General features: G+C 64.4%; 60 protein-coding genes (1 of these 60 running past the window's edge). 27 read left to right on the forward strand and 33 right to left on the reverse strand.

All coding sequences use genetic code 11. The annotated features are described in order from the left end of the window. Positions 1 to 215, forward strand: partial view of a DUF2093 domain-containing protein gene (locus ABIB99_RS15700; RefSeq protein ID WP_014491939.1) — the 3' portion only. The gene continues 13 nt to the left of window position 1, outside the view; only the last 215 of its 228 coding nucleotides appear in the window; the start codon falls outside the window, past its left edge; it ends in the stop codon at positions 213 to 215. A gap of 16 nt (positions 216 to 231) precedes the next feature. On the opposite strand, the gene ABIB99_RS15705 is transcribed toward ABIB99_RS15700, so the two are convergent. Further along, entirely contained in the window at positions 232 to 546 is a 315-nt protein-coding gene (locus ABIB99_RS15705) for a hypothetical protein (RefSeq protein WP_063986703.1), read from the reverse strand. A gap of 510 nt (positions 547 to 1056) precedes the next feature. Between ABIB99_RS15705 and ABIB99_RS15710 the strand changes: the two genes are divergently transcribed. Beyond that, the gene (locus tag ABIB99_RS15710; protein ID WP_223153847.1) at positions 1057 to 1254 is read left to right on the forward strand and encodes a hypothetical protein; all 198 of its coding nucleotides are present in this window, start codon (positions 1057 to 1059) and stop codon (positions 1252 to 1254) included. A 383-nt stretch (positions 1255 to 1637) separates the two neighbouring features. Here the strand turns inward: ABIB99_RS15710 and ABIB99_RS15715 are convergent, their stop codons facing one another. The 7 genes from ABIB99_RS15715 to ABIB99_RS15745 all read right to left on the reverse strand — a co-directional run bounded on the left by ABIB99_RS15715 (position 1638) and on the right by ABIB99_RS15745 (position 7788). Further along, on the reverse strand, positions 1638 to 1973 hold the full coding sequence (locus ABIB99_RS15715; RefSeq protein ID WP_063985608.1) for a GYD domain-containing protein: 336 nt from the start codon (positions 1971 to 1973) through the stop codon (positions 1638 to 1640). A gap of 287 nt (positions 1974 to 2260) precedes the next feature. After that, complete coding sequence (gene lpxK, locus ABIB99_RS15720; protein WP_354176488.1) at positions 2261 to 3277, reverse strand: tetraacyldisaccharide 4'-kinase; 1017 nt, start codon at positions 3275 to 3277, stop codon at positions 2261 to 2263. Next, on the reverse strand, positions 3270 to 4604 hold the full coding sequence (locus ABIB99_RS15725) for a 3-deoxy-D-manno-octulosonic acid transferase (protein WP_354176489.1): 1335 nt from the start codon (positions 4602 to 4604) through the stop codon (positions 3270 to 3272). The genes lpxK and ABIB99_RS15725 overlap by 8 nt, the downstream gene beginning before the upstream one ends. Continuing rightward, positions 4567 to 5280: a lysophospholipid acyltransferase family protein gene (locus tag ABIB99_RS15730; protein WP_354176491.1), complete on the reverse strand. Its 714-nt coding sequence runs from the start codon at positions 5278 to 5280 to the stop codon at positions 4567 to 4569. The genes ABIB99_RS15725 and ABIB99_RS15730 overlap by 38 nt, the downstream gene beginning before the upstream one ends. Continuing rightward, a complete protein-coding gene (locus tag ABIB99_RS15735) occupies positions 5277 to 5519 on the reverse strand; it encodes a DUF4170 domain-containing protein (RefSeq protein ID WP_014491932.1) in 243 nt (80 codons plus the stop codon). The genes ABIB99_RS15730 and ABIB99_RS15735 overlap by 4 nt, the downstream gene beginning before the upstream one ends. Positions 5520 to 5579: 60 nt before the next feature. Next, positions 5580 to 6398, reverse strand: a complete 819-nt coding sequence (locus ABIB99_RS15740; protein ID WP_354176493.1) for a 3'(2'),5'-bisphosphate nucleotidase CysQ — start codon at positions 6396 to 6398, stop codon at positions 5580 to 5582. Continuing rightward, positions 6385 to 7788, reverse strand: coding sequence for a TldD/PmbA family protein (locus ABIB99_RS15745; protein WP_354176495.1), 1404 nt, complete (start codon positions 7786 to 7788; stop codon positions 6385 to 6387). Before ABIB99_RS15745 ends, ABIB99_RS15740 begins: the two co-directional genes overlap by 14 nt. 276 nt (positions 7789 to 8064) lie before the next feature. Here ABIB99_RS15745 and ABIB99_RS15750 point away from each other — a divergent pair, with 276 nt between their 5' ends. Next, on the forward strand, positions 8065 to 8583 hold the full coding sequence (locus ABIB99_RS15750; protein WP_354176496.1) for a DUF6101 family protein: 519 nt from the start codon (positions 8065 to 8067) through the stop codon (positions 8581 to 8583). A 115-nt stretch (positions 8584 to 8698) separates the two neighbouring features. Here the strand turns inward: ABIB99_RS15750 and ubiA are convergent, their stop codons facing one another. Both ubiA and ABIB99_RS15760 read right to left on the reverse strand, forming a co-directional pair. After that, positions 8699 to 9631, reverse strand: a complete 933-nt coding sequence (ubiA, locus tag ABIB99_RS15755; RefSeq protein WP_166083823.1) for a 4-hydroxybenzoate octaprenyltransferase — start codon at positions 9629 to 9631, stop codon at positions 8699 to 8701. Then, the gene (locus ABIB99_RS15760; protein ID WP_354176498.1) at positions 9628 to 10287 is read right to left on the reverse strand and encodes a hypothetical protein; all 660 of its coding nucleotides are present in this window, start codon (positions 10285 to 10287) and stop codon (positions 9628 to 9630) included. The genes ubiA and ABIB99_RS15760 overlap by 4 nt, the downstream gene beginning before the upstream one ends. Before the next feature lie 211 nt (positions 10288 to 10498). On the opposite strand from ABIB99_RS15760, the gene ABIB99_RS15765 reads away from it, so the two are divergent. Next, a complete protein-coding gene (locus ABIB99_RS15765) occupies positions 10499 to 11263 on the forward strand; it encodes a 16S rRNA (uracil(1498)-N(3))-methyltransferase (protein WP_354176499.1) in 765 nt (254 codons plus the stop codon). 56 nt (positions 11264 to 11319) lie between these two features. Here the strand turns inward: ABIB99_RS15765 and ABIB99_RS15770 are convergent, their stop codons facing one another. Together ABIB99_RS15770 and ABIB99_RS15775 are read right to left on the reverse strand one after the other, a co-directional pair. Continuing rightward, positions 11320 to 12330, reverse strand: a complete 1011-nt coding sequence (locus ABIB99_RS15770; protein WP_354176500.1) for a helix-turn-helix domain-containing protein — start codon at positions 12328 to 12330, stop codon at positions 11320 to 11322. A gap of 10 nt (positions 12331 to 12340) precedes the next feature. Next, complete coding sequence (locus ABIB99_RS15775; protein WP_223153845.1) at positions 12341 to 12793, reverse strand: hypothetical protein; 453 nt, start codon at positions 12791 to 12793, stop codon at positions 12341 to 12343. A gap of 248 nt (positions 12794 to 13041) precedes the next feature. On the opposite strand from ABIB99_RS15775, the gene ABIB99_RS15780 reads away from it, so the two are divergent. The 6 genes from ABIB99_RS15780 to ABIB99_RS15805 all read left to right on the forward strand — a co-directional run bounded on the left by ABIB99_RS15780 (position 13042) and on the right by ABIB99_RS15805 (position 18569). Then, entirely contained in the window at positions 13042 to 13266 is a 225-nt protein-coding gene (locus tag ABIB99_RS15780) for a hypothetical protein (RefSeq protein ID WP_063986705.1), read from the forward strand. A 195-nt stretch (positions 13267 to 13461) separates the two neighbouring features. Next, the gene (locus ABIB99_RS15785) at positions 13462 to 14613 is read left to right on the forward strand and encodes an ATP phosphoribosyltransferase regulatory subunit (protein ID WP_028157923.1); all 1152 of its coding nucleotides are present in this window, start codon (positions 13462 to 13464) and stop codon (positions 14611 to 14613) included. Between the two features lie 3 nt (positions 14614 to 14616). Further along, positions 14617 to 15594, forward strand: a complete 978-nt coding sequence (hisG, locus tag ABIB99_RS15790; RefSeq protein WP_063985620.1) for an ATP phosphoribosyltransferase — start codon at positions 14617 to 14619, stop codon at positions 15592 to 15594. A gap of 85 nt (positions 15595 to 15679) precedes the next feature. Continuing rightward, positions 15680 to 16726: a glycosyltransferase family 2 protein gene (locus ABIB99_RS15795; protein ID WP_063985621.1), complete on the forward strand. Its 1047-nt coding sequence runs from the start codon at positions 15680 to 15682 to the stop codon at positions 16724 to 16726. Continuing rightward, positions 16723 to 17568, forward strand: coding sequence for a ChbG/HpnK family deacetylase (locus tag ABIB99_RS15800; RefSeq protein WP_063985622.1), 846 nt, complete (start codon positions 16723 to 16725; stop codon positions 17566 to 17568). The genes ABIB99_RS15795 and ABIB99_RS15800 overlap by 4 nt, the downstream gene beginning before the upstream one ends. Before the next feature lie 125 nt (positions 17569 to 17693). Then, positions 17694 to 18569 carry a DUF2076 domain-containing protein gene (locus ABIB99_RS15805; protein ID WP_063985623.1) on the forward strand — a complete coding sequence of 292 codons (876 nt, stop codon included), beginning with the start codon at positions 17694 to 17696 and terminating at the stop codon, positions 18567 to 18569. A 73-nt stretch (positions 18570 to 18642) separates the two neighbouring features. On the opposite strand, the gene ABIB99_RS15810 is transcribed toward ABIB99_RS15805, so the two are convergent. Then, the gene (locus ABIB99_RS15810; RefSeq protein ID WP_063985624.1) at positions 18643 to 19458 is read right to left on the reverse strand and encodes a L,D-transpeptidase; all 816 of its coding nucleotides are present in this window, start codon (positions 19456 to 19458) and stop codon (positions 18643 to 18645) included. Between the two features lie 314 nt (positions 19459 to 19772). On the opposite strand from ABIB99_RS15810, the gene ABIB99_RS15815 reads away from it, so the two are divergent. Next, positions 19773 to 20552 carry a protein phosphatase CheZ gene (locus ABIB99_RS15815; protein WP_063985625.1) on the forward strand — a complete coding sequence of 260 codons (780 nt, stop codon included), beginning with the start codon at positions 19773 to 19775 and terminating at the stop codon, positions 20550 to 20552. Between the two features lie 189 nt (positions 20553 to 20741). Here ABIB99_RS15815 and ABIB99_RS15820 read toward each other — a convergent pair whose 3' ends face one another. Further along, on the reverse strand, positions 20742 to 21263 hold the full coding sequence (locus tag ABIB99_RS15820; protein WP_063985626.1) for a hypothetical protein: 522 nt from the start codon (positions 21261 to 21263) through the stop codon (positions 20742 to 20744). A gap of 329 nt (positions 21264 to 21592) precedes the next feature. Between ABIB99_RS15820 and ABIB99_RS15825 the strand changes: the two genes are divergently transcribed. The 3 genes from ABIB99_RS15825 to ABIB99_RS15835 all read left to right on the forward strand — a co-directional run bounded on the left by ABIB99_RS15825 (position 21593) and on the right by ABIB99_RS15835 (position 24984). Continuing rightward, positions 21593 to 21889, forward strand: a complete 297-nt coding sequence (locus tag ABIB99_RS15825; RefSeq protein WP_014491914.1) for a co-chaperone GroES — start codon at positions 21593 to 21595, stop codon at positions 21887 to 21889. Positions 21890 to 21997: 108 nt separating this feature from the next. Next, entirely contained in the window at positions 21998 to 23629 is a 1632-nt protein-coding gene (gene groL / locus ABIB99_RS15830; protein ID WP_354120842.1) for a chaperonin GroEL, read from the forward strand. Between the two features lie 143 nt (positions 23630 to 23772). Then, positions 23773 to 24984: a hypothetical protein gene (locus ABIB99_RS15835; RefSeq protein WP_354176502.1), complete on the forward strand. Its 1212-nt coding sequence runs from the start codon at positions 23773 to 23775 to the stop codon at positions 24982 to 24984. A gap of 135 nt (positions 24985 to 25119) precedes the next feature. Here the strand turns inward: ABIB99_RS15835 and ABIB99_RS15840 are convergent, their stop codons facing one another. After that, positions 25120 to 25518 carry an META domain-containing protein gene (locus ABIB99_RS15840; RefSeq protein ID WP_354176504.1) on the reverse strand — a complete coding sequence of 133 codons (399 nt, stop codon included), beginning with the start codon at positions 25516 to 25518 and terminating at the stop codon, positions 25120 to 25122. A 239-nt stretch (positions 25519 to 25757) separates the two neighbouring features. Further along, positions 25758 to 27422 (reverse strand): L-lactate permease, encoded by a 1665-nt coding sequence (locus ABIB99_RS15845; RefSeq protein WP_135214805.1) that lies wholly within the window; start codon positions 27420 to 27422, stop codon positions 25758 to 25760. A gap of 307 nt (positions 27423 to 27729) precedes the next feature. On the opposite strand from ABIB99_RS15845, the gene ABIB99_RS15850 reads away from it, so the two are divergent. After that, positions 27730 to 29493 carry an ABC transporter ATP-binding protein/permease gene (locus ABIB99_RS15850; RefSeq protein ID WP_354176506.1) on the forward strand — a complete coding sequence of 588 codons (1764 nt, stop codon included), beginning with the start codon at positions 27730 to 27732 and terminating at the stop codon, positions 29491 to 29493. Positions 29494 to 29751: 258 nt separating this feature from the next. Here ABIB99_RS15850 and ABIB99_RS15855 read toward each other — a convergent pair whose 3' ends face one another. The 4 genes from ABIB99_RS15855 to ABIB99_RS15870 all read right to left on the reverse strand — a co-directional run bounded on the left by ABIB99_RS15855 (position 29752) and on the right by ABIB99_RS15870 (position 34225). After that, positions 29752 to 30783 carry a TorF family putative porin gene (locus ABIB99_RS15855; RefSeq protein ID WP_071909500.1) on the reverse strand — a complete coding sequence of 344 codons (1032 nt, stop codon included), beginning with the start codon at positions 30781 to 30783 and terminating at the stop codon, positions 29752 to 29754. Positions 30784 to 31224: 441 nt separating this feature from the next. Next, positions 31225 to 31599, reverse strand: a complete 375-nt coding sequence (locus tag ABIB99_RS15860; RefSeq protein ID WP_071909499.1) for a histone — start codon at positions 31597 to 31599, stop codon at positions 31225 to 31227. Positions 31600 to 31667: 68 nt separating this feature from the next. Continuing rightward, positions 31668 to 32990 (reverse strand): glycolate oxidase subunit GlcF, encoded by a 1323-nt coding sequence (glcF, locus tag ABIB99_RS15865; protein WP_354176508.1) that lies wholly within the window; start codon positions 32988 to 32990, stop codon positions 31668 to 31670. Continuing rightward, a complete protein-coding gene (locus tag ABIB99_RS15870) occupies positions 32987 to 34225 on the reverse strand; it encodes an FAD-binding protein (RefSeq protein ID WP_354176509.1) in 1239 nt (412 codons plus the stop codon). The genes glcF and ABIB99_RS15870 overlap by 4 nt, the downstream gene beginning before the upstream one ends. Before the next feature lie 221 nt (positions 34226 to 34446). Here ABIB99_RS15870 and ABIB99_RS15875 point away from each other — a divergent pair, with 221 nt between their 5' ends. Continuing rightward, positions 34447 to 34929 carry a putative quinol monooxygenase gene (locus tag ABIB99_RS15875; protein WP_354176510.1) on the forward strand — a complete coding sequence of 161 codons (483 nt, stop codon included), beginning with the start codon at positions 34447 to 34449 and terminating at the stop codon, positions 34927 to 34929. A 45-nt stretch (positions 34930 to 34974) separates the two neighbouring features. Here the strand turns inward: ABIB99_RS15875 and ABIB99_RS15880 are convergent, their stop codons facing one another. After that, on the reverse strand, positions 34975 to 36138 hold the full coding sequence (locus tag ABIB99_RS15880; protein WP_354176511.1) for an acyltransferase family protein: 1164 nt from the start codon (positions 36136 to 36138) through the stop codon (positions 34975 to 34977). A gap of 26 nt (positions 36139 to 36164) precedes the next feature. Continuing rightward, positions 36165 to 37658 carry an FAD-linked oxidase C-terminal domain-containing protein gene (locus ABIB99_RS15885; RefSeq protein WP_071909495.1) on the reverse strand — a complete coding sequence of 498 codons (1494 nt, stop codon included), beginning with the start codon at positions 37656 to 37658 and terminating at the stop codon, positions 36165 to 36167. Between the two features lie 264 nt (positions 37659 to 37922). Between ABIB99_RS15885 and cycA the strand changes: the two genes are divergently transcribed. Beyond that, complete coding sequence (gene cycA / locus ABIB99_RS15890) at positions 37923 to 38318, forward strand: cytochrome c-550 CycA (RefSeq protein ID WP_014491900.1); 396 nt, start codon at positions 37923 to 37925, stop codon at positions 38316 to 38318. 118 nt (positions 38319 to 38436) lie between these two features. On the opposite strand, the gene ABIB99_RS15895 is transcribed toward cycA, so the two are convergent. Then, complete coding sequence (locus ABIB99_RS15895) at positions 38437 to 39393, reverse strand: alpha/beta fold hydrolase (protein WP_354176513.1); 957 nt, start codon at positions 39391 to 39393, stop codon at positions 38437 to 38439. 328 nt (positions 39394 to 39721) lie between these two features. Between ABIB99_RS15895 and ABIB99_RS15900 the strand changes: the two genes are divergently transcribed. Beyond that, positions 39722 to 39904, forward strand: coding sequence for a hypothetical protein (locus tag ABIB99_RS15900; RefSeq protein ID WP_063986707.1), 183 nt, complete (start codon positions 39722 to 39724; stop codon positions 39902 to 39904). 7 nt (positions 39905 to 39911) lie between these two features. Here the strand turns inward: ABIB99_RS15900 and ABIB99_RS15905 are convergent, their stop codons facing one another. From ABIB99_RS15905 to ykgO, 3 genes are all read right to left on the reverse strand, one after another. Then, positions 39912 to 40172, reverse strand: a complete 261-nt coding sequence (locus tag ABIB99_RS15905; protein WP_028147974.1) for a hypothetical protein — start codon at positions 40170 to 40172, stop codon at positions 39912 to 39914. Between the two features lie 124 nt (positions 40173 to 40296). After that, positions 40297 to 40953, reverse strand: a complete 657-nt coding sequence (locus ABIB99_RS15910; protein WP_094184308.1) for a tetratricopeptide repeat protein — start codon at positions 40951 to 40953, stop codon at positions 40297 to 40299. Positions 40954 to 41059: 106 nt separating this feature from the next. After that, entirely contained in the window at positions 41060 to 41185 is a 126-nt protein-coding gene (gene ykgO, locus ABIB99_RS15915) for a type B 50S ribosomal protein L36 (protein ID WP_006611362.1), read from the reverse strand. Between the two features lie 329 nt (positions 41186 to 41514). Between ykgO and ABIB99_RS15920 the strand changes: the two genes are divergently transcribed. Continuing rightward, positions 41515 to 42399 (forward strand): amidohydrolase family protein, encoded by an 885-nt coding sequence (locus ABIB99_RS15920; RefSeq protein ID WP_028147972.1) that lies wholly within the window; start codon positions 41515 to 41517, stop codon positions 42397 to 42399. Positions 42400 to 42497: 98 nt separating this feature from the next. Here ABIB99_RS15920 and ABIB99_RS15925 read toward each other — a convergent pair whose 3' ends face one another. From ABIB99_RS15925 to ABIB99_RS15935, 3 genes are read right to left on the reverse strand one after another with little or no spacing between them, the layout of a single operon-like run. Then, on the reverse strand, positions 42498 to 42995 hold the full coding sequence (locus tag ABIB99_RS15925) for a GlcG/HbpS family heme-binding protein (RefSeq protein ID WP_354176516.1): 498 nt from the start codon (positions 42993 to 42995) through the stop codon (positions 42498 to 42500). Between the two features lie 38 nt (positions 42996 to 43033). Then, positions 43034 to 43684 (reverse strand): hypothetical protein, encoded by a 651-nt coding sequence (locus ABIB99_RS15930; protein WP_354176518.1) that lies wholly within the window; start codon positions 43682 to 43684, stop codon positions 43034 to 43036. A gap of 14 nt (positions 43685 to 43698) precedes the next feature. Then, positions 43699 to 44295 carry a superoxide dismutase gene (locus tag ABIB99_RS15935; RefSeq protein WP_028147969.1) on the reverse strand — a complete coding sequence of 199 codons (597 nt, stop codon included), beginning with the start codon at positions 44293 to 44295 and terminating at the stop codon, positions 43699 to 43701. Positions 44296 to 44828: 533 nt separating this feature from the next. Between ABIB99_RS15935 and ABIB99_RS15940 the strand changes: the two genes are divergently transcribed. The 3 genes from ABIB99_RS15940 to ABIB99_RS15950 all read left to right on the forward strand — a co-directional run bounded on the left by ABIB99_RS15940 (position 44829) and on the right by ABIB99_RS15950 (position 47124). Beyond that, positions 44829 to 45560 (forward strand): haloacid dehalogenase type II, encoded by a 732-nt coding sequence (locus tag ABIB99_RS15940; RefSeq protein WP_354176520.1) that lies wholly within the window; start codon positions 44829 to 44831, stop codon positions 45558 to 45560. A 41-nt stretch (positions 45561 to 45601) separates the two neighbouring features. Beyond that, a complete protein-coding gene (locus ABIB99_RS15945) occupies positions 45602 to 46069 on the forward strand; it encodes a YbaK/EbsC family protein (RefSeq protein ID WP_354176521.1) in 468 nt (155 codons plus the stop codon). Between the two features lie 188 nt (positions 46070 to 46257). After that, positions 46258 to 47124 (forward strand): adenylate/guanylate cyclase domain-containing protein, encoded by an 867-nt coding sequence (locus ABIB99_RS15950; protein WP_166083595.1) that lies wholly within the window; start codon positions 46258 to 46260, stop codon positions 47122 to 47124. Positions 47125 to 47196: 72 nt separating this feature from the next. Here ABIB99_RS15950 and ABIB99_RS15955 read toward each other — a convergent pair whose 3' ends face one another. Further along, entirely contained in the window at positions 47197 to 47550 is a 354-nt protein-coding gene (locus ABIB99_RS15955) for a hypothetical protein (RefSeq protein WP_354176523.1), read from the reverse strand. A gap of 95 nt (positions 47551 to 47645) precedes the next feature. Beyond that, on the reverse strand, positions 47646 to 48632 hold the full coding sequence (locus ABIB99_RS15960; protein WP_166344772.1) for a tripartite tricarboxylate transporter substrate binding protein: 987 nt from the start codon (positions 48630 to 48632) through the stop codon (positions 47646 to 47648). A gap of 150 nt (positions 48633 to 48782) precedes the next feature. Here ABIB99_RS15960 and ABIB99_RS15965 point away from each other — a divergent pair, with 150 nt between their 5' ends. Then, positions 48783 to 49040 carry a hypothetical protein gene (locus ABIB99_RS15965; protein ID WP_166344774.1) on the forward strand — a complete coding sequence of 86 codons (258 nt, stop codon included), beginning with the start codon at positions 48783 to 48785 and terminating at the stop codon, positions 49038 to 49040. Positions 49041 to 49091: 51 nt separating this feature from the next. Here ABIB99_RS15965 and ABIB99_RS15970 read toward each other — a convergent pair whose 3' ends face one another. Continuing rightward, positions 49092 to 50027 (reverse strand): LysR family transcriptional regulator, encoded by a 936-nt coding sequence (locus ABIB99_RS15970; protein ID WP_354176525.1) that lies wholly within the window; start codon positions 50025 to 50027, stop codon positions 49092 to 49094. Between the two features lie 117 nt (positions 50028 to 50144). On the opposite strand from ABIB99_RS15970, the gene ABIB99_RS15975 reads away from it, so the two are divergent. From ABIB99_RS15975 to ABIB99_RS15990, 4 genes are all read left to right on the forward strand, one after another. Continuing rightward, positions 50145 to 50897 carry an SDR family NAD(P)-dependent oxidoreductase gene (locus tag ABIB99_RS15975; protein ID WP_354176527.1) on the forward strand — a complete coding sequence of 251 codons (753 nt, stop codon included), beginning with the start codon at positions 50145 to 50147 and terminating at the stop codon, positions 50895 to 50897. 50 nt (positions 50898 to 50947) lie between these two features. After that, entirely contained in the window at positions 50948 to 51646 is a 699-nt protein-coding gene (locus tag ABIB99_RS15980) for a pirin family protein (protein ID WP_354176528.1), read from the forward strand. A 163-nt stretch (positions 51647 to 51809) separates the two neighbouring features. Then, a complete protein-coding gene (gene wrbA / locus ABIB99_RS15985; RefSeq protein ID WP_208084459.1) occupies positions 51810 to 52409 on the forward strand; it encodes an NAD(P)H:quinone oxidoreductase in 600 nt (199 codons plus the stop codon). A gap of 129 nt (positions 52410 to 52538) precedes the next feature. Further along, positions 52539 to 52673, forward strand: coding sequence for a hypothetical protein (locus tag ABIB99_RS15990; protein WP_354176529.1), 135 nt, complete (start codon positions 52539 to 52541; stop codon positions 52671 to 52673). A 15-nt stretch (positions 52674 to 52688) separates the two neighbouring features. Here ABIB99_RS15990 and ABIB99_RS15995 read toward each other — a convergent pair whose 3' ends face one another. Further along, positions 52689 to 53573 (reverse strand): protein-L-isoaspartate O-methyltransferase family protein, encoded by an 885-nt coding sequence (locus ABIB99_RS15995; RefSeq protein WP_354176530.1) that lies wholly within the window; start codon positions 53571 to 53573, stop codon positions 52689 to 52691. Positions 53574 to 53580: the final 7 nt, after the last annotated feature.

Here is a 53580-nt window from a genome sequence, read left to right on the forward strand (position 1 = left end):
TCGGCCCCTCGGGCCATGGCGAAGCGCAGGTGCAATATCTCGACGGCGATTTCCGCGTGATCTCGCCGGGGACCTTCGTGCGCTGCGCGATCACCGACACGCGGATTCCGCTCGACGAATTGAAGTACTGGAGCGTGGACCTGCAAGAGGCCTACGCCACGCCCGCCGCCGTGCTGCAGCGGCATTTCCCCGGCGCGCTGAAGCCGCAGCCGTGAGGCCGCGCCTGCGCTTCTATTGCTGTTCAGTGGCATCTCCGCCCACGCAGGTCTTGATGAAGGTCTTCCTGGGCTCGCCGACGACCTTCTGATCGATCGCCTGCTTGAGGCAATCGACCCGCGCCTGCGCCATGCAGAGCTGCATCTGGTCGCGCTTGTCCTGGCCCTTCAGGCTTTGCGTCGTCGCAAGACATGTGACGCGCTTGGTCGCGGGGACTGGCACCGTGCTGGTTGGAGCAGCGGGAGCCGTCGTCGGCGCCGTCTGCGCAAACACGGGCGCAATGATCAGACACACAAGACTGGCAGCGACGGCTGCGGATGGCAGTTTCATCGGATTCTCCTGATCGTCTGGAACCGATAGGCGTCTTGCGATGAATGTCGGCTGAATGGCAGGCTGCTGCAGGGTGAGCAAAGTGTAGCTGTCCTGCCGGCATCGCACGAGCGGCACAGCTTTTCGCGCAGCGTGAGGATGGAGACGATGTTCGTGCGCACCTGAACTGCAGGCCTCGCCGCCGAAATGATCTCCGTCGCGCCGATCCGCGTTGCAACGAATTGCGCTTGCACTCCGTGGTAAGTCACTTCGCGCTGTGGTTGGATTTTTCGCTGCGGTTCGGCGCCCTTAAGTTGTTTGACGAAGTTCTGGTGAAACAGAGCGCTGCTAGAGTGCGCGTTAGGTAATTAGCCCTGCTGCTTTGTCGCACAGACCATCAAGTCAACCAAACGACCATTGAGCTTTGGAATTGGCGCAGTCTGTGAACGGGCTCACATCGGAAGAGCCATCTGACGGGCTACGATCACCTCGAAAATTCGCGGTGGATACTTTGTAAATCGAAAGTCAACGATGGGGGTGATCATGCCCACCATACTAGACATGCTCTATCGTGAATATTGCCGCGCCCGCCTCGCTGAAATGCGGAAACAGCTTCTGATCATAGCTCAACGCTCTGAAGCTTCCGAAGCGCATCATCATCTTGCGGATCAGGGTGACGATGAGAGGACGGACGCACAACGCAAGACCGGTCGCGGCGTGCCGCATTGAAGCGGCCCGAGACCGGCGAACTCTCCCGTGTAGCAGTGACCAAGCAATTGGCGGCAGTTTGGGAGCAAGCGATGAATACACCCGAATGCTATACTGTCATGGTGGCCTGCGTCTCGTGCCTGACCATCATCGGAATGATGGCTGTTGGAGCCTGGTGAGGGGACTGACCGCTGAGCCGGGATTGCACGCCCTTAACGGGTCCGCTGGCAAGCACGTTCAGTCGGACCGGTGGCGCCGGACACAGCACGCGCCCTCCCGCATCGTCCGTCGATGGACGCCGGAAGGCCGTCGCCTCGCCTCAGCGCGCAGACCTGCTTTTTGCTGTGAGGTAAGCGGTGCCGCCGCCTGATACGATTGCGGCGGCCTCGCTTGAGATCCGGATGTCAGCCTCCGGGCGGACTATACGAAGAGCGCAGCTTCGCCGCGTTCTGGCGGACCTGCTTGATCTCGTCCTGCGTGAACAGCCGGGTCAGTTTCACGTTCTGCAGGGTGCCCACCGTGACGGTCAGACCGGAGATGGCCGGAGCCGTGCTCGGATCAGGCACATCGAAAATCACCAAAACGCCGGGACCGTCGGCAGCAACGCTGTACATCGAAATCAGCTTGCCGCCGGCCGCTTCAATGAGTTTTGTCGCCGCCTCCTGGCGATTGATCGTGGGGTTTTCCAAAATGGCGTTGAGAGCGCGTGGTGTATATTGTCCAGTGAGGCAAAAATGCATGGCATGTTCTCCTCTGAGCTTTTGGCAATAACTCTCCCGGCCGTTCCGAACTGATCGTAACGGTCTCGCATCTGAAATGATGATGGTACGTTGCCCGCCGTGGGCATAAACGCCGCCGATGATTGCCGGGAGTTCGGCACGTCCCGGTGACGGCTCTCATGCGAGGCTACATCAACTCCCGAACGTGCGGAAGACAATTCATCCGCCGCGACATGTCGCATATCGCAAGGCGCGCGGTGTTGGGCTACGGCGGAGCGCTTTGCCCACGCCAGGAAATCATCAAGAAATCATCGCCTGCCGAACCGCCGCTCGCGCGCCTTGTAGAGATGATCGCTGATCAATTGCCGGAGCGCTGCCGGATCATCGAATTCGAGCTGCACCGCGAACGGCACGATGCCGACGGGGACGCCTTCGCGGCCGCGCAGGCGCGCAAGATCCTTTTCCGTCGTCACCAGCGTGAGTTGCTCGCGCTGCGCCTCCGCTGCGAGCGCCGCGATCTCGTTCTGCGAAAACATGTGGTGATCGGCGAAGGGGCGCGTGCGCGCGACCTCGATGCCGCAGGCGCGCAAGCTGCGGAAGAAACGCGCGGGATCGCCGATGCCGGCGAACGCAAAGACTCGTTTGCCGAGGAGTTGCGCGACCGAGGCCGCATCCGGCTTCAGGCGCGCGCGCAGCTCCGGCTTGTTGCGCTTCGCAAGCTCCGCCGCGACATCGTTGGCGGCATGGCCATTGCCGATCAGCACCAGCGCATCGGTGCGCGCGAGCTGCGCCTTCAGCGGCGCGCGCAAGGGACCGGCCGGAAACACCTTGCCGTTGCCGAGGCCGCGCTCGCTGTCGATCACGATCAGGGAGGCGTCCTTCACCAGGCGCGGGTTCTGGAAACCGTCGTCCATCAGGATCACGGTCGCGCCCAGCGACTTCGCGAGCGCAACGCCTTCGAGACGGTCGTGCGCGACCACGACAGGAACGTCGCGCACCATCATCAACGGCTCGTCGCCGATGTCGGAAGCGGTGTGGCGCTCGCGGTCGACCATGACCGGACCCTTGAGGCGCCCGCCATAACCGCGGCTGAGCACCACCGGCGTCTCGCCGAGCTCGCGCAACAGCTTCGTCAATGCGAGCACGGTCGGCGTCTTGCCGGCGCCGCCGACATGGTAGTTGCCGACGCAGATCACGGGGATGCCGGCGTCAAAGCCCTGGCGCAACATGCGCCGTTCGGTGATCGCGCCATAGAGCAAGCCCAACGGCCGTAACGCATGAGACTTGAAGGAACGCGGCCGGTACCAGAAGGCCGGCTCACGCATTGGCGGCCCCCATCTCGATGGTGAGCTGCAGGAGATAGGGCTCGAGCGCCGTCATGGTGCGATTGAGCGCGCCGCCGAGATCCTCGACCACGCCTGCGCCTGCGCGCTGCATCCCGTCGCGCACCGTGGGATCGGCCAGCAACTGGCCGAGCTGCTTGACCAGCGTCTCCTGCGTGTCGGCCTGGCGCGCGCCGCCGCTGCTATCGAGCGCCTCGTAGACATCGGCGAAGTTGAAGACGTGCGGACCATGGACGATCGCGGCGCCGAGCTTGATCGCCTCGATCGGATTCTGGCCGCCATGGCGGATCAGCGATCCGCCCATGAACACGACCGGCGAGAGGCGGTAGAACAGGCCGAGCTCGCCCATGGTGTCGGCGACATAGACGTCGGTCGCGGCCGTCGGCAATTCCTCGCGCGAGCGCAACGCCGGCTTCAGGCCCGACGCCGTGATCAAGCCCGCGATCGAGGCGCCCCGATCCGGATGGCGCGGCACGATCACCGTCAGAAGCTGCGGGAAGAAACCGACGAGGCTGCGATGCGCCGCGATTAGCATCTCGTCCTCGCCCGGATGGGTCGAAGCCGCGATGATGATCGGGCGCCCGCGCGTCATCGCCATCAGCCGCTCGAGCTTGGCGGGATCGGCCGGCGGCGCGGCCACGTCGAGCTTGAGATTGCCCGTGGTGACCACGTCGCGGCCGCCGAGCGCGGAGAAGCGCTCCGCATCGGTCTTCGATTGCGCCAGGCAGATGTCGAACCGCGACAGCAGCGCCGAGATGGTGCCGTACATCCGCCGCCAGCGCGGGAAGGAGCGCGGCGACATCCGCCCGTTGATCAGCACCATCGGCAGGCGGCGCGCGGCGCCCGCCAGGATCAGGTTCGGCCACAAATCGGATTCGATGAACAGCGCCAGCGACGGCTTCCAGTGATCGAGGAAGCGCGCGACATAGCGCGGGGAATCATACGGCACGTATTGATGGATGACGTCGGGCGGAAAGCGCTTTGCGACGACGGCGGCGGAGGTGACGGTGCCCGAGGTGAGCAGGATGCGCAGATTGAGGTCGCGCAGGCGCTCGATCAGCGCGGCTGCGGCAAGCACCTCGCCGACGCTGGCGCCGTGAATCCAGACCAGGGGGCCGTGCGGACGCACGTCCCGGGACAGGCCTCGCCGCTCGCCGACGCGGGCGGGATCCTCCTTGCCCTGCTTCAGCCGCCGCTTGATCAGCGCCGGCGCAAGCGGCACCAGGCCCGAGGCCAGGCGCCGGTACATCCGCAGCGTTATCGGCAGCGAGTTAGCCATCTTGGGGCCCCGGACGGCCGAGTTGCGCATAGGCGCGGCGGGTTGCCTCGTTCAAGGTCTCTTCCAGCTCCAGCCGCAGCGCTTCCATGGTGGCGGCGTCGGCATCCGGCGGCACGTGGATTTCCTTGATGCCGACCAATGCGCCCCGCCCGAACGGCAGGTTGATGGTGGTGCGGTCCCAGTTCTTGAGCCGGATGAAGCGGCTGGTCGCCATCGCGAAAGGCATGATCGGCCGCCCCGTTTCCCGTGCCAGCATGATGATGCCGAGCCCGGCCACGCGCGAGCGCTTGGGGACATCGGCGGTCAGCGCGACATTACAACCGTCCTGGAGCGTGTGCACCATTTCCCTGAACGCGCCCACCCCGCCCTTGCGGTGGAAGGCGCCGCCGTGGTCACCGGAACCACGGATGAGGCCGATGCCGAGCCGCTCGACGGCGATCGCGTTGAACTCGCCGTCGCGATGCCGCGAGATCAGGACCTTGGCCCGGTAGGACTCCTTGGTCTTGATGAAAGGCGTGAGGAAATGCTGGCCGTGCCAGAAGGCGAAGATCGCGGGGATCTGCGGCTCGACGATGTCATAGACGTCAGGCGGATCGAACGTGAACTTGTTGGTCCGCCAGACCAGACGCAGATATTCGGCCGCCAGAACCCCGACGGCACGCTGAAACCAGCTGCTTCGCAGCGTATTGCGAAGCAGTTTTTTCAACGCGCCGGTTCTTGATTCGGGTCGAGCAGCCGATGGAGATGGACGATGAAGTAGCGCATCTGCGCGTTGTCGACCGTGCTCTGCGCCTTGGCGCGCCAGGCGACGTGAGCGGACGCATAGTTCGGATAGAGGCCGACGATCTCGACGTCATCGAGGTTCTTGAAGGTGTTGTGCTCGAGATCGAGCAATTCGCCGCCGATGACGAGATGCAGCAATTGCTGCGGGGCACTATCTGGCATGGGTTCTGTTCCTAACGGGCTGCCCGGCAAAGCAGTGTTCGAGAAGCACGACGGACGCACTCAGGGCAAGGGCCGATTTCGAAAATGCGCGACGATGCCCGCATGACGATCGCGACCCGCTGCCACCAGCACCCCGTGCGTGACTTCCCGGCGGTTATAGAGGATGGGATCTCCGGAGAGGTCGCTCATCCTACCATCCGCTTCCTGCACGATCAAATCGGCCGCCGCAAGGTCCCAATCATGGCTGTTGCCCCCGGCAAAAGCCGCATCCAGCACGCCATCGGCGACCCGGCACAGGCGCAGCGCGAGCGAACCGATTCGCGGATGCAGCTTGATGTCGCCGCCAGCAGTATTGAGCCGTTCGACCATCGGCTTCGGGCCGGCGACGCGGGAGAAGTCGAGCGCGGATCCGGACGCCGCCCGCACGGCTTTGCCGTTGAGCGTCGTGCCCTGCCCGCGGGCCGCGAAGAAGAACTCGTCGGTTGCGGGCGCGAACACCGCAGCCAGCACCGGCGAGGCATCCTCGACCAGCGCGACGCTGACGCACCATTCGTCATGACCGCCGAGATAATTGCGGGTGCCGTCGATGGGATCGACCACCCAGGTCCGCCGCCGCGACAGCCGCACCTCGTCGTCGGCGCTCTCCTCGGACAGCCAGCCATAATCGGGCGTCGCCAAGCGCAGGCGCGCTTCGAGCAGGTCGTTGACGGCAATGTCGGCTTCCGACACTGGCGAGGACGCGCCCTTGGTCCACGTCCTCAATTCGGTGCGGAACATCGACTGCGCGAGGCTGCCTGCCTCCCGCACCGCGTCCTGCAGCAGCGCCGCGTCGCGCGTCAGGATGGTTTCGTCCGTTGCATGCGCGTCAGCGTCCGCCAAGCGTCAAACCCTCGATGCGCACCGTCGGCGCATTGACGCCGTAGCGGAACTCGAGATTGTTCGCCGGCTGCATCGACTTGAAGATCTCGAACAGATGGCCCGCGATCGTGACTTCGCTGACGGGATAGGTCAGCTCGCCATTCTCGATCCAGAAGCCGGAGGCGCCGCGGCTGTAATCGCCGGTGACGCCGTTGACGCCGGAGCCGATCAGGTCGGTGACGTAGAAGCCCTGCTTGATGTCGGCGATCAGCTCGGCCGGGGTCGGCGTGCCCGGTTCGAGATGCAGATTGTACGGCCCCGGCGACGGCGAGGACGAGACGCCGCGATGGGCGTGGCCGGTGGTGGTGAGGCCGAGCTCGCGCGCGGTCGCGCAGTCGAGCAGCCAGGTCGTCAGCACGCCCTCGTCGACCAGCGCGATCTTCTTCACCGCGACGCCTTCGGCATCGAAGGTCTGCGAGCGCAGGCCGCGCTTGCGCAGGGGATCGTCGATGATGCGGATGTTCTTGGCGAACAGCTGCTGGCCGAGCTTGTCCTTCAGGAAACTGGTCTTGCGTGCGATCGAGGCGCCGTTGATGGCACCGACGACATGGCCGACCAGCGAGCCCGCAACGCGCGGATCGAACACGACCGGCACCTTGCAGGTCTCGACCTTGCGCGGATTGGAACGCGCCACGGTGCGCTCGCCGGCGGAACGGCCGACGACTTCCGGCGACAGGAGATCGGCGCCGTGCGGCGCCGAGGTGAAGTCGTAATCGCGCTCCATGCCGGTGCCTTCGCCCGATATCGCGGTCGCCGAAATGCCCTGGCTGGAACGCAAATAAGAACCATGGAAGCCGGTGCTGGTGACGAGCACCATGCCGCCCATGCCGGCGGAGGCGGAGGCGCCGCCGGATTTGGTCACGCCCTTCACGGCGAGCGCGGCAGCCTCGGCTTCGAGCGCGCGGCGCTCGAGCTCGGAAGTCGCGGGCACGTCGGGATCGAGCAGATCGAGATCGGGGAAGTCGCGCGCGAGCAGCGCGGGATCGGCGAGGCCGACATATTTGTCGTCGGGCGCGACGCGCGCCATCGCCACCGCGCGCTCGGCAAGCTTGGTCACGGCATCGCCGCTGACGTCGTTGGTCGAGACCACCGCCTGGCGCTGGCCGACCAGCACGCGCAGGCCGACATCGTCGCCCTCGGAGCGTTCGGATTCCTCGACGCGCCCGTCACGCACCTCGACGCCCTGCGAGACGCCGCGCACGGCGACCGCATCGGCCGCATCCGCACCGGCGCGCTTGGCCGCCTCGACCAGCCGCTGCGCGAGATCGGAGAGCGCGGTCTGATCGAACAGGTCGCGATTGGCTTTGGACGAATCCTGGGGCGAAAGCGTCGAGCTTGGTGAAGGGTTCACAAACGAAATCCTGTTGCGGCGGGAGGTTTCGGGGCGATACCGGCCCTGAACACCAGATGTGCCCAATTGGTACGGACTTCAAGCGTTTTCAGCCCGCAAAAAGCTCAGATTCGCAAGTCCGGCGCAACGTCTCGTCAATCATGCGTGCCAAGGTCTTGTCAATCATGAGCGGCGGTGACGCTGGATTAACCAGCCTTTTTAAGTGGTTTCGGAACGGCGCGCGCTAAGGTCCTCGCATCGACCGGGAACATAATCCCGGCGGGGAGAACTAAAGCCGTGAGGCGTCAAACAGCAACAAGCGGGATCGCTCCCGCCGGGTCGGGCCGCAGCTTGCGGCTCGACCCTCTTTCCCTTCCGGTCCGCTTCGATGCGCACGATCCGCGTGCCGACGGATACACCAGGCAGATCGAGCTTCATCGCGAGCGTGTCGTGCTGCGCCGTGCCGTCCGCGGCATGCAGATGGCGATCAACGTCCGGGTCAGCGACTTCACCGGCGTTGCGTTGCGCGGCAATGACGAGGCGCAGACCCTCGTCCTCGTGCATCGCGATCCCTCGCTGTCCGTTCCGCTGCTGGTCAGCACCGATGGCGACGAGCTCGCCGAGGCCTGGGCGATCTGGAGCGAGCTGTTCGCGCTCCCGCAGCTCGACGAAGGTGCCCGCAAGCCCACGCCGCGCCGTCGCCGCGCGAATGCGATCCGCGCCCGCCGTCCGAAATTCTTGATGCGCCGGCGCACCGCCATGACGCGCGAGCTGTCGGTGCATCACGGCGAACGCGAGATCATCGCAAGGAATTGAACGGCACGCACAGTGCCGTAGGGTGGGCAAAGCGAAAGCGTGCCCACCTTTTTTTGATCTCAATCTCGGGAAGATGGTGGGCACGGCGCAAGAGCGCCTTTGCCCACCCTACGGGCTACGCCGCCCGCATCACCGCGTCGACCAGCAATCCCGCAAACAGCAGGAAGCCCGCATATTTGTTCGAGAAGAACAGGCGCTTGCAGAGCAAGGGGTCGCTGATATCCAGCCGCACGATCTGCGACGCCAGATGCACGGCGAACGCCGCAAGCCCGAGCCAGGCCGGCCAGCGCGCATCGCCTGAGGCCAGCGCGACGCCGATCAGCATCACCGCAAGCCCGTAGAACAAGATCAGCGCCTGGTGCGTGTGCGCGCCGAACAGCCGCGCGGTCGACTTGATGCCGATCAGCGCGTCGTCCTCGGCGTCCTGGTGCGCATAGATCGTGTCATAGCCGATCACCCACGAAATCGATCCGGCATAGAGCACCAGCGCGGTCAATTCGATGCGGCCGAAGGTGACGGCAAATCCCATCAGCGCGCCCCAGGAGAAGGCGAGGCCGAGCACGATCTGCGGCCACCAGGTGATGCGCTTCATGAAGGGATAGATCGCGACGATCAAAAGCGAGGCAATGCCGGTCAGGACTGCGAAGCGGTTGAATTGCAGCAGCACCACGAGACCGGTCAACGCCTGCGCGACCATGAAGGCCAGCGCTTGCCTGGTCGTCACCTGACCCGACGGCAGCGGCCGCGAGCGGGTGCGCTCGACCTTGTCGTCGAGATCGCGGTCGGTGATGTCGTTCCAGGTGCAGCCTGCTCCGCGCATGACGAAGGCGCCGATGAAGAACAGCACGATGGTGAGCGGCAGGCCGCGGACGTCGTGCGCCATGCCGGCGGCGAGCGCCGCCGACCACCAGCACGGCATCAACAGGAGCCAGGAGCCGATCGGACGATCGAAGCGCGACAGGCGCAGATAAGGCCGCGCCCATTGCGGCGCGAGCGTATCGACCCAGTTGCCGGTGGAATCGGCAACGCGGGCGGATGTATCACTCATCGGGTGAGGACGTTGCCGTTGAGCGTATCGAAGGTGCTGCCGCCCTTCTTGCCGGCATTGGCTTCAGGCGCCGAGCCCGAGCCCAGCACCTCGCTCAGCGACGGACCGGCCGGACCGCGCGGCTGGTTCTGCATCTGCTGCGCGACGTTGCAGACCTTCGTCGCCATGGCCTCGGTGTTCTTGTGGCCGTCCTTCATCTGCGCGCTGACCTGCGCCGGAATCCCGCACTTCGAGGCGTTGACCTCGATGTACTTGATCATCTTGGTCTCAGCCTGGCTGAAATTGCGGATCAGCTTGCAGGCTTCTTCCGGCGCGGCGTGACGATCACTCGCGGCCTTGATCAGCTTGCCGCGCTTCTCGGCTTCCTCGCGCAGCGGCATGAAGGTTTTCATGCAGTCCTCGCCGGGACCGCCTTGCGTCGGCGGGGCGGCGCTGAAGGCACCTGCGCCACCGACGGGCGCGGCGCCGTTCACGGGAAACGATCCTTGGGGCGCTGCACCGACCGAAGCGCTCGGTGCCGAGCCGTTCACGGGCGGAAACGCGGAACTGGTTGGGGCTTGGCCAGGCAGCGGCGCAGGGAAGCCCTGCGCGTGGGCACCCGCGGCGCCCAAGGTGACGATGGCGGCAGTGATCGGAACCATCAAATGACGGATCATCAAGGCAGTCTCTCCGGCAGGAGCTTACGGGGTGCGGCGTCTTCTCAATTGAAGCGCAACCAGCGTGCTCGCGATTTTACGATTCCCGCCGGCCCTTAACAACCCGTCGAATAGGGCAAGAGCGCGGCGCGCCGACGCACCGATTTGGCAATATTTACCCCCGAAATGGCGTCTTTCGGTTAATAACGGCGGCAAATTGGACCTTTGAACGATGCCCTCCCACGATTTTCGTGCCCCCCGCCTGTTTGTCGATGTCCCCCTTGCCCAGGACGCCAGGGTTCCGCTCGACCGCGACCAGAGCAATTATCTCGGCAATGTGCTGCGGCTTGCCGCCGGGGCCGAGGTTTTGGCGTTCAATGGCCGCGACGGCGAGTGGCAGGCCGCGATCGAAGGCCGCAAGCGGCCGGACGGCCTCGTCATCCTGCAGCAGGCCCGGCCGCAGGACCGGCTCGCTGACCTCACCTACGTCTTTGCCCCGCTCAAGCATGCCCGGCTGGACTACATGGTCCAGAAGGCCATCGAGATGGGCGCCGCCACGCTTCAGCCGGTCCTGACCCGCTTCACCCAGGCCTCCCGGGTCAACACCGAGCGGATGCGCGCCAATGTCGTCGAGGCCGCCGAGCAATGCGGCATCCTCAGCATCGCCACGGTCGCCGAGCCGGTGCCGCTGGACCGGTATCTCAGTCAGCGCCCTGCCGACCGGCTGCTCATCTTCTGCGATGAGGCGGCGGAGGTCCAAAACCCCATTCAGAGCCTGCAAGACGCGCGCGAAGCCGGACATGACCAAGGCAGAATTGGCATCGACGTGCTGATCGGCCCCGAAGGCGGCTTTGCCGAAGAAGAGCGGGCGCTACTGCTACGGCAGCCCAAGATCCTGCGGCTGGCCCTCGGCCCCCGGATCATGCGGGCCGACACGGCCGCGGTGGCGGCGCTGGCGCTGGTGCAGGCGGTGCTGGGCGACTGGAATGGCACCTAACCTAGCCAAGCGAACCTAAGGTCGATTCACGCGCGGCGGCTCGACAGGTTCGCGCTTTAGATGACCTCTCGCTTCGACCGATGCAGGGTCTCGGACGGCAGCTCTCCGAAAGCCGCCCTGTAGCTGGCTGCGAACTCGCTCAGATGCCAGAAGCCATGGCCGATTGCGCAGGCCTTCACACTGCGACGAGCCGGGCCGGTGCGCAGCTGCTTTCGTACCGACCAGAGGCGCAAGACCCGGCTGTAGCGATGAGGGCTCATGCCGCAGATGGCCTGCGTCGCACTCTGGAGGGTCCGAACGGACACGCCCACCCGCTCTGCCAGTTCGGTCGTCTTGTGCCAGATCGCGAGATCGTGGCGGATCAATCGTTCCATCTCTGCGACGATTCGCTGATAGCTGTCCGTCGTGGAGTGCATGGGCCCGCGCTTCACGTTGGACCGAATGGCAGCATCCATTGCGGCGAACAGGGATTGTTCGACCGCCGTTCGCGACGTCGGCTCGTTCAGGAAGTCTGGATCATGTGCCGCGGTTTCAAGCGTCGTGGAAATCGAGCCATGCAGGGAGGCAAGTACGTCCGATGCCGGACTCAGCAAATGATAGCCGTCATCCAGCTGAGACCAGGGCTCGCGCTCGGGCGGGCTGAAATAGGCGACAGCCCACAAACGCCCCGCCGGCTCATAGACCAGGCAATCGGATCTCCCCTTGAGAACGAGTATGGAGCTGCCAATTGATTGCCCGTTGATGCGGGTGGAGGTCACATGGTCCATCGGCACCGCCACCGCGATGGCGTGCGCCAGATCATAACCGCGGATGATCCGCGGGAAGGTCTTCACCAGAGACAGCGTCAGGACCGGCAGGCTGAGCTGGGCACGCTTGATTGCAGTCGCCCCCGCCGACAGCGGCATGCTGGACGCGCCGGCATATCTCTCACTCTCTCCGAAATGATCGATGTCGTACGATCGGAGCTCGAGAGCCGCGGATGGCTTGAGGCCCTGAAACGACAGCAAGCCGTCTAATGCTGTTCTTTGCGTTCCATCGCGAGCAGTATCGAGAAGGCTTTGATCCATATCCTGCCGCTTACTTCGCCTTCCTTGTCGATGCAGCGCCCTTGGGGGCACGCAGATCATCCGGCCCGTTGATGCCGGCGCGCTTGAGATCGCGAAGCAGTTTTGTGAGCAGCAGCATATTAGTCTTCTGCAGTTCGTGATTGTTTCCAAACCTGAATGCGTTCTGCTCGGTCACGATGAGCCCGGCCTTGGTTTCGGCGAGAATCTTTCGTCTCTTAAGTCCCGTCACGCGACGGCGAACCGTCTCGAGCGGCAGGCTGAGGAAGCGAGAGAGCGCCGCGCGGGACACCCCTTGCTTGATCGCATCCGGCTCGACCGCGTGAATGCTGGAGAATCTCTCGTCCAGCGACGGATCGTTCATCACATTGATCACGTTTGCGTTGAGAATCGCATGAACGATCAATAGGTCCAGCGGATCGAATTCGTCGTAGTGCCGGAACAGCTCGCTGATCGAAAACAGCATATAGGCCAGCGTGTGTCGCGAGACCGTCCGGATAGCATCTGATGCATTGCGCATGAATCGAAACCAACATTCACATTGTAAGCGAAGGCAGCAGCGAACGGGTCATCCGCCATACCCAATATGAGTATGCGACGACTTGCCTGTCCTCCTCAATTTCTCAATGTGACGTTGAGCTTGCGGTTGCTGCATTGAGTCGCATGCCCGGACAGGAATCAGCGACGGGCAATGAGGCTGTCGCGCAGGACGACATGGCCATGGACGACGATGTTGCATCGGACAGGCGGCGACGCGAGGAGCTAGGGCTCATCAAGGCATTTCTCGGCATAAGGGACCCGAGCAGGAGGCAGAGAATTCTCGAGCTTGCCGAGGAGCTCGCAGATCACGCCGCGTCCGAAACCGCAGGGATTGCCTTCGCCTCGACCGATGCATCGCTTGGCGATGCGCCCAGAGATCTCCCTGGCCAAACTGAGTGAAAGCCAGGCCCCTCCCGCCCTAGGTATTAAAATACCTAAAATACTTTCTGACAGATCGCTGCGTCCCGCCTCCAAAGCCGTTAAGCGATTGATCCTTTGGAGGTCGAAACCGCTTTCGCGCCATGCTAAGGCCTGCGCCAATTCGCCTCCCTTCTTTCGCCCTGCCCGGTTCCACCGGGACGATGGACCCCTGTTATGACCGCGACTGCCACCTCAAATGCTGCCGGCTCCGCCGCCTGGGCGGACACGCTGCTCTTGTCGTTCGCGCAGGCCGGCTATGTCAGGGCCGAGCCCGCGATCCTGCAACCGGCCGAGCCGTTCCTGGACCTCTCCGGCGAGGACATCCGCAAGAGCCTGTACCTGACGACGGACCTGTCCGGCGAAGAGCTTTGCCTGCGCCCGGACCTGACCATTCCCGTCGCCCGCGACTACCTCACCTCGAGCCGCGCCGGCCAGCCGGCCGGGTTCAGCTATCTCGGCCCGGTGTTCCGCTACCGCAGCGGCCAGGCCAGCGAATTTCTGCAGGCCGGCATCGAATCGTTCGGCCGCCAGGACCGCGCCGCGGCCGACGCCGAGATGCTGGCGCTGGCGCTGGAAGCGACCGCAGCCTTCGGTGTCCGCGATGTCGAGATTCGCACCGGCGACGTGGCGCTGTTCAACGCCCTGCTCGATGCGCTCGACCTCTATCCGGTCTGGCGCCGCCGCCTGGTCAAGGATTTCAACCGCAAGATCAGCCTGGAAAAAGATCTGGAGAAGCTGGCGGCCGCGACCACCGCGACCCGCAGCGAATATGAGGGTGTGCTGGCCGCGCTCGCCGGCTCCGACCGCAAGGCGGCGCTCGCCTTCGTCACCGATCTGATGTCGATCGCCGGCACCACCAATGTCGGGGGCCGCACCACGGCCGAGATCGCCGACCGTTTCCTCGAGCAGTCGACGCTGAAGGGCGGCGCGCTGCCGCGCGAGGCGATCGCCGTGCTCAAGCGCTTCCTGTCGATCGCAGGCAATCCCGACGATGCCGTCGCCGAGCTCCGCGCGCTCACCACGGACGCGAAGCTCGACCTCAGCGCCGCCGTCGACCAGTTCGAAAGCCGGGTCGGCTTCATGGCCGCGCGCGGCATCGACGTGAAGCAGACGCGCTTTTCGACCGCGTTCGGACGCGGCCTCGACTATTACACCGGCTTCGAATTCGAGCTGCATCACAGGGGCAACGGCGCCGAGCCGCTGGTCGCCGGCGGCCGCTATGACGGGCTGATGACCCAGCTCGGATCGGCCGAGCCGATCCCCGCGGTCGGCTTCTCGGTCTGGGTCGACGCGCTGACCCGGATCGGTCGCAAGGTGGGAGCTTAAGTCATGAGCGCGCCATTCGTCCTGGCCGTTCCCTCCAAGGGCCGCCTGCAGGAAAACACCGAGGCGTTCTTCGCCCGCGCCGGGCTCAAGCTGTCGAAGGCCGGCGGCGCGCGCGACTATCGCGGCACGCTCGCGGGCCTCGACAATGTCGAGGTCGCCTATCTCTCGGCGAGCGAGATCGCATCGCAACTGTCGCGCGGCTTCGCGCATCTCGGCGTCACCGGCGAAGACCTGGTGCGCGAGAACATCGCGGATGCCGACAAGCGCGTGTCCCTGATCGACGGGCTCGGCTTCGGCTATGCCGACGTCGTCGTCGCGGTGCCGCAGGCGTGGATCGACGTCCGCACCATGGCCGACCTCGACGACGTCACCACCGGCTTCCGCGAGCAGCATCACATGCGGATGCGGGTCGCGACCAAGTTCATCAACCTCACCCGCACCTTCTTCCAGAGCCACGGCATCACCGATTACCGCATCGTCGAAAGCGCGGGCGCGACCGAAGGCGCGCCGGCGGCCGGCAGCGCCGAGCTGATCGTCGACATCACCACGACCGGCGCGACGCTCGCCGCCAATGGCTTGCGGGTGCTCGACGACGGCGTGATCCTGCGCAGCCAGGCCAATCTGGTCGCCTCGAAGGATGCCGACTGGTCGCCGCAGGCGCGGGAGACCGCGCGCGTCATCCTCGATCACATCGCAGCAAGGGCGCGGGCCAACAAATACCGCGAGGTCCGCACCCGCTTCCAGCAATGCGACGCCGCCCTGCTCGGCGAAGCCCACGAGCGCTTCGGTGTCGAAGCCCCGTTCGGCGGGCCGACCTCGTCGGGCATGCTGACGCTGCACTGTCCGCCGGGTCAGCTCTATGCGCTGGCGAGCTTCCTGCGCGAGCATGGCGCCGAGACCGTCTCGGTGGTTTCGCTCGACTATGTGTTCGACCGGGAGAACCCGCTGTTCGCCAAGCTCGAGGCATTCCTGCGGCAGTGAGCCTCAGGTCCGTTCAGCGTAGCGACAGCAAACGGCAGCTACCATATGCTGTTGAGAACCATGGACGCCTCTGGAACCTTGATCAATGACGCTGGGCTCTGACGTTTCCGGCATGACGACCACCGCGGCCAGTGCCGCCGCGAAGGGGTTGTCGATTGTCGTCCCCGTCTACAACGAGGCGGCGGGCCTCGCCGCCCTGCACCAGCGCATTTGCGATCTCGCCAAGACCTTGCAGCAGCGCTATCGCTTGCGTTGCGAAGTCGTCTATGTCGACGACGGCAGCGCGGACGCGACGCTCTCGATCGCCCGGTCGCTGCCGGCCGACGCGGTCGACGTTCAGGTGGTGTCGCTGTCGCGCAATTTCGGCAAGGAAGCCGCGCTGATGGCCGGCCTCGACCATGCCCGGCTCGGCGCCGTGATGTTCATGGACGGCGACGGCCAGCATCCGCCGGCCCTGGTCGAGCAGCTGGTGCGACACTGGATCGAGGACGGCTATGACGTCGTCTATACCGCCAAGGCGCATCGCGACAACGAGCCCTTCCTGCGCCGCGTCGCCGTGCGCGGGTTCTATTCGCTGATCAATTGGGGCGCGCGCCAGAAGATCCCCGAAGACGCCGGCGACTTCCGCCTGCTGTCGCCGCGCGCGGTCGCAGCGCTCAGGCAGCTGCCGGAGCGCAACCGCTTCTTCAAGGGCCTCGCGAGCTGGATCGGCTTCCGCCAGATCCGCGTCGATTACGAGCCCGCGCCGCGCACCCATGGCGTGACGACCTTCAGCGCCGCGCGCCTGCTCGGTCTTTCGATCGAAGGGGTGACCTCGTTCTCGGTGGCACCGCTGCGCTTCGCCAGCCTGCTCGGCGTGATCCTCGCCGGCGGCGCCTTCCTGTTCGGCCTCTCGATCCTCTGGGAAGTCTGGACCACGGGCAAGCAGGTGCCCGGCTATCCCTCGCTCGTGATCGGCCTGATGACCATCGGCGGCGTGCAGCTCATCATGATCGGCATCGTCGGCGAATATATCGGCAAGATCCTGTCCGAGCTGAAGGCGCGCCCGATCTACTTCGTCGCCGAGCACAGCGAAAAGCATTTCGAGACCGGGAAGGCCGACGACGCCTCGAAGAGGACGGCCGCCGAATGAGCGCGGCCGCGGGCCTGCGGCGGATCTGGCTCTGCGCCGACGATTACGGCATCAGCCCGGGCGTCAATCGGGCCATCCGCGACCTGATCGAACGCGGGCGTCTCAATGCCACCTCGGTGATGATGGTGGGACCGGCGATCGAGCGCGGCGAGATCGAGGCGCTCCAGACGGCGGCGAAAGCGAGCCCGCGCTGCGCGATCGGCTTGCACGTGACATTGTCGGCGCCGTTCCGGCCGCTCACCATGCATTTCCGACCGCTGGACGGCGACATGTTCGTGCCGTTCCCGAAGCTGCTGCGCGCCGGCCTTGCGCGCCGGCTCGACCGCGAATTCTTTCGCAATGAGGTCAAGGCGCAGCTGGCGGCGTTCGCGGAAGCATTCGGGCGCGCGCCCGACTTCGTCGACGGCCACCAGCATGTGCAGCTGTATCCGCAGGTGCGTGACGGCTTTGTCGATGCGGTCAGCGAAGCCGCGCCGAAAGCCTGGGTCCGCCAGGGCGGGCGCGACCTGCCGCTCGTGCAGCGGCTGGCCTCACCAAAAGCCATGGTGCTCGATATCCTGAGCGCGCAATTCCGCCGCCGCGCCGCCAGCGCCGGCCTCGGCTTCAATCCCGGCTTTGCCGGCGCCTATGATTTTACGCGCGAGGCCGATTTCGGCGCGCTGATGCGGCAGTTTCTGGAAGGCCTCCCCGATGGCGGCCTCGTGATGTGCCACCCCGGCTTCGTCGACGATGTCCTCACCGGCCTCGATCCGATGACCGACGTCCGCGAACGCGAGCATGCTTATCTTTCAGGCGATGGGTTTGCGCGCCTGCTGGCCGACAGCGGCGTCACGCTGGGGTGAAACCGGCGGAAAGCAAGCCGCTGGGCAGCTTGTCGCATACCGAAATTTAATCCGGCCGGCACTGTTGGGGCCACAATGGAACCCTACATCTGCCTCGCGCTTGGTTTGAGCGAGGGAGACTGATCATGACGCCGCAGGAACGCCAGCTCGTCGACGAGCTTTTCGACCGGCTTTCGAAACTGGAAAATGCACCGCGGGATCCCGACGCGATCGCCGCGATCTCCGACGGGCTGCGCAAGGCGCCCGGCGCGGTCTACGCACTGGTGCAGACCACGCTATTGCAGGACGAAGCGCTGAAGCGTGCTCATAACCGCATCCAGGAGCTGGAAGCGGCCCATGCGCCCGAGCAGGCGCAGTCCGGCGGCTTCCTCGATACCATGCGCGACTCGCTGTTCGGCGGAGGCCCCTCGCGCGGCTCGGTTCCGAACGTGCCGCCGCGTGACGCGCGGCCGGTCTGGAACACCGGTCAGGCGATGCCGCAGACGCAGCCCGGTTACGGCGCGCCGCCTCCTTATGGACAGGCCTACGGCCAAGGCCCAGGTCAAGGTCCCGGTCAAGCTCCGGGTCAGGGCTATGGCGCTCCGCCGATGGGCGGTGGCGGCGGCTCGTTCCTCGGCACCGCGGCGGCAGCCGCGGCCGGCGTCGTCGGCGGCTCGCTGCTGCTCTCCAGCATCCGCGGCATGATGGGCGGATCGCACCAGCAGGCCTTCGGCGACACCAACGCGCTCGGCGACCGCAGCGCTGGTGGAAGTCCCTGGGGCGGCAGCGACCAGTCCGGCGGCTCGCTCGCGCGCGATGCCGGTCTCAACGACATCGGCTCCAACCGCGACCGCGACGACGGTTCCCGCCAGGGCTTCACCGACCAGGCGTCGAACGACCGGGACAACAACAACAACGATCAGAACTACGACGACAACGACCACGACAACGGCAATATGGACGTAGCCGACGACGACAGCGATTTCGGCGGCGGAGACGATGGCGGCAGCGACTACGCGTGAGGCTGCCCGATCAGCGCGACAAACAAAAACGGCCGCCCGGGAGGCGGCCGTTTTCATGTCGAGCGTCAGACGATCACATCACCACGACCTTGGTGCCGACATTGACGCGGCCGTAGAGGTCGATGACGTCCTCGTTACGCATGCGGATGCAGCCTGAGGAGACGTTGGTGCCGATGGTCCAGGGCTCGTTGGAGCCGTGGATGCGGTAGAGCGTCGAGCCAAGATACATCGCCCGCGCGCCCAGCGGGTTTTCCGGGCCGCCTTCCATGTGCCGCGGCAGGTCGGGCCGGCGCGCGATCATTTCCGCCGGCGGCGTCCAGTCCGGCCATTCGCGCTTGGCCGTGATCGACTTCACGCCGGACCAGGTGAAGCCGGGACGGCCGACGCCGATGCCGTAGCGCATCGCCCGGCCGTTGCCCTCGATCAGATAGAGGAACTTGTTCGGCGTATCGACCACGATGGTGCCGGCAGTTTCCTTGCCGCTATAGTCGACGGATTGCTTCTCGAATCTCGGATCGAACGGACGCTGGCGCGGATCGACCGCCTCCTGCTGGAGACCTGCGCCTTGCTGATATCCACCCTGCATCTGCGGCTCGCCCATCGGTGGCAGGCGGCGCTGGTCGTAATAGCCGGGCTGCTGCTGATAAACCGGCTGCTGCGGCGCGTAGGCCGGGCCGCGGCCGGGACCGTCACCGAACAGGAACTCGATGAAGCCGCCGCCCATATTCGCATTGGAGGCGACACGCACCGGCGCCGGCTGCACCTGCGGCTGGTAGAGCACCGCGGGCGGATCGTTCGGCACACTATTGTCGAAGGCGCTGGCGCTGTTCGCGCCGGCAATGAAGGTGCAAGCGCTGCCGAGCAGCGCGACAGACATTTTCTTGAACATCGACGTACTCTGTACTGTTTCGTCTAGATCCCATGCGTCGTGCAGAGCCGATGGCTGACCGGCGACCGCGACGTGGTCAATAAAGAGCAAAAGCCGTTTTGTTTGGTAAACGTATCAGCCGTTTCGATTCACCACGTCGTGAGCGAGGGTGCAATTTGGCGATCAGCGTTTATTTTCCATGAACGCCGCAGGCCCATGGTTAATCGCTTCTTTTCGCGCCGTCGCGTGCGGCCGCGCAACAGTTCCCGCTGTGAACCTCGTGTTAAATTGCTTCTGTCTACAAAGACGCGTGAGTGAGGTGGGGGGAGTTCCTGATGGCTATTCACCGCAAACGTTTTCGTGTCGAGGAGGCTATTGTCGGCGAGATGCCCAGCCCCGAAATGATTGAGGAGGCTGCGCCGATGCATAACGAGATCATGGCGGAGCTGCGTGCGATCCGCGCACAGATGGCGAAGGGCACCGTGCCCTTGTCCGGCAGCGCGGCCATGGCGGCGATCGACGCTTCCACCGCCCACGAGCTCTCCGAAGCTCGTACCATGCTCGATACTTACCGGGCGCAGATCGAGCAGTGCGAGAAGCTGAAGGTCGAGCTCGACCTCATCCACGACGCCATCGACCGCACCAAGCGCGAGATCGCGACGCTGCACGGCAAGAGCTTCGACGGCGGCGAGATGGCCAAGGTCAATGGCGAGCTCGGCGCGGTCGTCGGCGGCACCGAGCAGGCGACCCAGCAGATCCTCGAAGCCGCCGAATCGATCGACCAGGCGGCCAGCGCGATGTCCAAGGTGCAATCGGCCGACCAGCAGAAGCGGCTCGCCGACGACATCCAGGAACGCGTCATCTCGATCTTCGAAGCCTGCAACTTCCAGGACCTGACCGGCCAGCGCATCAGCAAGGTCATGACCACGATGAAGTTCATCGAGCAGCACATCAATGCGATGATGGAGATCTGGGGCGGCGTCGACGCGATCAAGGCCCATGTGCCCGCGCCGGCCGACACCCGCAGCGACGACGAAAAGCTCCTCAACGGCCCCAAGCTCGCCGGCGACGTCGGCCACGCCTCGCAGGACGACATCGACGCGCTGTTCGACTGATCGGGCGCGGCATTACGGAAAAACAAAACGCCGGCGAGAGCCGGCGTTTTTGTTTTTGGGGCCATCCCCTCCACTGTCATCGCCCGGCCTTGACCGGGCGATCCAGTATTCCAGAGGCGGCGGTGATTGAGCCGAGAGGCCGCGGCGTACTGGATGCCCCGGTCAAGCCGGGGCATGACGAAGGAGAAACTACGCCCTTGGCGCGCAGCGGACGTAGACCATGTTGCCGTAGCGGGTGGCGGCGTCCTTGTCGATGAAGCGGGTGATCAGGACGCGGCCGTCGAAGGAGACGATCTCGCGGTCCTGCTCGCCGGGGGTGGGACCCGCCGGGCCGATGTAGTTCTTGCCGCTGGGCGAGCCCTTCAGCCGCAGCTCCTGCGGCGTCGCCTGGTCGGCGAGATGCATGATCACGCCGCCGGAGGAACCGGCGGTGATCACGTAGGGATTCTTGCACTGCGCCCGGGCCGCGGCCTCGGTGCGGGCGCGGTCGGCCGGGTTCTGGAACGAGGCGAGACCCCAGCGGCCGACGATCTCGTCGGCGCGGATGCTCGCCGGCATTTCCGGGCCGGTGCCGGGCTCAGCCTCGGGCGGCGGCGAAGACGACGAGAACGACGGCAGGCTCATACCGCCGCCGCAGGCGCCAAGCAGCAGCGCCAGGCAGGAGGCGGCCGCCAGATTGGCAACCGTGCGTGCGTGAGCTGACCTGATCATGACATTCCCCCGAGCAAACCGTCCCCCAAATGAGACCCCGACCGCATCCCTCCTGCAGCCAAGCGCAAAACCGCTGTCGGAGCAATGACGTCCTTTATACGCCAGCGCGACCAATAAGTTTCTCTAGACACGATCCTATATCCGCCTCACCAATCGCTTAACCACCCTTGCTTGACAGGATCGCGGCCAAGCCATATTTCCGGGCGCACTATTAGCACTCGGAAAGCCCGATTGCTAAGCGCGCCGTTCGATCCTCGGCAAGAGGGTGGACGGACGCCGCCCCTACCCACTTCCATTCCTTCCGAAGCGAGCCTCCAAAGGGAAACGTCATGGCTAAATCCAAATTTCGTCCGCTGCATGACCGTGTCGTGGTCAAACGTATCGACGCCGAGGAAAAGACCAAGGGCGGCATCATCATTCCGGACACCGCCAAGGAAAAGCCGTCCCAGGGCGAGGTCGTCGCCGTCGGCCCCGGCGGCCGCGACGAGGCCGGCAAGCTGATCCCGATCGACCTCAAGGTCGGCGACCGCGTGCTGTTCGGCAAGTGGTCGGGCACCGAGGTCAAGATCGACAACGAAGAGCTCCTGATCATGAAGGAGTCGGACATCATGGGCGTCATGGCCTAAGGCCGTCAGCCTGAACAGCCGCTGAATGTCATGCCCGGATCGCGCGATCCGGGCATTCGGTCATTCCGCAAGCGGCAAACACATCACGAAACACGAGGGATTGAAGAAATGGCTGCCAAAGACGTCAAGTTTTCCGGAGACGCGCGCGATCGCATGCTGCGCGGCGTCGACATTCTCGCCAACGCCGTCAAGGTGACGCTCGGTCCGAAGGGCCGCAACGTCGTCATCGAGAAGAGCTTCGGCGCGCCCCGCATCACCAAGGACGGCGTCACCGTCGCCAAGGAGATCGAGCTCGAGGACAAGTTCGAGAACATGGGCGCCCAGATGCTGCGTGAGGTCGCCTCCAAGACCAACGACCTCGCCGGCGACGGCACCACCACCGCGACCGTGCTGGCCCAGGCCATCGTTCGCGAAGGCGCCAAGGCGGTTGCCGCCGGCATGAACCCGATGGACCTCAAGCGCGGCATCGACATCGCGGTTGCAGCGGTGATCAAGGACATTGAAAAGCGCGCCAAGCCGGTCGCCGCCTCCTCCGAGGTCGCCCAGGTCGGCACCATCTCGGCCAACGGCGATGCCGCCATCGGCAAGATGATCGCCCAGGCGATGCAGAAGGTCGGCAACGAGGGCGTCATCACCGTCGAGGAGAACAAGTCACTCGACACCGAGGTCGACATCGTCGAGGGCATGAAGTTCGACCGCGGCTATCTGTCGCCCTACTTCGTCACCAACGCCGAGAAGATGACCGCCGAGCTCGAGGACGCCTACATCCTCCTGCACGAGAAGAAGCTGTCCGGCCTGCAGGCCATGCTGCCGGTGCTGGAAGCCGTGGTGCAGTCGGGCAAGCCGCTCGTCATCATCGCCGAGGACGTCGAGGGCGAGGCGCTGGCCACCCTGGTCGTCAACCGCCTGCGTGGCGGCCTGAAGGTCGCCGCCGTCAAGGCGCCGGGCTTCGGCGACCGCCGCAAGGCCATGCTCGAGGACCTCGCGATCCTCACCGGCGGCCAGCTCATCTCCGAGGACCTCGGCATGAAGCTCGAGAACGTCACGGTGAAGATGCTCGGTCGCGCCGGCAAGGTCGTGATCGACAAGGAGAACACCACGATCGTCAAGGGCGCCGGCAAGAAGCCGGAGATCGAGGCCCGCGTCGGCCAGATCAAGGCCCAGATCGAGGAGACCACCTCGGACTACGACCGTGAGAAGCTCCAGGAGCGCCTCGCCAAGCTCGCCGGCGGCGTCGCGGTGATCCGCGTCGGCGGCGCGACCGAGATCGAGGTCAAGGAGAAGAAGGACCGCGTCGAGGACGCGCTCAACGCCACCCGCGCCGCGGTGCAGGAAGGCATCGTCCCCGGCGGCGGCGTCGCGTTGCTGCGTGCCAAGAAGGCGGTGGGCCGTCTCACCAACGCCAATGCCGACGTCCAGGCCGGCATCAACATCGTGCTGAAGGCGCTGGAAGCCCCGATCCGCCAGATCTCCGAGAACGCGGGCGTGGAAGGCTCGATCGTCGTCGGCAAGATCCTGGAGAACAAGTCCGAGACCTTCGGCTTCGACGCCCAGAACGAGGACTATGTCGACATGGTCGAGAAGGGCATCATCGATCCCGCCAAGGTGGTCCGCACCGCGCTGCAGGACGCCTCGTCCGTGGCCGGCCTGCTGGTGACCACCGAGGCCATGGTCGCCGAAACGCCGAAGAAGGAAGCTCCGGCCGCCATGCCGGGCGGCGGCGGCATGGGCGGCTTCTAAGCCTCCGTTCCGTTACAATGTTGCGAAGGCCGCCTCCGGGCGGCCTTCTTTTTTGCCGACCCTGCCCCTTCTGCTTTCCAATTCAACCGGCGGCCAAAACCCACTACGGTGGCGCGCCGATTCGATTGCGCGAGGATTCATCGATGCGTGCGCTTCTGGTTTGTTCGACAGCCCTTTTGGCGGCCCTGCTTGCCGTCTCGCCCGATGTCGCATCGGCCCAGATGAAGCTGTCGCCGAAGGCCACGGCGCCGGGCGGGACGGAGACCCGCTATTTCACCTCGATCGACGGGCTGATGGACGGCAATGCCGACGTGATCCTGAAGGAGACGCGGCAGGGCAAGACGGTGACGGCGGCCGTGCTCGACGTCTGCTATCCCGTCGCAAAGAATTCCGACCGCAAGGACCGCTTCGTCGTCAATCTCCAGGTCGCGGGCCAGAACCTGACGGGCACGACGCAGAGCCTCGGCGAGAAGGCGCCCGTCACCGTCAAGCTGCTGCGCAAACAGTCCGGCGACACGTTCGAGTTCCGCGGCCAGATCGCGATCGGCCAGGCCGTGACCGAAGTCACCTCGCCCGACAATTCCGATCTCAGCGAGAAGGAATTTCAGGACAACCAGACCTCCGACGACGGCATCACGCCGCAGCCGAAGGATTTCACCGACGTCTCGCCGGAAGCGATCGCGGTCAAGGTCAAGCTGGATGCGGCGACCGAGTTCCTGAAGAGCCTGAAGGGCCAGGACGTCGAGGTGACGCTGGCGAGCCTGACCGTCGGCTGCGACGCGCTGCGTGCCGGCGAGCAGACCATCAACATGTCGGTTGATCCGGAACGCGCAGGCTCCCTGCTGGCGAAGTTCAAGGCGATGCCCGGCGTCACCGCGGCGGGCTGGACCGCGGGCATGACCGAGATGGATCGCACCATCCGCTTTCCCGCGGCCGACTGGCGCGACGGCGACAAGATCAGCCGGGACAAGCTCGCCTCAGCCGTCGCCGGCGTGATGAGCCGGACGCTTGCGGCAAAGCAGGTCTCGCACAGCTTCAACCCGGCCACCGGCAAGCTCAAGCTCGTCTTCAAGCGGCCGAACCAGGATTTTCCGGCACTCGAGCTCACCGACACGATCGAGGTTGCAGGCCTCATCTCGCCCGACAAGCCCGGCACGACCGATAGACTGATGCTTTGGATCGGCAGCCCCTCGACCACGACCGCCGATGAGAGCAGCGGCGCCAAGCTCAATCTCTCGGATGACGCTTCGGCCGACGAGGAGGGCGATCAGCCTGACGACAACGGCTCAGTCGAGGCCCTCGCGAAAGAGCTGAAAGGCCAGCGCTGGGACGCCGACAAGTCGGTGTGGAAGTAGGCGTAGACACCCACTCTCGCCGTCATCGCCCGGCTTGACCGGGCGATCCAGTACTCCGAGACAGTTGTGGTTGAATCGAGAGGCCGCGGCGTACTGGGTGCCCCGGTCAAGCCGGGGCACGACAGCGATCGCGCCTCAATTCCCCGTCGTGCGAAAGCGCAGCGGCTTGGGGCCGACGAGCGTCAGCACGTCGCCCTGACGCTTCCAGGTCTCGACGCTGCTCAGCGCCGCGACGAGCTCGTCGTCGGCCTGCGCTCTGGCCGGCGGGCAGGAACGATCCTGGATCTGGCCGGGCATGAAGATCACCGTGTTGCCGGCGACCGAGAACTGGCCCTTGCCGCCCTTGCACCAGAGCTCCAGCACGACTTCGCCATTGTCGCCGATCTCGATGTTCGGAATCCGCTTCGAGCCCGGCTGCGGCAGGGCCTCCAGCGTCATCTCGGTACCGAACGGAAAACCGTCCTCTGCACGCGCGAGCGTGGACATCGCGAGCATTGCAACCGCCAAACACGCCATCTGCTTTAGCGAAACCATGAGACCTCTCGACCGACCTGATTTGCGGCACCTTCTATAAGACGGCGACGCAGTTGAGAAGGTTCGCGGACGCTAAAGCGCGATGAGATTGGGACGAATCGTCATCGCGCTTCAGGTTGTTGTTTGAGCATGATTTTTTCGGAAAACCGCTTCGCACTTTTCCGGATCATGCATCAGATGCAAAAATCCCCGCAAGGCGAAGCCCTGCGGGGATTTGCGTTGAAGCGAGACGTGGCCTGCTACTTCAGCACCATCGCCGTGAACGGCCAGACATAGGCCTGCAACGTCACGAACAGGCCGACTAGGGAGGCCAGCACGATCGAGTGCCAGAATACGAAGCGCAGGATCGTGCCCTCATGGCCGTACCAGTTGGTGGCAGTGGAGGCGACCACGATCGATTGCGCGTCGATCATCTTGCCCATCACGCCGCCGGACGAGTTGGCCGCGGCCATCAGGATCGGCGACAGGCCGAGCTGCTCGGACGTGATCTTCTGGAGGTTTCCGAACAGCACGTTGGAGGCGGTGTCCGACCCCGTCAGCGCCACGCCGAGCCAACCGAGCAGCGTGCCGAAGAAGGGATAGAGCACGCCCGTTGCGGCAAAGGCGAGGCCGAGCGTTGCGTCGACGCCGGAGAGCCGCGTCAGCGTCCCGATTGCGAGCATCGCCGAGATCGTGATCAGCGAGATCGCGCAGAGCCGGATGGTGCGGCCGTATTGGATCAGCAGCCTGCCGGGACCGACACCCATCAGGAAGCCTGAGATGATCGCCGCGATCAGCATGCCCGTGCCGGTGAAGGACAGGTAGGTGAAGCCGAACACTGCACTCTCTTTGGTCGGCCCTGGCGCGACCGGCGGCATCTTGTTGATCATCTGATGCAGCTCGGGAACGGGATAGTTCCAGGTGAAGATCGAGTTCGCCCAGGTCTTGAAGCCGCCGTTGCCCCAGACCAGCATCACGATGCAGACGATGATCCATGGCAGCAGCGCGCTGAACAGCTCGCTCTGCGTCAGCGGCGTCTTGTCGAGCGGCTTGGCCGCGGCCATGGTGGAGGCCGATTCATCGTTCCCGCGCAACGCTGGCGACAACCAGAGCTGCCTCGGTTGCCAGACCTTCAGGAACAGGATCAGCGCGCCCATCGAGATCAGCGACGCCCCGATGTCGACGATCCAAGGATTGATGAAGTTCGAGATCACGAATTGCGGGACCGCGAACGACACGCCGGTGACGAGGATCGCCGGCCAGACGTCCTTCATGCCCTTCCAACCCGCAAACGCCCACACCACCCAGAACGGCACGATCAGAGAGAAGATCGGCAACTGCCGTCCGACCATCGCGCCGAGGATGTAGGGATCAAGCCCGGTGACCGAGGCAAGACCCTGGATCGGCGTGCCCAGCGCGCCAAAAGCGACCGGCGCGGTATTGGCGATCAGCGACAGGCCGGAGGCCGCGAGCGGCGAGAAGCCGAGCCCGATCAGCACGGCGCCCGTGATGGCGACCGGCGTGCCGAAGCCCGAGGCTCCCTCGAAGAACGCGCCGAAGGAGAACGCGATCAGCAGCAATTGCAGCCGCCGGTCCTCGGTGACGCCGCCGACCGCGCGCTTGAGCAGCTCGAAGCGCCCGGTGGTGACCGTCACCTGGTAGAGGAAGATGACGTTGAGAACGATCCAGCCGATCGGGAAGAAGCCGGTCACGATGCCGAGGATCGAGGCGCGGATCGACATGTTCGCCGGCATGGTGAACACGAAGATCGTGATCAGGTTGGCCACGATCACGGCGATGATTGCAGCAATATGGGCCTGGACGCGACCGCTCGCGATCAGGATCAGCAGCGTGACGACGGGTATTGCCGCCGCGATCGTCGACAGCACCGGGCTGTGCAGCGGGTCATAGACTTGATTCCACATGGTCTTCCTCCCCCACGCCTGTTGCGGCAGGCGGCCCGCGTGGACAGCCGAACCTGCTTGACGCTGGAAGCGATAACCCCCGAGCTGGACGCGAATTCCTCGCGAGTGCGGCGGTTCCCGTCCGCTCACAAGCCCGCGAAGTCCCGGAGGCCCCCACCCCGCGCCGTTGTACCCATGCTAGGGTTGCAAGCTGCGACAAGCCAACGCAAATTGCTGAACTTGCGACTTTAGTCTAAGCGCTTTCTGCCGTTGCCACAGCCATTTGGCCTATGGGCGTTGTGCACATCCCCTCAGGAGACAGAGCTCTGTGAAGAACATCAGCGCCACGCTCGCGATCGTCTGGCGAATCGCCGCCCCCTATTTCCGATCGGAGGACAAGTGGGTCGGCCGCGGCCTGCTCGCCGCCGTGATCGCGATCGAGCTGGCGCTGGTCGCGATCGACGTGCTGGTGAACCAGTGGCAGAACCGGTTCTACAGCGCGCTCCAGAACAGCGACTGGGACGCCTTCGTCACGCAGATCTGGATCTTCATCGGCCTCGCCTTCACGGCGATCGCGCTGGCGGTCTACAAGCTGTACCTGAACCAGTGGCTCCAGATCCGCTGGCGGCAGTGGCTCACCCAACACTATCTCCGCGAATGGCTCGACGGCTCGACGCATTACCGCATGCAGCTCAAGGGCGATGCGGCCGACAACCCGGACCAGCGCATCACCGACGACGTCAAGAACTTCGTCGAGCAGACCCTGACGATCGGACTGGGCCTGCTCTCGTCGATCGTGACGCTGTTCTCCTTCGTGATCATCCTCTGGGGCCTGTCCAACGCCGCGCCGCTGCACCTGTTCGGCACCGATCTCATGATCCCCGGCTACCTGTGCTGGGGCGCGCTGATCTACGCGATCTTCGGCACCGCGTTGACGCACTGGATCGGCGCCCCGCTGGTCAATCTCAATTTCGAGCAACAGCGCTATGAGGCCGACTTCCGCTTCAACCTCGTCCGCGTCCGCGAGAATTCCGAGCAGATCGCGCTGCTCAAGGGCGAGGGTGCCGAACGCGGCGGTCTCTTCCGTCGCTTTGGCTTCGTGATCGGCAACTGGTACGCCATCATGAGCCGGACCAAGCGCCTCACCGCGTTCACGGCGAGCTATCAGCAGGCTGCCGTGATCTTTCCCTACGTGCTGGTGGCGCCAGCCTTCTTCGCCAAGAAGATCCAGCTCGGCGACATGATGCAGACGGCATCGGCCTTCTCGAGCGTCCAGGGTGCGCTGTCGTTCTTCGTGGTGGCCTACCGGGCGCTGGCGGAATGGCGCGCGATCGTCGCCCGTCTCGACGGCTTCGAGATGTCGGTGGCCTCGGCCGCACACCCGCCGACGCATGAGCCGACCATCGGCCTTGCACCATCCGGCAGCACGACGGCGATCGCGCTCAAGCAGCTGCTTGTGAAGCTACCGAACGGTGCGCCTCTGGTCGCAGCCGATGCCTTCACGATCCAACCGGCGGAGCGGGTCTTGGTGACCGGGCCGTCGGGCTCCGGCAAGTCGACGCTTTTCCGGGCCATCGCCGGCGTCTGGCCGTTCGGCACCGGCACCATCGCCATACCCGGGAAATCGAAGCTGATGATGCTACCGCAGCGCCCCTACTTCCCGATCGGCCCGCTAGGCGACGCGGTCATCTACCCGGCAGAACATGGCGCCGTCGCACCGGAGAAAATCCGGGACGCACTCATTGCGGTCGGCATGCCGAAGCTGGCCGAGCGACTCGACGAGGACGGTCATTGGAACAGGACGCTCTCGCTCGGCGAGCAGCAGCGCCTGGGGCTCGCGCGCGCCCTGCTGCACGTGCCGGATTATCTGTTCCTCGACGAGGCCACGGCGTCGCTGGACGAACCATCGGAAGCCCGGCTGTACCGGCTGCTGGCGGAGAAGCTGCCGCAGGCCACCATCGTCTCGATCGGCCACCGCTCGACCCTCGACGCCTTCCACACCCGCAAGGTGGCGTTGGTGAAGGATGGCGAGATCCACGTTCTCGGCAAGGACGGCGAGCCGGCCCAGGCGGAGCCGACCGCGGCGAGCTGAGGTGGCACAACCAAGCCTGAGGCTAACCTCGATAGGACCTTCGTTGCAGCCATCCTTCGAGACTCCCGCCTCCGGCGGGCTCCTCAGGATGAGGTCTGTCCTCGCGGCAAGATCCTAGACCCTCATGGTGGGGAGCGCCGCCCTTGCGGCGCGTCCCGAACCAATGCAGGCCGAGCGCTCTCACAGACGACCCTACGCCCAAAGCAAAAGGGCGGCAGATTGCTCTGCCGCCCTCGTTAGGTCGTCTCGGGAAGAAACTTACTTCAGGTTGGTCATCGCCGTCAGGTCGACCGAGAGCTTGGCGACGCCGGCCGCGCTGCACCAGTTGGAGCCGAACGCCGTGGCCGCGTTCGCGCCGCCATTGATCGGCGTCACGAAACCAGGGCTAGAGTTGGTAGCCGAGAAATCGCTGGTGAAGGCGTTGCAGTTGCCCTTCGAGAGGTCGGTGTCGTAGTAGCGCAGATCGAGGGTGAACACCTTGTAGGTGAAGCCGACGCCGACGTTCCAGGTGTTGTAGCTCGGCTCCTTGATGCCGTTGGAGTACAGCGGGTCGCCGGCAATGCCGTAGAAGATGTCGGACGTGCCGAGCCACTGACGGCCGAATTCACCCGACACATACATGCCGACGCCACTGGCACCGAACGTGGTGCTCGGCGCGGTCCACTTGGCGGTGATCGAGGCGTAGTTGCCCCAGGCACCGAGGTTCAGGAAGTTCGGCGAATAGTACTCGTTGAAACCAACGACCCACTGATCGTTGATGTTGAGATTCAGCTTGGCATAGACTTCGTAGAAGCTTGCGTCCTTCTTGGCGAAGTTGCCGTTGATCGGCAGGCCGATCGCGCCCTGCGAATTGTCGAGGCCGGTGCCGCAATTGCCCTGGGCGAGGGTGCCCTGCGAACCGAAGCAGCTTCCGCCCGGATAGAGGTAGCCCCAGATACCGAAGTCGAAGGCGAACATGCCGAAGGTCGGGCGGATACCGCCGTAGATGTCGACTTCAGCCGCGGCGCGGTTCGGGAACGAGATGCTCTCCGCGGACGCACCGACGTAGAGCTGGAGGTCCTTGTTGACGTTGTAGCGCGGCTCGAAATAGGCGGCGACCGACGGATTGTGGTTCGACTGAGTAACGCCGCGGAAGATGTAATCGCTCATGATGCCGGCGCCGAAGGCGACATCCCAGGGGTCAAAGGCGGGCGGCGGCGGGGCCTTCAGAGCCTTGACCGGCATGTCTGCCGCGAAAGCCGAACCCGTCACCATTGCCAGCGCCGTTGCCAACAAAGCCACTTTTTTCATTTCAATCCCCATCACCAGTTCCACCCAGTCGGTTTCCCGGAAGCCCCCCGGGCCGTACGACCTGACTGCAAAATTTCGTTACCGCGACAATCTGGCTGGGAGGATGCGAACCGTGAAGCAAAAATCACGGGCATCTGCCGACTTTTTGGGCGTTCTGACGATTCCACAGAAGGTTATCCGCCTGTGTTGCTTCTCGATCACATTATTTGCATTCCAAAGTGCACAGAGCCGCCCGGATTAATACGGGAGCCGCCGGTGCAGTGGTGCCTGTGACACGAATCGGACTGACGAAAGAGAAACGACAACCCGACCGCGACCATTGTGACGATGCAAAAAGGCCGCAGCGTCACCGCTGCGGCCTTCCTGTTGTCGGTCGTTGTCGTCGGGATGGACCCAGCCTTTGCCCTCACCTTGGACCTGACTTGGACCCTACCTCGGGGCCTAACCTTGCCCCTCAGCCGGCGTCGGCTCCGCAGAAGACGAAGGCATCGCCCAGCTTGTCTCGGCGGCGGGCTCCGGAGCCGGAGCCGCCACCGGCGCTGAGGGCTTCGGCGCAGGAGCTGCCTTCGCCTTCTTCGGCGCCGCTTTCTTTGCGGCCTTCTTCGGTGCAGCCGGCTTGGCAGCCTTCTTGGCCGACTTCTTCGCAGCCTTCTTGGCGGCCTTCTTCGGGGCGGCCTTCCTGGCAGATTTCTTCGCAGACTTCTTGGCAGACTTTTTCGCGGACTTCTTGGCTGCCCTCTTCGCGGTCTTCTTCGCCGCTACAGCCTTCTTGGCCTTTTTGGCCTTCTTGCTTTTTTTCTTCTTCGCTTTCGCCATCGTGGTCCTCCTGTTGCCGCCGAACAATGGTCGATCGGGCGTCTTCAGCCGTCACCTCCGGACGAAGGCTAGCTCGAGGCATTCAATGCCGGCCGCGACCCGCCCGTAGCCCAATCGAGAAGCTCAATCGTGTGTACGACCGGAACTGACGTGCCACTGGCAATCTGCACCATGCAGCCGATATTGCCCGCGGCAATCATGTCCGGCTTGACGCTTGCGATGTTGGCGACCTTGCGGTCGCGCAACCGGCCCGCAAGCTCGGGCTGGAGAATGTTGTAGGTCCCCGCCGAGCCGCAACACAAATGGCTCTCCGGCACATCTTTCACCACGAATCCATTCTTGGAAAGCAATTCTTTCGGAAGGCCCGTGATTTTCTGCCCGTGCTGCAACGAACACGCGGAGTGATAGGCGACGACGATATTGTCCTGTGGCGTAGTGGTCGCGAGCTCGAGGCCGGCGACGAATTCGGTGATGTCCTTGGCGAGCGCGGACACCTGCGCCGCATCGGCGGCGAACGCCGTGTCCTCGCGCAGCAGATAGCCGTAGTCCTTGATCACCGTGCCGCAACCGGAGGCCGTCACCAGGATGGCGTCGAGCCCCTCGCCGGCCGCTTCCTTTCGCCACGCCGCGACGTTGGCGCGGGCCCGCGCCAACGCATCCTGGTCGTTGCCCAGATGGTGGGTCAGCGCGCCGCAGCACTGCTCGTCCCGGACCAGGACAACCTCGATGCCGTGGCGGGTGAGGAGGCTGATGGCGGCCTGGTTGATGCGCGGCGCCAGCACCTGCTGGGCACAGCCCTGCAGCAGCGCGACCCGGCCGCGCTTCTTGCCGAGTGCCGCGAACACGCTGCCGGGGAGCGGGCCGGGCGACGGCAGACGGTTCGGCGCCAGCGCCAGCATCGCCTTGAGGCGCTGGATCAGACCGGGTGTCGCCGACGGCCGCGGCGTTGGCAGGAATACGGCAAGCGGACGGGCGAGGCGCGCCAGCCACATGCCGGTGCGGAAGAGCTGCGGATTCGGCAGGACAAAGGCCAGCACCTGGCGCAACAGCCGCTCCGTCAGCGGCCGCTGATAGCGCTGCTCGATCCTAACCCGGGCCTGGTCGACGAGGTGCATGTAGTTCACCCCTGAGGGGCAGGTCGTCATGCAGGACAGACACGACAGGCAGCGGTCGACATGCTTGACCACCTCGGCCGTCGGGGTCTGGTCCTTCTCCAGCATCTCCTTGATCAGGTAGATGCGGCCGCGCGGGCTATCGAGCTCGTCGCCGAGCAGCACATAGGTCGGACAGGTTGCAGTGCAGAAGCCGCAATGGACGCAGGTGCGCAGGATCTTGTCGGCTTCCGCGATGTCGGGGTCGGCGAGCTGCGCCAGTGAGAATTCGGTCTTCATGCCGCAGCGCCCCGCGTCAGCCGCCCCCGGTTGAGAATGGTTTTCGGATCGAAACTGGCGCGGACCCGATCGCTCAGCGCGGCAATGCCGGGCGCCTGCGGATGGAACACGTCGACACCGCGCCTGACGTCCTCGGCCGCCCGGATCAGCGTGGCGTGCCCGCCGACCGCATCCGCGCGCTGGCGCACGGCCGGGGCATGCGCGTCGGCCTTCGGCGGCAGCGCGGCCCAGATCAGGCCGCCGCCCCAATCGTAGATGATGTCGCCGCCGGTCTCGCGCGCCAGTTGGGTCCCGAGCGCCGCGCCGGAAGCCGGCGGACAAACGATCCGCCACACCGGCCAGGCCCCAACTGCACCGCCGGCCGCGAACGGCAGGACGTCGCGGATCGTGGCCCACAATGCGGCGGACGCCACATCCTCGACCAGCGTCGCGGTTCCGAACGGCGCCAGCAATTCGCGCAGCGAGCCGGCGCGGTGCGCTGCGGACGCCGTGATGCCCTCGAGCCGCAGCACGGTTAGCGCTTCGCCCTGGCTGGCGATGTCGCCAAGCCCGTCGGTCTTCGCCCGGAACGCCGATTTCGGCAGATGCGCGGCGGCGGAGACGTCGAAGGGCGAGCCGAGCGCCGCGGTCATCGCCTTGTTGGCGGCGGCATCGTCGAGCCCGCGCAGCAGCAGTGTCCGCTCCGCCTCGGGCTTCGGCATCACCTTGAGCGTGACTTCGGTCATCACCGACAGCGTGCCCCAGGACCCCGCCAGCAGCTTGCAGAGGTCGTAGCCGGTAACGTTCTTCACCACCTTGCCGCCGGTCTTGAAGCTGTCGCCGAAACCGGAGACGGCGTGCGCCCCGAGCAGGTGATCGCGCGCCCCGCCCGCCTTGATCCGCCGCGGACCGGCGAGGCCGGCCGCGATCATGCCGCCGATGGTGCCCAACGCGGGCGTGCCGAGCAGCGGCGCCGTATTCATCGGCTCGAAGGCGAATTGCTGGTTCTTGGCATCGATCAGCGACAGCACGTCGGCCAGCGGGGCGCCGGCCTGGAGCGTGACGATCAGCTCGTTGGGTTCGTAGGAGGTGACGGCATTCAGCGCGGAGAGGTCGAGCACGGCGTTGGTCGCCATCGTGTGGCCAATGCTGCGCTTGCTGCCATGACCGATGATCTCGAGCGGCTGCTCGTTGGCAATCGCCGCGCGCACCACCTCTTCGACGTCTTTGGCGTCTCTGACCCTGAGCGTATCCACGGGAAAAGGCGGTAGCGAAATTCGCCGCCAAAATCAAATGCGGCGTGACGCCGGCGATCAGCGCCGGTGCAGTCGGGGATCCTGCTCGGGCGACCACAACGCTTCGATCATGATCGAAGCGTTCACGACATCGACACTTCGATCAGCGGCGAACCAAAGCCGGCAGGCCCTCGCTACAAGCTGGCGCCGATCGCGATCGAGGCCAACCGATGGAGACAAGCATGCGATCGACACATCAGCGGCTGGTGCCGCGTGTCCACGAAGCGTTCAGCCGCAGGTCGGTGATCCGGGCCTTCGGAGCCGTCCTGGCGATCTATCTCTCGCCATGGGCGGCGTCATCTCAAGCCCAGCAGCAAGGAGCAAGGACCATGAACCACTATGCCACGCAGAAATCCCTCAGCGACGCCGTCGACGGCGGCGGCCTGCTCGTCGTCGCACAATGGGAGGCCAAGCCCGGCGAGGCCGAAAAGGTCGCCGCGATCCTCGACCGCTTCCTGCCGGAGGCGCAGCGCGAGGACGGCGTCAAGTTGTTCCTGATCTCGCGCGCCAGGGACAATCCGGCCCAGTTCCTGTTCTACGAGCTGTTCCGCGACGAGGCGGCTTTCAAGGCGCATCAGGAGAGCGCACATTTCAAGACCTGGATCGCCGGCGAAGCCCTGCCGCTGCTGGCGAAGCGCGAACGGGCTCAATACGCACTCATGTAAACACCGGCTCGTATGCCGCGGTTCGATCTGGACCGCGGCATACGACTATATGATCGCGCGCAGCGGCGATCTGCGTAGGATCAGCGCCGAGACGGCCAAGCTGCCGATCGCGGCCAACATGGTCAGCAGTAGCGCCTTCGTGAGTGCGAAGAGCGGCAGTGCGTGCAGAAGCAGGGCAAAGCCGACCAGGATCGGCGGATGGATCAGGTAGACGCCGAAGGCGTTGTCCGAGAGCCATTTGGCGACCGGCCCTTGCGCGTCGAAATAGCGGCGGTAGACGGCCAGCATCAAGAGACCCATGCCGACGCAGACCAGCGCCTCCCACAGGCACTTCCCGGCACTGACGACGTTGAAGCCGCCTGCATAGAGCGCGGTGTCACCCTGCAGGCCTCCCCCGAACAGCACGAGCGCTGCAAACAGCGGCACAGAGAGCGACAGCGCGAGCAGTCCCCAGCGGATACAGGAGCGCGCGGCAAGCCCAAGCATCCAATTGCCGCGATAGCCGACGGCGCCGGCTGCGAACATGAGAGCGTATTGCGGGAGATCGCCGGGGTGAACGTTGAGCACGGAGGTATCGGCGTGGATGGCAATGCGAACGGCGAAGGTGAGTGCCGCCATGGCCGCAACGAACAGAACAATCCCCGTGCCGCACAGCGCAACCTCGGGCTCCCGCCATCCAGTCTGGCGGATCAGGCCATAGAGGAGCGAGACCAGCAGCAGCACCGCGCAAAACCACATCGGTCCCGTCTCGGAAAGCCATTCGCCGTCCATCAGATGGGTCAGCCATTGATGGCCGAAACCGCCCTTGCCCCAAGTCCATGACAGAAAATACTGCGTCAGTGGGCCGATCACCAACATGTAGAGCAAAGTCGGCAAGCCGAGCCTGATCAGCCGATCACGCGCAAATTTCGAAAGTCCTTTCCGATCGAAGGCGCCGACCGCGAAATAGCCGGCGATGAAGAATAGCGCGGCCATGAAGAAGGCCTGGAGGAAGCTCTGATAGATGCCGAAGAAGAGGGCCGTGCCGAACCCGGTCTCCCGCCGGTCGACATAGTACCAATTGCCGAACGGACTGTAGGTGTCGGCTGCGTGCATGCTCAGCACAAGAATGATCATCGACCAGCGGATGTTGTCGATGAACAGCAGGCGCGACTTCGCCAGCGGCCTGCCCGGCGCTTCTTTCGTCACACTGATCCGAACGTCCGCCATGTCGCCGCCATGCCGGCTATCGACCGTCAGAACCGCGGAATGTCCGGGAATGCCACCTTCCCGGCATGCACATGCATGCGGCCGAGCTCGGCGCAGCGGTGCAGGGTCGGAAACACCTTTCCGGGGTTGAGCAGGCCCTGCGCGTCGAAGGCACATTTCAGGCGCTGCTGCTGGTTGAGGTCGATCTCGGTGAACATCTCCGGCATCAGGTCGCGCTTCTCGATGCCGACGCCGTGCTCGCCGGTGAGCACCCCGCCGAACTCGACGCAGGCGCGCAGGATGTCGGCGCCGAAGGCCTCGGCACGCTCGATCTCGCCGGGCTTGTTGGCATCGTAGAGGATCAGCGGATGCAGATTGCCGTCGCCGGCGTGGAACACGTTGGCGCAGCCGAGCTGGTACTTCTCCGAAAGCTCCCGGATGCGCGCCAGCGCCTTCGGCAGCGCGCCGCGGGGAATCGTGCCGTCCATGCAGAGATAATCGGGCGAGATGCGGCCCACGGCCGGAAATGCGGCTTTGCGGCCGGCCCAGAACAAATTGCGCTCGGCCTCCGAGGTCGAGATCTGGCAGGTGGTCGAACCGCAAGCGTTCGCGATGGTCTCGACGCGCGTGATCAGCTCATCGACCTCGATCTTGGGACCGTCGAGCTCGATGATGAGGAGCGCTTCGACGTCGAGCGGATAGCCGGCATGGACGAAGGCTTCCGCGGCGTGGATCGCCGGCTTGTCCATCATCTCCATGCCGCCGGGAATGATGCCTGCGCCGATGATGCGCGCCACGCATTCGCCGGCCGCCTCGACCTGCGCGAAGCCGACCATCAGCGCCCGCGCCGTCTCCGGCTTTTGCAGGATGCGCACAGTGATCTCGGTGATGACCCCTAGCAGCCCTTCCGAGCCGGTGATGACGCCCATCAGGTCGTAGCCGGTGTGCTCCGCCGACTTCCCGCCGATGCGCAGGATCTCGCCGCTCATCAGGACAATCTCGCAACCGAGCACGTTGTTGGTGGTCATGCCGTATTTCAGGCAGTGCACGCCGCCGGAATTCTCCGCGACATTGCCGCCGATCGAGCATGCGATCTGCGAGGACGGATCGGGGGCGTAGTAGAAGCCGGCATGCGCGACCGCCTGGCTGATGGCGAGATTGGTGACGCCGGGCTCGGTGACGACGACGCGGTTGTCGAAATCGATCTCGCGGATCCGCTTGAACTTGCCGAGCCCGAGCAGCACGCCATCTTCCAGCGGCAGCGCGCCCCCGGACAGCGAAGTGCCGGAGCCGCGCGGAACCACCTTGATCCCCTGCCCGGCACAATATTTCAGGACGAGCGAGACCTGCTCGGTGGTGTCGGGCAGCACCACGACCATCGGCGGCTGCCGATAGGCCGTCAGCCCGTCGGATTCGTAGGCCCGCATCTCGGAGGCGCTGTCGATCACGCCCTCGCCGGGCACGATTGCGCGCAATGCAGCCACGATCTCAGCGCGGCGCGCCAGCACGGTCTGGTCGCTCGCGGGCATCATGATGGCCATAACATATCCTTCCGACTCGTAGCCCACGATCAAATTGTCGCGGCAAATCAACCACGTCCGCGCCTGTTTGGGTAGGCCATCCGAAGGTCGGAGCGGCGATCTTCGGCGAGTTCGCTCTGGGACAAGTAGGGCAGCATGAAACCTGTCATGGTTTCGCGGCTTGTCCAAGCCGGGCGGGCCTGCCAAAACCGGCGGGTCCGTCGTTTGCCGACCAGGCAAGACCGACCAGCCTAGACCCACCAGGGAAGAGACGAAGAGCACCCGATGACAAAACTGACTTTTGGCGCACTGATGATCCTCACCGTGACTGCCACCGCACCCGCCGCGATGGCGCAGGATGTTGCGGCCGGCAAATCGTCGTTCAACAAATGCCTGGCCTGCCACGCCATCGGCGAAGGCGCCAAGAACAAGGTCGGCCCCGAGCTCAATGGCCTCAACGGCCGCAAGTCAGGCACCGCGCCGGACTACAATTATTCGGATGCGAACAAGAATTCCGGCATCACCTGGGACGAAGCCACGTTCAAGGAATACATCAAGGACCCCAAGGCCAAGATCCCCGGCACCAAGATGGCGTTCGCCGGCATCAAGAACGAGAACGAGATCAACAATCTCTGGGCCTTCGTCGCGCAGTTCGACAAGGACGGGAAAATCAAGCAGTAAGCGCGTGAACGGCGGCCGCCCGAGCTTCGGTTCTGATTGAGTCAGAACCGAAGCTCGGGCTTCTTGTTTTGACGCGTTTTCTTCACGCGAACCGGTATCCACTTCGCTCGAAAACGCTTTAATCGGCGGCCGCCTGCGCCGGGACGATTTTCCCGATCATCGTCTCGATCTCCGTCTTCACCAGATCCGGCACAGCGTTCTGCACCATGTGGCCGAGATCGGGCAGCACGATCAGCTTTGCACCCGGCACCATCGCGGCGAAGGGACGCGCGTGGATGGCGGTCTTCACCGTCTTGTCGGGCTCGCCGGCGATGATCGTGACCGGTGCCTTGATCTCGCCATAACGCGCAGCCTGCGCCGTCACCGCCTCCTTCAGCGTCACCAGGTCGTAGGCATTGGCGATGAACTCGCGCGGGCGCAGCAATAGCGGCGTCGCGGAGTCCTGCACGAAGCCGTCCGGCATGGTCTGCGGCAGGAAGACGCTGCGCGCGCCGGCCTCGGCAACGAAATACCCCATCGGCAGCGTGATGGTGTAGGCGAGCAGCGGGCCGATCACGGGCGTTGCGATGATCTCGTTGTAGCGGCCGACGCCGCCGCGCCAGGGATGGGTCACCGGCGCCAGCATGACGAGACCGGCGACGCGGCCGGGATGATCGAGCGCGATCCGCGCGCCGAGCGCACCGCTCCAGGAATGCACGACGAAGACCGCGCGATCGATCCCGAGCTTACGAAGCGCCTCGTCGATCATTCGGGCCTGAATCTGCGGCGTCGAATCCTGCCGCCGCATCCGCGTGCTCCAGCCGTGACCGGGACGGTCGATCAAAATGACGCGATGGTCTTTGGCCAGGAGGTCGCCGAGCGGACGCCGCATCGCTTCGAGATTGGAGCTCGCGCCGTGCAGCATCACGATCGGCACGCCTGAACCACGCGGACCGATATCGACGACGTGAAGCACAGCGCCGTCGACCTCGACCATCCGGCCCTGAGGCGGAAAGGCGCGTTGCACGGCGAGGACGCCGGCCTGCGTGGCCAGCGCCAGCAGCACCAGCGCGGTCACGACTGACATCACGATCATGGAGAGAATCCGGACGGTCCAGGGCACCTGGCAGTTACGAGACTAGCGGGCGGCAGTTTCGCTCCGTGGAACCCGGCGCTCCACTTGAAAAGCCGAGGCTGTGGATATGTGCATAATTCGAGTGTGAAAAAAGGCAATAAAATCAATGGCATTCCCCGCAGCGCGCAAGCCTCGGACCAGCTTCATGCAGTCGTCATCGCGGCTTCCATATAATCGCCACGGTCGGTTCCGCCATCTAGGCGCGGGTGGGCGCCGATCCTCCTCGCAAACTCCAAGGGGATGCGGGAAGGCCGGCAGGATGTGTCCTGATTTGAACCGGAGAATGTCGATGAGCTTCAGATCCAAAGACACTGCGATCGACGAGATCGTGGCGAGCTGCAACGGTGACCTGCGCGGTGCAGTGCGGGCACTGCTTCTGATCAACGAGCATCTCGAGACGGAGCTTGCAAAGGCTTACGCCGCGGCCGCCGATCACGGCCTTGTCGAGCGCGCCGGTAGCGTCCTGCACTAAGTGCAGGCTAGTTCGTTCCGTCCTCGTCCTTTTCCTCGTCGGGTGTGACCGCAGGGCAGGCGCGGATCGTCGAACGGGCAAGCTTGGCATCGGCCCTGGACTTGTAGGGACCGTCGCCGAACCAGATGTCGCCGATGATCACGGGATTGCTGGTTACGATGTTGCATTTGCCCGTGGCGCGATTGCCGACCACCCAGAACAAGCCGTCGGCGAGGCTCACCGAGCCCGACGCGAGCAGCAATACACCTGCAAAGATCAAACGCTTCATGGCCGTGCTCCTGCCATGCAGGTAGGCCTGCGCGCGCTTCAACAATACCCCTGAGAACGCCGCACGTGTGATCGTGGTTAATCCGCGCACGCTGCAATCACTCGGGAAATGATCAACTTGTCCGCTAGATGTCGCGGCCTTCGACCTTCTCGGTCAGCGCCTTGACCTGCTCGGGGATCTTCTCGAGGTGCGGATTGACGGCCAGCGCCTTGCGGTAGGCCTCGAGCGCACGTTTCTCGTCACCAACCTCCTGCATGATCATGCCGAGGCCTGCGAGCGCGCCGAAATGGCGAGGCTCCCGGATCAGCACCTCGCGGATGTCGGCAAGCGAGCGGCCGTAGTCATTCTGCATGTAGTAGAGCGTGGCGCGCCGGTTCCAGGCCTCAATGTAGTCGGGCCTGAGCTTGATGACAGAATCCAGCAGCTTGATCGCGATGTCGATCTTCTGCGCGTCGACCGCGGTCTTGGCCCGCGCCATCAACAGCGATGCGGTGTCGCTCGGGGTCTGGATCCAGATCGCCCAGATCCGCGCCTCGACATGCTTGGCGCTGGCCTCGTCGGGCGCGGCCTTCAGCGCGCCGAACAGGAAATCGAGATTCTTGCTGCGGTCGACCTTGGGCAGCTTGGCCGGCGCCTCCGGCAGCTTCTTCTGTTCCTTGCCGGGAGGGGCAGGCAGCTCTTTCTGCGCCAGGGCTGGCGTAAGGCCAGTGGCGCCCAGCACAAGGGCCAGACACAGGGTGCGCGCGAAAGGGAAGCTCACTGCTAGGAATCTCACTGCCATGCGCAAAGTCTAAACGCGCAAAGCCGCCCTTGCAAAGCAAAGGCGGCGTCAAACTCGTGTGAGCCGTGGTCTTGCGGGGCGCGCGGAGGCGACCGCGAGGGCAATATCAGCCCTGGCGAGCCTTGAAGCGGCGCTGCACCTTATTGATCACATAGACCCGGCCCTTGCGGCGGACCAGGCGGTTGGCGCGATGGCGACCGCGCAGCGACTTCAACGAGTTACGGACCTTCATGGCAGAATCCTGAACGTTCGAAAGGCCGTGTTCGGCACTACCGTTTAGGCACGCGCGAATGTGGCAAAATGAGATCTTTCCCGCTGGCGGACCGACCGCCCGGGACGGGGCGGTTCTTAAGGCATGGGAGGACCGGATGTCAATGTTAACTGCCCGGTTCCGGACCAGCAAATTCTGGAAAACAACCCCATGCAAAGTAGAAAGCAAGTAGAAACGGCCGGATCGGCCCGATCTACGCATTTGTCGACTTGGGGCTTCACTTCGACGACGCGCCTTGCCAAATTCGTTATATCATATAATCAATTCGGCAACCCGTCGGGAGGAAACCAATGCCGAAGCTGAAGCTGCCCAACATCGACGATGTCGTCGCCATCGACATCCACACCCACGCCGAGGAGCCCTGCGGCACCCATCCCGACGACGGCTATGACGATTTCCAGGCGCAGATGGCGGACTATTTCAAGTCGCCGCACAAGCATCCGCCGACCGTGCCGGAGACCGCGGCCTACTACCGCTCCAAGAACATCGCCGCGGTGATCTTTCCGGTCGATGCCGAGCGCGAGACCGGCTTCCGCCGCTACAAAAATGAGGAGATGCTGGAGATCGCCTCCGACCATCTCGACGTCCTCATCCCCTTCGTCTCGATCGACCCGCACAAGGGCAAGCTCGGTGTGCGCGAGGCGCGCAAGCTGATCGAGGAATACGGCGTCCGCGGCTTCAAATTCCATCCGACCATGCAGGGCTTCTACGCCAACGACCGCATGGCCTATCCGCTCTACGAAGAGATCAACAATGGCGGCGCGATCGCGCTATTCCACACCGGCCAGACCGGCGTCGGCTCGGGCATGCCCGGCGGGATGGGCATGCGGCTGAAATATTCCAACCCGATGTACATGGACGACGTGGCCGCGGATTTCCCCGACCTCAAGATCATCCTCGCCCACCCCTCCTTCCCCTGGCAGGAGGAAGCGCTCTCGGTCGCGACTCACAAGCCGAACGTCTACATCGACCTCTCGGGCTGGTCGCCAAAGTATTTCCCGCCGATCCTGGTGCGCTACATCAACTCGATCCTTCAGGACAAGATGCTGTTCGGCTCGGACTGGCCGGTGATCACGCCGGACCGTTGGCTGTCGGACTTCGCAAAAATCGAGATCCGCGACGAGATCCGGCCGAAGGTGCTGAAGGCCAACGCGCGCAGGCTGCTGGGGATCTAGCCGCGTACTCATCGCCACGGCGCATTGAGGGCTTCGACCGGTTGCCGAAGCCCTCACGCTCAGGCGCTCGAGGCCTCGCTGAGGCGGGCAAGGCGGCCCTAAAACTCCAGCTTGTCGCGTATGGCGTCGATTCCGGCCCTGGCGCAGGCTTCGTCAGCATCACCGCCGGGCGCCCCAGACACACCGACGGCTCCGACCAGCGAACCGCCCGCTTCGACAATCAATCCGCCACCTATAATGACCGTGCCGGGGAGATTGCGGATACCGGCCTGCATCATGCCAGGTTGGCTGACGGCATTCAGTTCGGTGGTGCTGGTACGGAATGTTGCTGCGGTCCACGCCTTGCCCGAGGCCGTTGAAACGGTGTGAGCACCTGCGAACCTGTCAAGAAGGATCACCTGTGTCCCCCCGAAGCGATCGACGACCGCGACGGCGACCTGGTACCCGCGTGATCGGCAATCGGCAAGCGATGCCCGGGCCAGATCAAGCGCCAGCTCGGGACTCAGGGATTTGTAGGTCGCGAGCGGCTCCTGCGCCGTTGCCGGGTGCGCGAGCATCAACAGGACGGTGCCCGCAAGCAGGGTTCGAGCGAGCATGGTTTCTCCGACGTGAGCGGGTCGACGCCGATGTTAACCTAGTTCAGCGCACCGTATGTCAGGTCGTCGAATACGGTGACACTGTCGGCCTTGGTCCACAAGCCGATCATGCCGGCGTCCCTGATCGATTCGTCCTCCACCTCGAACATCGGCTTGCCGTCATACGTCACCTTGAATAGCTTTCCCGCGAATTCGCAACGTAGGGAATGCCATTGACCTGACGGCACCGATACCTTGACGCCATAGCCGCCTTTCCGGCCGACAATATCGAGCGCGCTGCGAACACCCTTGATCGTCTTGTAGAGCACAACATTGTCTTCAAGCGCGTTGGCCCGCACGACATAGTAATTGTCGGCATCCTTTGCGCGCCAGACAATACCGGCCGCACGATCCTCGGAGCCTGCGATCGCCTTGAACTTGACCTCGACGAACCCGTCTAGGATGCTGGTGCCGCTCCTGAGCGCCACTGGAAACGTCGCCTGACCGGATTGTTTCAGGACGTTCGGCTTGCTTGGCGCCGTAGACTCCACCTCGACCGTCCATTTGGGCTGGCCACGACCCGTCATCGTCAGAGTCCAGCCTTCGGGCGCTGCGCCGGTTGCTGCGTTGTCAAAATTTACAGTTTCTGCCATCGCGTTTCCTTCCACCAACAATAGGAACAACGCCGCCCCCAAGAGCGCTACGCTCATTTCTTGCACGACGTCTAAGCTTCCCGCCTGTATTGATCGTACAGTGTTGCAGCGTTGTCCCATTTGATCGCTTCCATGTAGATGTCGACATATTTCGCGGCCGCGGCGCCATAATCCATGTGATAAGCGTGCTCATACATGTCGAGCACCAGCACGGGGCGTCCGCCGGCCAGCGTCGTCGTGTGGTCGGCGGCCCACTGATTGACCAGCCGCTTGTCGCGCGGTGAGTAGGAAAGAATCACCCAGCCGGAGCCGCCGCCTTCGGCCTTGCCCATGGCGGAGAACTCCGCGCGCCACCGCTCCATGCTGCCGAAATCGCGTGCGATCGCGTCGGCAAGTGGTGTGCTCGGCTTGCCGGCACCGCCGAGCCCGTCGAAATAGATTTCGTGGAGGATCATCGAGTTTGACGCGACGAGTTCCTCGCGCTTCAGGCCGTTGATGACGAAGTTCGGAGCTTTCGCGAAGTCGAGCTCGGCGAGTTGCGTTCCGATTGCGTTGAGTCGCTTTACGGCACCGACATAGTTGTTCTCGTAGTGGCTGACGAGCACCTTCTCCGAGATGCCGGCAATGGATTTCGGATCGAACGGCATCGGCTTGGGCTGGTATGTCATTGGCCTGGCTCCTGTCGGCTGATTGGCTTGCGCAAGGGCTTGCGTCCCCGCGAGTATTGCGGTCGATGCCGCGGCGGCCCCCACGCCCCTGATGAAGTCTCGGCGGTCGGTATTCGTCGTCATGGAGTCCTCCACGTCATCGTCGTCCCCGACTTGCCCCGTGTGCTCGCTAGCTCTTGGTGCTCGCCGTCTTGTCGAGTGCGCAAATAGACCGCGCGGTCCTTGTCGATACGGACATCGACGAGGGTCGGCGCGCTGGCGGCACCAATTGACGGGACAATTTCTCTGATGAGATCGAGATGAAACAAGACATGCGGCGTCCTTGGTGACCAGGACGCGATACTTGGGCATGTCGCCTCGCGGGGAGATCGCAAATCCCCGTACCCTGAATTAAACGCCTGCCGGCGGCAGTGTCAATCTGCTGCGCGAGGTCGACGGGGTGACGATTGTTTGAAGAAGGTTCCGACCTTGTCGAGTACCGGGCCGTTTCGGTATTGTCCGTGCGCCACCGCAAAGTCCCAAAGGAGCGAGCCATGAGCATCAAGGCCGTCGTCTTCGACGCTTACGGAACGCTGTACGACATCCAGTCGGTCGCAGAGATCACCGAGGATGCTTTTCCGGGCTATGGCGAGATCATCACGCAGGTCTGGCGGATCAAGCAGCTCGAATACACCTGGTTGCGCTCGCTGATGCGGCGCTACCAGGATTTTGCCGCCGTCACGCGCGACTCGCTCGCCTATACGCTGCGCCTGCTCGGGCTTGCCTACGAAGGCGAAGCGTTCGAGCGGGTGATCGAGAAATACCTGGATCTCGATCTCTACCCCGATGCAGCCGCCGCGCTTGCCGCGCTGAAGCCGCGAAAGCTCGCCATCCTCTCGAATGGCAGTCCGGACATGCTGAATGCGCTCGTGCGCAATTCTGGGCTCGACCGTCTGCTCGATGCCACCATCAGCGTGGATGCGAAGAAGGTCTTCAAGCCGTCTCCAGAGGCCTACACGCTGATCGGCGAGACGTTCGGCACCAGGCCGGATGAGGTTCTGTTCGTCTCGTCCAATCCCTGGGATGTCGCCGGCGCGAAGTCGTTCGGGCTGAACGTCGCCTGGATCGAACGCGTGACGCCCGAGGCGATGGCGCTGGCTTGCGTCGAGAACGAACTCGTGGCACCGCTGACGATGTACAAGGCGATCCGGACCCAGATGGACGAGCTTGGGTTCGCGCCGGATCATCGTGTCCGCGCGCTCTCGGAACTGCCAACGATCGCCTAAGCATTGCCGCCCGCCCATGAGTCTGGAATGAGCTGTTTGGAATGAGCCTTCAATCCGTTCGCGCCTTCTTCGCCGAGAAAGCCCCCGACATCTCCGTCATCGAATCCCCGATCAGCTCGGCCACGGTGCCGCTGGCCGCCGAAGCCTATGGCGTCGAACCCGGCCGGATCGCCAAGACCCTGTCGTTGCGCATCGGGGACCGCGTCATCCTGATCGTCGCCGCCGGCACCTCGCGCATGGACAACAAGAAGGTCAAGGCTGCGTTCGGCGGCAAGCCGAAGATGCTGGGGCTGGAGGAGGTTGCCGAGATCACCGGCCACGAGGTCGGCGGCGTCTGCCCGTTCGGACTGAAGTCGCCGCTGCCGATTTATTGCGACGTGTCGCTGAAGGCGTTCGACGTGGTGGTGCCCGCCGCAGGCTCGACCCACAGTGCCGTACGCATCGCGCCCGAGCGGATGGCGGAGCTCACCGCGGCCGAATGGGTCGACGTCTCCGAGCACAGGCCTTAAGGCGGCTCTGGCCTGCACTCATGAACCGTGGCGCGGAGGACGGCCTCAGGTCGGCTTTGGCACTTGGCTGACCGCATTCGTTGCACGGTTATGACGGTTTCGGGACTGGACGACCGGTCGTTGAACCGCGATGGCGCCAGATGCGATGCCTGATGCAATTGCCGGTCAGGAAGGCTACCATACGGACCATGGCCGACGACAAGGTGAAACGACGATTGACCACCGTCCTGTGCGCTGATGTGCAGGGCTATTCTCGCCTCATGGAAGCAGACGAGACCGGAACGTTGGAGACGCTGCGCCGCTACCGCACTGCCTTTGCGGGACTGGTGGAGCGCCATGACGGCCGGATCGTGAATACCTGGGGCGATGCTGTGATCGCCGAGTTCGCCAGCGTCGTCGAGGCCGTGCAATGCGCGGTCGAAATTCAGCAGGAAATTTCCAACCAGGATTCGGACCCACCTCACGCGAACCCGATGCGGTTTCGCATCGGCATCAACCTCGGCGATGTGATGGTGGACGGGTCCGACATCTATGGCGACGGGGTCAATATCGCGTCACGGCTGCAAGAGCTCGCCGAACCCGGCGGCGTCGTGATCTCAAGCTCCGTCTACGATCAGGTGCACAACAAATTGTCCGTTGGCTTCGACTGTCTCGGCCAGCGACCAATGAAGAACGTTGCTCCCATGACCAGCTATCGCGTGGCCATGAGCGGCCAAAGCGCTGGGCGACGGAGCTTCCCGGTTGACGAAAGCCTCCCTCCCCAGGGGCGGGCAGTTGCAGATTCGGAAACTGGCGCGCGATGGATTGACAGCAGGCACGAGCCATCCACCTGGATGGGCTTCGTCTCGGATTGGCTGGCGAAGCTGCCCCGCCCGGTTGCAGTGGCCCTCACGGTTTCGGGCTTTCTGATTCTGATCAACGTTTTCACCGGCATGCACAAGATCTGGTTCCATTGGCCAGTCGCAGCATTGCTCTTCGGTGCCCTCTTGCGGACAGCGCTCCGGCAGCGACCCGAGCCGAACAGCAAGCGGGAGCGCCAAACGAGTCGGGAGTGAGACGGTCGCTTCAGGTTATGACTTGAGCATGACCTCTTCGGAAAATCGCATCACACTTTTCCGGATCATGCTCTAGTCGTTGTCATCATCATAGGGACGTGGTGGCGCGGCGACAGGCGGCGGCGCATTGTTGTAGCGCGGCGGCGGCACAGACCGGCCGCGCGGGACCGGCTGCTGCGGCTGGGCCTGGTTGTTCGACTGGAACACCGCCCGGCATGCGCTCGAAAGCTGCGGCGTGTTCTGCTGCAGGCAGGTCACAATGCGGTTCGTGTCCGGAATCTGGTCGCTGCAAAGGCGCCAGACATCCGGCGTACACGCCATCTGCTGTTCCATTGTGCCGCGATATTCCTGGGCTGACGCCGCGCCCTGCGCGACGATGCCGCTGACTGCAAGCGCCAGACCCAGCGCAATCCGCTCTGTTCGCATATCCCGATCCTTCTCGATTCCCTTGATTTGTCTTCAATCAATGAGACGCGGTCAGGTTCTGAACCAACAAAAAAATGTGAAAATGCGGCGGGAACCTATTCCACCTTGCCGATCTTCTTCACCGCCGCGATCAGCCGCGCGCTGTCCGTCGCCACGAATTGCGAGAATGCCGGCGCATCCTGATAGGCGGCCAGACTGCCCGAGGCCTCGAAGCTCCTGAGCACATCCGGACTCGTCATCACCTTCGCCATCGCTTCGCGCAGGCGGCTCGCGACCGGCGCAGGAAGAGCGCTCTGTGCAAAGAGCCCGGCCCAGATGTACATCTCGACGTCCTTGTAGCCGAGCTCCTGAAAGGTCGGAACGTCGGGGAAGCTCGCGATGCGCTGTGCGCCGCAATTGCCGAGCACGCGCAGCTTGCCGTCGTCGACCTGCGGCTTCAGGGTGCCGGGCGCGGCTGCTATCGCCTGCACGGTGCCGCTGAGCAGCGCGGTCAGCGCCGGGCCCGCGCCGCGGAACGGAACATGCAGCAACTTGATCTCGGCGCTGCTCGCGAACATCTCCATCGCGACATGCAGCGTCCCGTAAGGACCGGACGAGCCGTAAGTGATTTGGCCCGGCCGCTTCTTCGCATCCTCGACAAAATCCTGCGCCGTCTTCCACGGCGCCGAGGCCGGCACCGCGAGCAGCGTGGGATCGGCGAGGACGCGCGCGATCGGCATGAACTGCGAGACTTCGTACGCAACGGGTCGGTCGAACAGGCGATCGGCCTCGGGGAGCACCGCGAGCGAGGACAGCGTCATCAGCAGCGTGTAGCCGTCGGGCTCCGCGCGCGCCGCCGCAGCATTGCCGACCGATCCGCCGCCGCCACCGGCGCGGTTGTCGACAATGACGGGCTTGCCGAGGATCCGCTCCAGCGCCATCGCGACCGGACGCGCGGCAAGATCGGCCTGACCGCCAGCCGGAAACGGCACGATCATGGTAATGTTGCGCACCGGATAGGCTTGCGCGAAGGCCTTGTCAGGTAAAGCAGCCCGCAACAACGGCAATGCCGCAGCGGCGCGCAAGAGATCGCGTCGATCCATCATGGTCCCCTACCCCCCGATTTTCTTTTGTTTCGCTGGCAGCCTAACCGGCCGAGCGGCAAGAACAAGGCGTTTACGAAGTATTGACCATGTTCGGCCCGGCCCGGAACACTTCCCTGAACCCGCTGTTGCCCTCCCAGGGAGTGGGTGATGCGGAATCTTGCGACCATCGACGTCGCCCTGGACGAGATGCTGGTGAATCTCGCAGCAATCGTCTTGCGGCTTTCAAAGCCCGAATTGACGCGAACGCCGGAAGCGCGGCGCGCCCTGGCGCAATCGGTCCATCAATACGCCGCCTGCGCGGCACGCTCGAACGACCCGCGCGTTCACGAATTGAAGACGCAGCTGGAGGGGACGCTGAAGCCAGCCTTGCGCATTGTCGCGATCAACGGCGTGAAGGTGTCGTAGTCAGGCTCCGTCATTGCGAGACACAATGACGAATTGTTCAGGCCGCTCGCTCTACGACGTCGTTGCTTTGCCGCGCGGCCGCCGCTTGCAGGTGCCCGGCAGCTTCGCCGCGAGAAAATCGCCGAGCGCCTCGACGCGTGCGGGGCGCGGGCCGCCGGGTGGGGTCACCAGATGCACGGCGCCTTCGGCCTGCTTCCAGTCCTTCAGGATCACCTCAACCTCGCCGGACGAAATCGCCTCGCCGACGATGAACTCGGGCAGCTCGGCGATGCCGAGGCCGGCGATCACCGCCGGCATCACCGCTTCACCGTTGTTGACGCGAAGCTGTCCGCCCGGACGGACGCTCGCCTGCTCGCCTGCCGAATTGGTGTAGTTCCAGACATTGGGCGTCGAGAGATAGGCGTAGCTGAAGCATTTGTGTTCGGCGAGATGCATCGGATGCGTGGGCCGTCCATGCCGCTTGAGATAGGACGGCGCGGCCACCGTGAAGCGCGGCATGGTGAAGAGCCGCCGCGCGATCAGCGAAGAGTCCGGCAGCCGCGCGATCCGCACCGCCATGTCAAAACCCTCGCCGATCAGATCGATGGTCGCATCGCTCAGATGCAGATCGACCGAGACCTCCGGATAGGTTTCGAAGAACTCCGGCAGCAGCGGCGCCACCGCCTTGATCCCGAACGTCATGGGCACGGCGAGCCGGACCAGGCCGCGCGGCGCCACCGATTGCGCCAGCGCCTCGTTCTCGGCCGCCTCGCCGTCGACGAGCAGACGCGTGGCGCGTTCGGCGAGCTTGTGCCCGGCATCGGTCAGCGCCAGCCGCCGCGAGGTGCGGTTGAACAGCCGGGCACCGAGCCGTTCCTCCAGTCGCGTGACCGCCTTGGACACCGTTGCCTTGGACATCGCGAGCTCGCTCGCGGCCCCTGCAAACGACCGTAATTCCACGACTTTTGCGAAAATCGCGAGCGCCTCGAAATCGGGAAGTTTTGCCATGTGCGCCGGTCCAATTGGGGTATTTCAGGAAACAATGCGTTTCGACAGTTTCTATTTATATACCACAGACGGAGGCTTATCCAAGGGTCATCAGACATTCAGGAATGGAGAAATCCAATGACCAAGAAGCTCTCAGGCAAGGTTGCCCTCGTCACCGGCGGCTCGCGCGGCATCGGCGCGGCCTCGGCCCGCGCTCTCGCCGACGAAGGCGCGGATGTCGCCATCAGCTATGTCGCCTCGCCCGAAAAGGCCGAAGCGGTCGTCACCGAACTGAAGGCCCGCGGCGTCAAGGCCCGCGCTTTCAAGGCCGATCAGGCCTCGGCCAAGGACGTGACGCAGCTCGTCAACGACGTCGCCAGGGAATTCGGCCATCTCGACATCCTCGTCAACAATGCCGGCGTTGCCTCGGGCGGCGCGATCGACGATGCGAAGGCTGACACGGCCGCGCTCGAGCGGCAGGATTCCATCAACGTACACGGCGTGATCGCGGCGATCCGCGCTGCCTCGCAATTGATGGGCGAAGGCGGCCGCATCGTCACCGTCGGCTCCATGCTCGCTGACCGCGCCTCGTTCCCGGGGCTTGCCGACTACGTCGCCACCAAGGCGGCCGTCGTCGGCTACACCAAGGGCGCGGCACGCGACCTCGGCCCGCGCGGCATCACCGTGAACGTGGTGCAGCCCGGCTCGATCGACACCGACATGAACCCGAAGGACGGCGGCGAGTTCGCCGAGACGCAGCGCAAGCAGCACGCGCTGCAGCGCTTCGGCCGCCCCGAGGAAGTCGCCGCCGGCGTCGTGTTCCTCGCAAGCCCGGAAGCCTCCTTCGTCACCGGCACGGTGCTCAACGTCGACGGCGGGTTCGGCGCCTGATCAAGGCGCGACCCGTTCAACCCAAAGGATCACACAAAGGAATTACGCAGATGATCGAACTCAGACCTTTCGCAAAGCTCGGCGGCGCCGATCACGGCTGGCTCAAGGCCAAGCACCATTTCTCCTTCGCCAGTCACTACGATCCGAACAACATGGGTCATGGCGCCTTGCGGGTGTGGAACGACGACGAGATCGCGCCGAACACCGGCTTTCCCGCCCATCCTCACGCCAACATGGAAATCATCACCTATGTGCGCGAGGGTGCGATCACCCATCAGGACAGCCTCGGCAACGAGGGCCGCACCGAAGCGGGCGACGTGCAGGTGATGAGCGCCGGCAGCGGCGTCCGCCACTCCGAATACAATCTGGAGCCGACCAAGACCCGCATCTTCCAGATCTGGATCGAGCCTGTGGCGCGTGGCGGCCAGCCGACCTGGGGCTCGAAGCCGTTTCCGAAGGCGGACCGCACCGGCAAGCTCGTCACCATCGCCAGCGGCGACGAGAACGACAAGGACGCCTTGCCGATCCGCGCCGATGCGCGGGTGCTGGCGACCACACTGAAGGCCGGCGAAACGGCTGAGTATTCAGCTCAGAAGTCGCGCCACCTTTATCTCGTGCCGGCGGCAGGCGCGGTCGAAATCAACGGCGTGCGCGTCAATGCCCGCGACGGCGCCGCGATCCGCGACGAGGACAGGTTGAAGATCACGGCTCTGGAAGATTCCGAGCTCGTGCTCGTCGACGCGGCTTAAGCGCTATCCGTCATGGCCGGGCTTGTCCCGGCCATCCACGCCCCTCCATGGGCGCACAAGAACGTGGATGCCCGGGACATCTAGCGCGAAGACGCGCTTCGCGCTTCTGCCCGAGCATGACGACCCCCAACAACATTCAACATCGATCCCAACGGAGACCACCATGACCAAAGTTCTCGTCCTCTATTACTCCGCCTATGGCCACATCGAAGCGATGGCCAACGCTGTTGCCGAAGGCGCGCGCGAGGCCGGCGCCACCGTCGACATCAAGCGCGTGCCCGAGCTGGTGCCGGCCGAAGTCGCCAAGGCGTCCTATTACAAGGTCGATCAGGCAGCACCCGTCGCCAAGATTGAGGACCTCGTCAATTACGACGCAATCATCGTCGGCACCGGCACCCGTTTCGGCCGCATGGCCTCGCAGATGGCGAACTTTTTGGACCAGGCCGGCGGGCTCTGGGCCAAGGGCGCTCTGCACGGCAAGGTCGGCGGCGCCTTCACCGCGAGCGCGACCCAGCATGGCGGCCAGGAGACGACGCTGTTCTCGATCATCACCAATTTGCTGCATTTCGGCATGGTTGTGGTCGGTCTGAACTACGGCTTCGCCGGCCAGATGAAGCTCGACGAGGTCACCGGCGGCGCCCCCTACGGCGCCACCACGATCACCGGCGGCGACGGCAGCCGCCAGCCCAGCGCCAACGAGCTCGCCGGCGCACGCTACCAGGGCCGCCAGATCGCGGAGACCGCCAAGAAACTTCATGGCTGAACTTCATGGCTGAGCGCAGTTAGGCTTTACACACGAACGACTGCATGGCTGATGCGACGCGGGCGGCGTTCTCATTCGGGAACGCCGCCCCATCTACGTGGTGAGGATATTTGACCAAAAGCGATACGAATGGCTTTCGAACTCTTGTTGATCGCGCAGATGATCCGCAGGCCTGCGCAGGCATTGGTGCGGCGCTGGTATTGCCGCAGCCTGTTCCGCGCCTCGCGCGGCCGGCTGCATTGCGCCGGGTGCGCGAAATCGTAAGGCGCGAGCGATCCGTCACGCCTGCGTGAGGTCGGCGTGGGGCTTGATTGAAACCGTCGGGACGGGCGCCGCAGCCGTCGAAAGCCACCAGCCCTCACCGGCAAACCAGCACGTCTCGTCCGCAGCGCCGCCTCTACGCAGCGACTGCACGCTCTCCCATCCTTTGGCGAACGCCTCGGCCAATCGCCGGCCGGCATCCGCGTCCTGCAGTCCCGCGCAGCCGATGAATTGGGCTCGACTCAGGAATTTCGCCGGCCAGACCGTGCCCTCGTCCGGGCGCGTGATCATCAACATGCCACCGAGCATGCCCTCCGGCGCCAACGGAAACACCAGCCGGCCGCCGGGCCGCAGCGCATCGAGCCATTGCGTGGCCGGCTGCGCCGCGCCCGCACAGACATAAATCACATCCGCGCCCGGTAAATCGGACGCGATGCCCGAGCGATCTTCCAGCTCGACATGCGGGATGTCCTTCAGATTTTCGCGCGCGAGTGCCGCCAGGCGTTCGTCGATCTCATAGGCATGGACACGGCCCGAAAGTCCCGTGAGCTCGGCGAGAATGGCCGTGTAGTAGCCGCTGCCAGCGCCGATCTGGATCACCGTCTCGCCTTCCCTCACACCGCAGCCGCTGAGCCAATAGGCGTGCGCGCCGGGCATCCCGATATTGAGGCCGCGTGCCGGATCCAGCGCCAGAAGCGTGTTTTGATAGAGGAAGGCGGGGTCGTCGTCGGGCGTCACGACATAGGGATGGCCACCGACGGAGATCGACCACGGTCCGGGCCCGGCGAAGGGTTCGCGCCTGACCGTGCGAAAGGCCTGTTCGATACGGGGATCCGTCGTCTTGGCTGCGGCGCAGATCAACTGCGCATAGAATGCGCGATATTTTGCCGAACGATCTTCCATGTCGCCT

It is taken from the genome of Bradyrhizobium sp. LA6.1 (assembly GCF_040547805.1).
Taxonomy (GTDB): domain Bacteria; phylum Pseudomonadota; class Alphaproteobacteria; order Rhizobiales; family Xanthobacteraceae; genus Bradyrhizobium; species Bradyrhizobium barranii.

Bases quoted from the DNA above. Each gene is read 5' to 3' on its own strand.
- ABIB99_RS15950 (WP_166083595.1), top strand. From the start codon at position 46,258: ATGGCCGACGACAAGGTGAAACGACGATTGACCACCGTCCTGTGCGCT.
- ABIB99_RS15840 (WP_354176504.1), bottom strand. From the start codon at position 25,518: ATGGTTTCGCTAAAGCAGATGGCGTGTTTGGCGGTTGCAATGCTCGCG.
- ABIB99_RS15780 (WP_063986705.1), top strand. From the start codon at position 13,042: ATGGCCATGGACGACGATGTTGCATCGGACAGGCGGCGACGCGAGGAG.
- ABIB99_RS15940 (WP_354176520.1), top strand. From the start codon at position 44,829: ATGAGCATCAAGGCCGTCGTCTTCGACGCTTACGGAACGCTGTACGAC.
- ABIB99_RS15855 (WP_071909500.1), bottom strand. From the start codon at position 30,783: ATGAAAAAAGTGGCTTTGTTGGCAACGGCGCTGGCAATGGTGACGGGT.
- ABIB99_RS15885 (WP_071909495.1), bottom strand. From the start codon at position 37,658: ATGGCCATCATGATGCCCGCGAGCGACCAGACCGTGCTGGCGCGCCGC.
- ABIB99_RS15860 (WP_071909499.1), bottom strand. From the start codon at position 31,599: ATGGCGAAAGCGAAGAAGAAAAAAAGCAAGAAGGCCAAAAAGGCCAAG.
- ABIB99_RS15955 (WP_354176523.1), bottom strand. From the start codon at position 47,550: ATGCGAACAGAGCGGATTGCGCTGGGTCTGGCGCTTGCAGTCAGCGGC.
- ABIB99_RS15775 (WP_223153845.1), bottom strand. From the start codon at position 12,793: ATGCTGTTTTCGATCAGCGAGCTGTTCCGGCACTACGACGAATTCGAT.
- ykgO (WP_006611362.1), bottom strand. From the start codon at position 41,185: ATGAAGGTCCGTAACTCGTTGAAGTCGCTGCGCGGTCGCCATCGCGCC.
- ABIB99_RS15925 (WP_354176516.1), bottom strand. From the start codon at position 42,995: ATGCTCGCTCGAACCCTGCTTGCGGGCACCGTCCTGTTGATGCTCGCG.
- ABIB99_RS15935 (WP_028147969.1), bottom strand. From the start codon at position 44,295: ATGACATACCAGCCCAAGCCGATGCCGTTCGATCCGAAATCCATTGCC.
- ABIB99_RS15825 (WP_014491914.1), top strand. From the start codon at position 21,593: ATGGCTAAATCCAAATTTCGTCCGCTGCATGACCGTGTCGTGGTCAAA.
- wrbA (WP_208084459.1), top strand. From the start codon at position 51,810: ATGACCAAAGTTCTCGTCCTCTATTACTCCGCCTATGGCCACATCGAA.
- ABIB99_RS15795 (WP_063985621.1), top strand. From the start codon at position 15,680: ATGACGCTGGGCTCTGACGTTTCCGGCATGACGACCACCGCGGCCAGT.
- ABIB99_RS15905 (WP_028147974.1), bottom strand. From the start codon at position 40,172: ATGAAGCGTTTGATCTTTGCAGGTGTATTGCTGCTCGCGTCGGGCTCG.
- ABIB99_RS15810 (WP_063985624.1), bottom strand. From the start codon at position 19,458: ATGTTCAAGAAAATGTCTGTCGCGCTGCTCGGCAGCGCTTGCACCTTC.
- ABIB99_RS15965 (WP_166344774.1), top strand. From the start codon at position 48,783: ATGCGGAATCTTGCGACCATCGACGTCGCCCTGGACGAGATGCTGGTG.
- ABIB99_RS15920 (WP_028147972.1), top strand. From the start codon at position 41,515: ATGCCGAAGCTGAAGCTGCCCAACATCGACGATGTCGTCGCCATCGAC.
- ABIB99_RS15895 (WP_354176513.1), bottom strand. From the start codon at position 39,393: ATGATCGTGATGTCAGTCGTGACCGCGCTGGTGCTGCTGGCGCTGGCC.
- ABIB99_RS15900 (WP_063986707.1), top strand. From the start codon at position 39,722: ATGAGCTTCAGATCCAAAGACACTGCGATCGACGAGATCGTGGCGAGC.
- ABIB99_RS15835 (WP_354176502.1), top strand. From the start codon at position 23,773: ATGCGTGCGCTTCTGGTTTGTTCGACAGCCCTTTTGGCGGCCCTGCTT.
- ABIB99_RS15970 (WP_354176525.1), bottom strand. From the start codon at position 50,027: ATGGCAAAACTTCCCGATTTCGAGGCGCTCGCGATTTTCGCAAAAGTC.
- ABIB99_RS15910 (WP_094184308.1), bottom strand. From the start codon at position 40,953: ATGGCAGTGAGATTCCTAGCAGTGAGCTTCCCTTTCGCGCGCACCCTG.
- groL (WP_354120842.1), top strand. From the start codon at position 21,998: ATGGCTGCCAAAGACGTCAAGTTTTCCGGAGACGCGCGCGATCGCATG.
- ABIB99_RS15945 (WP_354176521.1), top strand. From the start codon at position 45,602: ATGAGCCTTCAATCCGTTCGCGCCTTCTTCGCCGAGAAAGCCCCCGAC.
- ABIB99_RS15930 (WP_354176518.1), bottom strand. From the start codon at position 43,684: ATGAGCGTAGCGCTCTTGGGGGCGGCGTTGTTCCTATTGTTGGTGGAA.
- ABIB99_RS15805 (WP_063985623.1), top strand. From the start codon at position 17,694: ATGACGCCGCAGGAACGCCAGCTCGTCGACGAGCTTTTCGACCGGCTT.
- ABIB99_RS15845 (WP_135214805.1), bottom strand. From the start codon at position 27,422: ATGTGGAATCAAGTCTATGACCCGCTGCACAGCCCGGTGCTGTCGACG.
- ABIB99_RS15975 (WP_354176527.1), top strand. From the start codon at position 50,145: ATGACCAAGAAGCTCTCAGGCAAGGTTGCCCTCGTCACCGGCGGCTCG.
- ABIB99_RS15980 (WP_354176528.1), top strand. From the start codon at position 50,948: ATGATCGAACTCAGACCTTTCGCAAAGCTCGGCGGCGCCGATCACGGC.
- ABIB99_RS15800 (WP_063985622.1), top strand. From the start codon at position 16,723: ATGAGCGCGGCCGCGGGCCTGCGGCGGATCTGGCTCTGCGCCGACGAT.
- ABIB99_RS15705 (WP_063986703.1), bottom strand. From the start codon at position 546: ATGAAACTGCCATCCGCAGCCGTCGCTGCCAGTCTTGTGTGTCTGATC.
- ABIB99_RS15760 (WP_354176498.1), bottom strand. From the start codon at position 10,287: ATGATCCGTCATTTGATGGTTCCGATCACTGCCGCCATCGTCACCTTG.
- ABIB99_RS15875 (WP_354176510.1), top strand. From the start codon at position 34,447: ATGCGATCGACACATCAGCGGCTGGTGCCGCGTGTCCACGAAGCGTTC.
- ABIB99_RS15880 (WP_354176511.1), bottom strand. From the start codon at position 36,138: ATGGCGGACGTTCGGATCAGTGTGACGAAAGAAGCGCCGGGCAGGCCG.
- cycA (WP_014491900.1), top strand. From the start codon at position 37,923: ATGACAAAACTGACTTTTGGCGCACTGATGATCCTCACCGTGACTGCC.
- ABIB99_RS15990 (WP_354176529.1), top strand. From the start codon at position 52,539: ATGGCTTTCGAACTCTTGTTGATCGCGCAGATGATCCGCAGGCCTGCG.
- lpxK (WP_354176488.1), bottom strand. From the start codon at position 3,277: ATGCGTGAGCCGGCCTTCTGGTACCGGCCGCGTTCCTTCAAGTCTCAT.
- ABIB99_RS15765 (WP_354176499.1), top strand. From the start codon at position 10,499: ATGCCCTCCCACGATTTTCGTGCCCCCCGCCTGTTTGTCGATGTCCCC.
- ABIB99_RS15785 (WP_028157923.1), top strand. From the start codon at position 13,462: ATGACCGCGACTGCCACCTCAAATGCTGCCGGCTCCGCCGCCTGGGCG.
- ABIB99_RS15960 (WP_166344772.1), bottom strand. From the start codon at position 48,632: ATGGATCGACGCGATCTCTTGCGCGCCGCTGCGGCATTGCCGTTGTTG.
- ABIB99_RS15735 (WP_014491932.1), bottom strand. From the start codon at position 5,519: ATGCCAGATAGTGCCCCGCAGCAATTGCTGCATCTCGTCATCGGCGGC.
- hisG (WP_063985620.1), top strand. From the start codon at position 14,617: ATGAGCGCGCCATTCGTCCTGGCCGTTCCCTCCAAGGGCCGCCTGCAG.
- ABIB99_RS15710 (WP_223153847.1), top strand. From the start codon at position 1,057: ATGGGGGTGATCATGCCCACCATACTAGACATGCTCTATCGTGAATAT.
- ABIB99_RS15715 (WP_063985608.1), bottom strand. From the start codon at position 1,973: ATGCATTTTTGCCTCACTGGACAATATACACCACGCGCTCTCAACGCC.
- ABIB99_RS15725 (WP_354176489.1), bottom strand. From the start codon at position 4,604: ATGCGCAACTCGGCCGTCCGGGGCCCCAAGATGGCTAACTCGCTGCCG.
- ABIB99_RS15770 (WP_354176500.1), bottom strand. From the start codon at position 12,330: ATGGATCAAAGCCTTCTCGATACTGCTCGCGATGGAACGCAAAGAACA.
- glcF (WP_354176508.1), bottom strand. From the start codon at position 32,990: ATGAAGACCGAATTCTCACTGGCGCAGCTCGCCGACCCCGACATCGCG.
- ABIB99_RS15815 (WP_063985625.1), top strand. From the start codon at position 19,773: ATGGCTATTCACCGCAAACGTTTTCGTGTCGAGGAGGCTATTGTCGGC.
- ABIB99_RS15820 (WP_063985626.1), bottom strand. From the start codon at position 21,263: ATGATCAGGTCAGCTCACGCACGCACGGTTGCCAATCTGGCGGCCGCC.
- ABIB99_RS15995 (WP_354176530.1), bottom strand. From the start codon at position 53,573: ATGGAAGATCGTTCGGCAAAATATCGCGCATTCTATGCGCAGTTGATC.
- ubiA (WP_166083823.1), bottom strand. From the start codon at position 9,631: ATGAGTGATACATCCGCCCGCGTTGCCGATTCCACCGGCAACTGGGTC.